A 57,671-nucleotide genomic window follows, 5' to 3' on the forward strand; every position below is an offset into this window, starting at 1 on the left:
TATCAAAGCAGCGAATTAAATGACCATTTGGTTAGTTTACGCTAAAATCACAATTCTTTTTAAATCAAACAGTTCAAGATTCTTTATGATGGACTTTCCTGATCGATTCGATGTCATTGTGGTGGGTGGCGGCCATGCCGGTACCGAGGCTGCGCTGGCGGCCGCTCGTATGGGGCAGAAAACGCTGTTGTTAAGCCACAACATTGAAACATTGGGGCAAATGTCCTGTAACCCTTCTATTGGTGGCATAGGCAAAGGTCACCTAGTGAAAGAGGTTGATGCGCTTGGCGGTGCCATGGCAGCGGCCACTGATGAGGGTGGCATACAGTTCCGTATCTTGAACTCCAGCAAAGGCCCGGCGGTGCGTGCGACGCGTGCGCAGGCTGATCGTATCCTGTATAAGGCCGCTATTCGTCACCGCCTGGAAAACCAGCCTAACCTGTGGCTGTTCCAGCAAGCGGTAGATGACATTATTCTGGAAGGCGACAAGGCTGCTGGTGTTGTCACTCAAATCGGCTTGCGTTTTTACGCAACATCTGTGGTGTTGACTGCTGGTACTTTCTTGGGTGGTTTGGTGCATGTTGGTTTGCAAAACTATAGCGCTGGTCGCGCCGGAGATCCGCCAGCCATCTCGCTTGCTGCGCGCCTGCGTGAAATTGGCCTCCCGGCTGGGCGCTTGAAAACCGGCACCCCTCCCCGCATTGATGGCCGTTCAATTGATTATAGTGTGATGACTGAGCAGCCTGGTGATACGCCAGTACCGGTGTTTTCGTTTTTAGGCAATGCAGCACAACACCCGCAGCAATTACCTTGCTGGATTACCCATACCAATCAACAAACCCATGACATTATCCGCAGCGGTCTGGACCGCTCGCCCATGTACACTGGCGTCATTGAGGGTGTGGGGCCGCGTTATTGTCCTTCGGTAGAAGATAAGATTCACCGCTTTGCAGATAAGGAATCGCACCAGGTGTTTCTGGAGCCTGAAGGTTTAACCACGCACGAAATTTATCCTAACGGTATTTCTACCAGTCTGCCGTTTGATATTCAGCTGGCGCTGGTGCGTTCTATTCGTGGGTTGGAGCATGCGCACATCCTGCGCCCCGGATATGCCATTGAATACGACTACTATGATCCTCGCGGTTTAAAATCGACTCTTGAAACCAAGACGGTTCGCGGCCTGTTTTTTGCGGGTCAAATCAATGGTACTACTGGTTATGAAGAGGCGGCGGCCCAAGGGTTGCTGGCGGGTGCAAATGCGGCATTGTTTGCGCAGGACAAAGAAGGCTGGTGCCCTTCCCGTGAGCAGGCCTACCTAGGTGTGTTGGTGGATGATCTGATTACTACGGGTGTTAATGAGCCCTACCGCATGTTTACCAGTCGCGCTGAGTACCGCCTGCAGTTGCGTGAGGATAATGCCGATATGCGCTTGACTGAAAAGGGTCGCGAGCTGGGGTTGGTGGATGATGTGCGTTGGGAGGCTTTCTGTAAAAAACAGGAAGCGGTGGCGCGTGAGCAAGCCAGGTTGAAGCGTACTTTTTTGCAGCCAGATAACGGTCAACCCGCAGGTCAGCATACCATTGTTTCACGTGAAACACAGCTAGCCGTTTTTGGTAAGCCTTTGGATCATGAGTATTCCTTGTTCGAATTATTGCGTCGGCCAGAAATTGCTTATCAGTCACTGTTGGACTTGGTGCCTGCCCCAGAAGTGTTGGCTGGGGATGTCTTGGAGCAAGTGGAAATCGCAGCCAAGTATCAAGGGTATATTGATAGGCAGAATGAAGAAATCTCGCGCCAGAAAAATAGTGAGAACATTAAACTAGGGGATGCGATCGATTACAACGATGTGCATGGCCTGAGTAATGAGGCGCGCCAGAAATTGTTAGCACAAAAACCGGAAACGATAGGTCAGGCCAGTCGCATACAAGGCATTACCCCGGCGACGATTTCACTGTTGCTGGTTTATCTCAAGCGTAAACATAAAAAGCAAAGCCAGTCTGGCGATATTGCAGCCGCATGATGGATGATTTGTTGCCGCAATTAGCCGCCGGAGTAGAGGCGCTTGGTTTACAATCTATTGTGACGCCGGAAAAGCAGTTGCAGTGTCTCGCTTATCTGGCGTTGCTGCAAAAGTGGAATAAAGTCTACAACCTGACAGCCGTGCGCGATCCGCAAGAAATGCTGGTATTGCATTTGCTGGATAGTTTGAGTGTGTTGCCTTATATTCAGTCGGGAAATTTGCTGGATGTGGGTAGTGGTGGTGGTTTACCTGGGTTGGTGGTGGCGATTACGCGACCGGATGTAGAGGTGACTACCATCGATACCGTGCAGAAAAAAGCGATTTTCATGCGTCAGGTAAAGGCTGAGTTAGGTTTGTCGAATGCGCAGGTGGTGCATGGTCGGGTGGAGGCTTATCAACCACCCTCGCCTTTTACGCAGATTGTCTCGCGTGCTTTTTCCGATATTGCTTTGTTTAAGCAGTTGACGACGCATTTGATCGCGCCGCATGGCCGTTGGTTGGCGATGAAGGGGGTGGTGCCAACCGATGAGCTGCAACAGGCTGCGGTGTTGCCCACGGAGGTCATCCGTTTGCAGGTGCCAAACCTGCAGGCAGAACGACATTTAATTGTGTTTGAGAATACATAATGAAAATAATCGCAATCACCAACCAAAAAGGTGGCGTTGGTAAAACGACCACTTGCGTCAATCTGGCAGCTAGCCTGGCCGAACACGGCAAAAAAGTGTTGTTGGTTGATTTGGATCCGCAAGGCAATGCCAGTACGGGCAGTGGCGTTGATAAAACGCATTTAAAGGACAGTATTTACCAGGTACTCATCGGCAATAAAACCATGCAAGAGGTGATTGTGCATGCGGAGGCGGCCAAGTTTGATGTTGCGCCGTCTAACCGTGACCTGGCAGGGGCTGAGGTTGAGTTGGTGAATGAAATGGCGCGTGAAACACGTTTGAAAAATGCCATCCTTAAACTGGGCGATGATGCTTATGATTATGTATTGCTCGATTGCCCGCCGTCGCTGAATTTGGTGACGGTGAATGCTTTAACTGCCGCGCATTCAGTGATGATCCCGATGCAGTGCGAATACTACGCATTGGAAGGGTTGTCAGACCTGGTCAACACTGTCAAGAAAGTGCGTGCTCACTTAAACCCAGTGCTTGAGATAGAAGGTTTGTTGCGGACCATGTTCGATAACCGCAATATGCTGGCACAGCAAGTATCGGCACAACTGGTCAGCCACTTTGGCAAAAAGGTATATCAAACCATCGTGCCGCGAAATGTGCGGCTGGCAGAGGCGCCCAGTTATGGCATGCCGGTATTGCTGTATGATCGCTCCTCCAAAGGTGCGCAGGCCTACCTGGAGCTGGCGCAGGAAATCATCCAGAAGAATTAATTGTCGATCGGCGACATTTTTAGAGACTCATTAAAGAGGAAGTAGCAGTATGGTGAAGCCCAAAGGACTTGGACGCGGACTCGACGCATTGTTGTCAGGTGATACGGAAACGATCGCCCAGTCGGATACTTTGCGTACCCTCCCCCTTGGTCAGTTGCAGCCGGGTAAGTATCAACCGCGTTCTTATATGAACGAGGACGCATTGCAAACACTGGCGGACTCAATCGCGGCACAAGGCATCATGCAGCCTATTCTGGTGCGCGAAATTGCATCCGAGAAATTTGAAATTATTGCTGGTGAGCGTCGCTGGCGTGCCTCCCAAAAAGCTGGGCTCACTGAAGTGCCGGTGTTGGTGCGTGAGATTGCTGACGAAGCTGCCCTAGCGATGGCGTTGATCGAAAACATCCAGCGTGAAGACCTTAATCCCCTGGAGGAAGCCATGGGGATCAAGCGTCTGATTGATGAATTTGATATGACGCATGAAAAGGCAGCAGAGGCTGTGGGCCGTTCACGTGTAGCAGTTTCTAATTTACTGCGCCTGCTCACATTGACGCCTATGGTGCAGGACATGCTGCTGGATAACCAGATTGATATGGGTCATGCGCGTGCGCTAGTGGGTAGTGAGCCAGCACAGCAGATTTTACTGGCTAATAAAGTGGTGCAGGATGGTTTGTCTGTGCGTGAAGTTGAGCGCTTGATCCAAGCTGAGCCAGCCAGCGGTAAAAAAGCAAAGCCCGCGGTGCATCCCGATGTGGCTTCCTTGCAAAATCAACTCAGTGAGCAATTGGGTGCCGAGGTGGCGATTAGCAGTAAAGCCAGCGGTGCTGGGGTGTTAAAGCTGAGCTTTTCAAACCTCGATCAATTAGATGATTGGATAGCGAAACTGACCGATAATCGCCTGAAATCATAAGTTAAATCACTGATTAGGTGCTCTGAGGCAGATTTTTCCCAAACATTCAGACAGTTAAGTCCTGTTTGGTGCTTGACTTCGGCGAGTGAATAATTCAAAATCTCGCGTCTTTGTAGTATTTTGCCTTGAATTTTAGCGGTCTAACCCCATGAGTGGTCAACAAAACACTGCGGCTGGCATGTCGCTTTATAGCAATATGCTGCGCTGGCAGGTCATGGCGACGACGGCTGTCACATTGATTGCCTATGCTGTGGGTGGTTTACCGGCAGCATTATCCGCTTTTATGGGCGGTGTTTCTGTGGTGATTGGTGCCTGGTTTGCAGCGAGAATCGCAGAAAAAGGTCGTTTAAAAACAGACCCGACAGCAGTATTGCTCAATTTACTCAAGGCAGAAGCAGTAAAAATAGTAATCATCGCGATTATCCTGTTTGTGGTTTTCAAGCTGTATCAGGCATTGGTGCCTTTCGCACTGATTGCTGGCTTGGCGGCAGCAGCGCTTTTTTCAGGCGCAGCACTGGCAAAATCACAAGTAGATGTGTAGACACGTTAATTTAAAAATAGTTTGAAGATATGACAACTGAACACGCACAAAACGTAGAACTCACTCCTTCTGAATATATCGCGCACCATTTGAGCTTTAATGCTCAAGGTGTCAACGGCAATACTGCCTCTGAAGGCTTCTGGGTGTTGCACTACGACACCTTGTTGACTTCTGTTGTACTGGGCTTGCTGGTCATGGGCTTGATCTGGTGGGTGGCACGTGGTGCCACCGCTGGCGTGCCAACCAAGCGTCAAGCTTTTGTTGAGTTGGTGTTTGGTTTTGTTGATGATCAAGTCAAAAACATTTTCCACGGTGATCGTCATTCATTTATTGCCCCAACGGCCCTGACCGTGTTTATCTGGGTGCTGGCCATGAACTCCATGGACTTCCTGCCAGTCGACTGGGTGGCTGCTATCGTGTCATTCTTTGGTGGCGAGCACGCAAAATGGCGTATCGTCCCGACTTCGGATATCAACACCACCTTTGCTCTGGCACTGGCTGTGTGGTTCCTGATGATTTTCTTCTCCATCAAAGCCAAGGGCTTGGGTGGCTGGATTCACGAACTGTTCTGTGCGCCATTTGGCAGCAATCCGCTGGTATGGCCTGCCAACTTCCTGTTCAACCTGATTGAATACGTTTCAAAACCACTTTCTCACTCATTGCGTTTGTTCGGTAACATGTACGCCGGTGAAATCATTTTCTTGCTGTTGGGTATGTGGGCTGCCACAGGCCTGAGCGGAACCGTGTTTGGTGCCATTCTGGGAGCTGGCTGGTCTATCTTCCACATCCTGATTGTGGCATTGCAAGCGTTTATTTTCATGATGCTGACTGTGGTCTACTTGGCCATGGCGCATGAGTCACACTAGTTTTTAACTTTGTAGTTGTTTTTAATTCTTTATAAGAGAGGGTATTAAATGGAAGCATTAGCATTGATTCAAGCCTACACAGGCGTTGGTATCGGTTTGATCATTGGTTTGGGTGCCGCTGGCGCTTGTATCGGTATTGGTATCATGTGTGCAAGTTTCCTGGAAGGCGCTGCTCGTCAACCAGAAATGATCCCAGCCCTGCAAGGTAAAGTGTTCCTGCTGTTGGGTCTGATCGACGCTTCTTTCATTATTGGTGTTGGTCTGGCAATGATGTTTGCATTTGCAAACCCATTGTTGAGCGTTGTTGCCAAGTAATTTTTACTCGGTAATCTCCGCCCGGTAGGGTTTAAGTGTGACTTAAACCTTTCAACCAATCAGTATGATGGATCCAAAATGAATATTAATTTCACACTCATCGCGCAAGCTATCGCATTTGCAGTGTTGATCTGGTTCACGGTGAAATTCGTTTGGCCGCCGCTGTTAACAGCGATCGAAACGCGCCAAAAGGAAATCGCAGATGGTTTGGCTGCTGCCCAAGAAGGCAAAAGTGCCTTAGAAGTGGCTGCCAAAAAGTCTGAAGCAACGCTGAACGAGGCCAAACAAAAGGCAACTGAGATCATTGGGCAAGCCGAAAAACGCGCCGCTCAAATCATTGATGAAGCTAAGGGTAATGCCAAAGCTGAAGGTGATCGCATTATCGCCGGTGCCAAAGCTGAAATCGATCAGGAAGTGAACCGTGCCAAAGAAGGTCTGCGTGCACAGGTTTCCACATTGGCCGTGGCCGGTGCAGAAAAAATCCTGCGTAAAGAGATTGACGCTAAAGCACACAGCGAAATGTTGGCTAAACTCGCTGCGGAACTTTAAGGTAAAAGGGATAAAACATGGCTGAACTCTCAACCATTGCAAGGCCTTATGCTGTCGCTGCCTACAAACTGGGCAAAGAGAAAAAAGCATTGGCAAAATGGTCTGAAATGTTGGCATTGGCCGCGGCAGTCGCAGCAAATGACCAAATGAAAACCCTGATTGATGACCCTAAGCTGAATGCCGCTGATATTGAAGCAGCATTCCTCAAGGTTTGCGGCGACAATCTTAACGAGCATGGTCAGAATTTGATCAAGACCTTGGTTGAATATGGCCGTTTATCCTTATTGCCTGCCATTGCTGAAGCTTTTGAGGCTTTGAAAGCGCAAGATGAAGGCACCTTGGACGCACAAATCATTGCCGCTGCCAAAATCACGGCAACGCAAACGAAAGATTTGGTGAAACGTCTGGAAGCCAAGTTCGGCAAGAAAATTGAAGCAAGCGTTTCCGTAGATCCGGAAATCATTGGCGGCATCAAAATTATTGTTGGCGACACCGTTATCGACGCGTCTGTCCAAGGTCAGTTACAAAATTTAGCCTATACGCTCACAGCATAAGGCATAGGAGAATTAAATGCAGTTATCTACATCAGAGATTAGCGAGCTCATTAAGAGCCGTTTGGAAAACTTCTCTACCTCTGCGGAAGCCCGTACTCAGGGTACCGTGATTTCCGTAACAGACGGCATTGTGCGTATCCATGGCCTGTCTAACGTGATGTCCGGCGAGATGATTGAGTTTCCAGGCAACACTTTCGGTTTGGCATTGAACCTGGAGCGTGACTCCGTGGGTGCCGTGGTATTGGGTGAGTACGAGCACATTACAGAAGGCGATACCTGTAAATGTACAGGCCGTATTCTGGAAGTGCCAGTCGGTCCTGAACTGATTGGTCGCGTGGTGAACGCACTGGGTCAGCCTATCGATGGCAAAGGTCCAGTCAACGCCAAGCTGACAGACAAAATTGAAAAAATTGCACCAGGCGTGATTGCACGTAAATCTGTGTCACAACCAGTGCAAACTGGCCTGAAGTCTATCGACTCTATGGTACCGGTTGGCCGTGGCCAACGTGAATTGATCATTGGTGACCGTCAGACTGGTAAAACAGCGGTTGCCGTTGATGCGATCATCAACCAAAAAGGTCAGAACATGACTTGTATCTACGTTGCGGTTGGCCAAAAGGCTTCAACCATTGCCAACGTAGTACGTAAACTGGAAGAGCACGGCGCGATGGCTTACACCATTGTTGTCGCTGCTTCAGCTTCCGACTCTGCTGCCCTGCAATTTCTGGCACCATATGCCGGTTGTACCATGGGTGAATACTTCCGTGACCGTGGCCAAGATGCATTGATCGTTTACGATGACTTGTCCAAACAAGCGGTTGCTTACCGTCAGATTTCTCTGTTGCTGCGTCGTCCACCAGGCCGCGAAGCTTACCCAGGTGACGTGTTCTACATCCACTCACGTTTGTTGGAGCGTGCTGCTCGCGTAAACGAAGAGTATGTAGAGAAATTCACTAACGGTGAAGTCAAAGGTAAAACAGGTTCATTGACTGCATTGCCAGTGATTGAAACGCAGGCAGGTGACGTTTCTGCATTCGTGCCAACCAACGTGATTTCGATTACCGATGGTCAGATCTTCCTGGAAACTGACTTGTTTAACGCGGGCGTACGTCCTGCGATTAACGCCGGTATTTCTGTTTCTCGCGTGGGTGGTGCTGCACAAACCAAAATCATCAAAAAATTGGGTGGTGGTGTGCGTCTGGCATTGGCTCAGTATCGTGAACTGGCTGCGTTTGCGCAGTTTGCTTCCGATCTGGACGAAGCAACCCGTAAACAACTGGACCGCGGTCGTATGTTTACCGAGTTGATGAAACAGGCTCAATACGCGCCATTGAACGTTGCAAACATGGGCGTGAGCTTGTTTGCAGCTAACAAAGGTTTCTTTGATGACGTGCCAACCAACAAGGTATTGGCATTTGAAAATGCATTGCATGGTTTCTTGAACTCCAAGTACAAGAACATCATCGATGCAATCGAGTCCAGCAAAGATCTGAGCGGTGACAACGAGAAGGCATTGGAAGCTGCGATTCAAGATTTCAAAGCAACTAACGCTTATTAATCTCGGACACTTCGACTTAGGAACCTAATATGGCAGGTAGTAAAGAGATTAGAACCAAGATCAAGAGTGTAGAAAATACACGCAAGATCACCAAGGCGATGGAGATGGTAGCCGCTTCTAAAATGCGTAAAGCGCAGGACAGAATGCGTGCTTCCCGCCCCTACGCGGATAAAATCCGTAACGTGGCGGCTCACCTCTCCTTTGCACAATCCGAGTATCGTCATCCGTTTTTGATTAAACGTGACGTGGTGAAAAATGTGGGCCTGATTGTGGTCAGCTCGGACAAAGGCCTGTGCGGCGGTTTAAACACCAACGTATTGCGTTTGTCACTGAACCAGATGAAAGCCTGGGAAGCTGAAGGCAAAGGCATCAGCGTCAGCGCGATCGGTAACAAAGGCTATGGCTTTATGAACCGTATCGGTGCGCAGGTGAAATCCCATATCACCGGTTTGGGCGATACTCCGCATCTGGAAAAGCTGATCGGTAGCATCAAGGTCATGCTGGATGCGTACATTGCTGGTGAAATTGATCAGCTTTACATCTGCTATACCAAATTCATCAACACCATGAAGCAAGAGCCGACCATGCAACAATTGTTGCCATTGACCGGTGAGCAATTGGGCAGCCCGAACGGCCATTGGGATTACATCTATGAGCCAGAAGCAAAACCAGTGGTCGATGAATTGATGGTGCGCTATATCGAGTCACTGATTTATAACGCAGTGGCTGAAAACATGGCGTCCGAGCAATCTGCCCGTATGGTGGCGATGAAATCTGCTTCCGATAACGCGAAAAACGTCATTGGCGAGCTGAAATTGGTTTACAACAAAGCCCGTCAGGCAGCGATTACCAAAGAGATTTCAGAAATCGTCGGCGGTGCGGCAGCGGTTTCGTCCTAAGGCGCGCGTTTTAAACCCTATGGTTTAAGCGCAAGTGAAAGAATTCAATTAGATCTGACTCATACAGTTAGGAAAAGAAAATGGCAAAGGCAAATCAAGCAGTAACAGGTAAAGTAGTGCAGTGTATTGGCGCTGTGGTTGACGTGGAATTTCCACGCGATCAAATGCCTAAAGTATTCGATGCATTGATTATTGATGCAAAAGACAGCAATGCAGAAGCCGGTTTGACACTGGAAGTGCAACAGCAATTGGGCGACGGCGTGGTCCGTACCATTGCCATGGGCTCTTCTGACGGTTTGGCACGTGGTACCGCATTCAAAAACACAGGTTCAGCGATCTCTGTACCAGTGGGTGAAGGCACTCTGGGCCGTATCATGGACGTATTGGGTCGCCCAATCGACGAAGTCGGTCCTATCGACTCTACAGAATTCCGTTCTATTCACCAGAAAGCCCCAGCTTTCGAAGACCTGTCACCATCTGTTGACCTGTTGGAAACAGGCATCAAGGTGATTGACCTTGTTTGCCCGTTTGCTAAAGGCGGTAAAGTGGGTCTGTTCGGCGGTGCTGGTGTAGGTAAAACCGTGAACATGCTGGAACTGATTAACAACATCGCTAAACAGCACTCTGGTTTGTCAGTGTTTGCTGGTGTGGGTGAGCGTACCCGTGAAGGTAACGACTTCTACCACGAAATGGCAGATGCAGGCGTGATCAAGCTGGACAACATGAAAGAGTCCAAAGTAGCGATGGTGTTTGGTCAGATGAACGAACCTCCAGGTAACCGTCTGCGCGTAGCGCTGTCCGGTTTGACCATGGCGGAAAAATTCCGTGACGAAGGCCGTGACGTATTGTTCTTCGTGGACAATATCTACCGTTACACCTTGGCCGGTACTGAAGTATCTGCGTTGCTGGGCCGTATGCCTTCAGCCGTAGGTTACCAACCTACCCTGGCTGACGAAATGGGCCGTTTGCAAGAGCGTATTACCTCTACTAAAGTGGGTTCTATTACTTCTATCCAAGCCGTTTACGTGCCTGCGGATGACTTGACTGACCCATCACCAGCCACGACTTTCCAACACTTGGACTCTACCGTTGTGTTGTCACGTGACATTGCTTCCCTGGGTATCTACCCAGCGGTTGACCCACTGGACTCTACTTCGCGTCAGTTGGATCCACTGATCGTTGGTGAAGAGCACTACACCGTGGCACGCTCCGTACAAGCGACATTGCAACGCTACAAAGAGCTGCGTGACATTATCGCGATTCTGGGTATGGACGAACTGTCCCCAGAAGACAAACTGGCTGTAGGCCGTGCACGTAAAATCCAACGTTTCCTGTCACAACCTTTCCACGTGGCTGAAGTGTTTACTGGCGCGCCAGGCAAATACGTACCACTGAAAGAAACCATCAAAGGCTTTAAAGCGATTGTGGCTGGTGAATACGATCACTTGCCAGAACAAGCGTTCTACATGGTCGGTGGCATCGAAGAAGCCGTTGAAAAGGCTAAAACACTGAACTAATCGTGATATGCGGGCATCGTTTCACGTTGCCTGCATCATCAATTTCAGTGAAATAGAAAAGAGAACATTATGGCAAATACAGTGCATATCGATGTTGTGAGTGCCGAAGAGTCCATCTTCTCTGGTGAAGCCGAGTTTGTGGTTGCACCAGCTGGCGCAGGTGAAGTGGGTATCTATCCACATCACGCACCGATGATTACCACCATCAAGCCAGGCGCATTGCGTATTAAGCAAACTTCCGAGCAAGAAGAGACTGTGATTTATATTTCTGGCGGCATGCTGGAAGTACAACCAGGACTGGTGACAGTACTGGCGGACACAGCGATTCGTGGCCAGGATCTTGATGAAGCAAAAGCCATCGCAGCGAAAGAAGCCGCAGAAGAAGCATTGCGTAACCGTTCTTCGGAGATCGATTACGCAGCTGCCCAGGCTGAATTGGCAGAAGCGATTGCACAAATACAGGCAATCCAGAAATTGCGTAAATCTGTGCACTAGATTCCTGTGGAGTCTGGCAATAAAACAGGCGGCTTTCGAGCCGCCTTTTTTGTTTCTGCGCTAAAATAACAGCATGAGAGATTTAAATATTGTAATTCTCGCCGCGGGTAAAGGTACCCGTATGCGATCAGACCTGCCGAAGGTGTTACATGCCGTCGGTGGCAAGCCTATTTTGCACCATGTGATCGCCGCGGCACGCCAGCTCGACCCACAAACCATTACGGTGGTGTACGGCTTTGGTGGCGAACAGGTGCAACAACAGACGCCGGGAGAGGACTTGCAATGGGTATTGCAAGCCGAGCAACTGGGTACCGGCCACGCCGTGCAACAAGCCCTGCCTACCCTGCCCGATCAAGGTAAAACACTCATTCTGTTAGGGGATGTGCCACTGGTGGATGTGGCGGCTTGCCGCGAGATGCTGGCAAAGGCAGATGATCACCTCGTCGTGCAAACATTTATCAAGTCAGACCCGACCGGCTATGGCCGTATTGTGCGCAACGACCATAATGAAGTCGTTGCGATTGTCGAGCATAAAGATGCCAGCGAGGCACAACGCGTCATACAGGAAGTGAATACCGGCATCATGGCGATGCCGAATGCACAGCTTAAATCGTGGCTGGGCAAGATTACCAACCAGAACGCGCAGCAGGAGTATTATTTAACCGATATTATTGCGTTGTCTGTGAATGAAGGCCGTGCCGTATTGCCACATGTGGTGGCTGATGCCTGGTCAGTGACCGGGATTAATTCCAAGTTGGACTTGCAACAGATCGAGCGTGAATACCAGCTGCGTCAGGCAACAACGTTGATGACTCAGGGCGTGACTTTGCTCGATGCACAGCGTATTGATATCCGTGGCACATTGACCTGCGGTCGTGATGTGCTGATTGATGTGAACTGTGTGTTTGCAGGTGACGTGATACTGGAGGACGATGTACAGATTGGTCCCCACTGTGTGATTAAGGATGCGTTAATTTCCAAAGGCACGCGGCTGGCGGCGTTTACGCATATTGATGATGCTAAGGTCGGCCCAGGCAGCAAAATCGGCCCGTTTGCGCGTTTGCGTCCGGGCACGCAATTGGCCGCACAGACCCATGTTGGCAATTTTGTTGAAATCAAGAATGCCACAGTCGGTCTGGGTAGCAAGGTTAATCATTTGAGCTACGTTGGTGATGCCAGCATCGGTGCCAATGTGAATATCGGCGCAGGCACCATCACTTGTAATTATGACGGTGCGAACAAACATAAAACCATTATTGAAGATGATGTGTTTGTCGGCTCGGATACGCAGTTAGTGGCGCCAGTCACTGTCGGCCGTGGTGCGACGATTGCCGCAGGCTCAACCATTACCAAAGATGTGCCGGCAGACAGCTTAACGCTATGCCGTGCGCGGGAACAACGGTCAATTCAAGGATGGAAACGTCCACAAAAGGTGAAAAAATAAGCGTATGTGCGGCATTGTCGGTGCGGTCTCCAACAGAAATATTGTTCCACTCTTGATCGAGGGCTTAAGCAGGCTCGAATATCGTGGTTATGACTCAGCCGGGATTGCCGTACTGAACCAAACCATAGAACGCGCTCGCGCTGTCGGACGTGTGTCCGAGCTGCAGTTAAAAGCAGAAGGCATGCATAGCCAGATTGGTATCGGCCACACGCGCTGGGCCACCCATGGTGGCGTCACCGAGCAAAATGCGCACCCGCATGTGTCGCCTGCGCAAGACAACGCACAGATTGCAGTTGTGCATAACGGCATTATCGAAAATCACGACGAACAACGTGATCGCCTGAAAGCGCTGGGCTACCAGTTTTATTCGCAAACAGATACCGAAGTCATCGCCCATCTGGTGCATTACTATTACCAGCAAAGCCAGGATTTATTCACAGCAGTTAAACAGGCCATTGCCGAATTAACCGGAGCCTATGCCATCAGTGTGATTGCGCTGGATAATCCGCAGCAAATGGTGGTCGCCCGCCTAGGTTGCCCATTGCTGATTGGCCTGGGTGACGGTGAAAATTTTGTCGCCTCTGATGTATCTGCCGTGCTTTCAGCCACGCGTAAAGTGATTTACCTCGAAGATGGTGATGTAGCAACACTGCAAACCGATGCCGTGGTGATTATCGACAAACGCGGCGAGGTGGCGGAACGTAAAGTGCATCTGAGTGATGTGTCACTGGCCTCGCTGGAGCTCGGCCCTTACAGCCACTTTATGCAAAAAGAAATCCACGAGCAGCCACGTGCGATTAGCGATACGATTGAGGCGCTGATTGACGATGGCGCGTTCAGGAGTGAGTTATTTGGCCAGTCGGCCGCGAGCATTTTTTCACAGATTGATAGCGTACTGATTTTGGCGGCAGGCACCAGTTACTATGCTGGGCTCACGGCTAAATACTGGCTGGAAAGCATCGCTAAAATTCCAACCTCGGTTGAGATCGCCAGTGAATATCGTTATCGCGAGTCCGTCCCCAATCCTAAGCAGCTGATTGTGACTATTTCACAATCGGGCGAAACGCTGGATACCATGGAAGCGCTCAAGCATGCGCAGAAACTGGGCCATGAACACAGTCTGGCGATTTGTAACGTACAGGAAAGTGCGATTCCGCGTGCTTCGTCATTGATCTTTTACACGCGCGCCGGCGCTGAAATCGGGGTTGCCAGTACCAAGGCATTCACCACGCAGTTGATTGCACTGTTTGTGCTGGCTGTCACTTTAAGCAAAGCGCGTGGCTTATTGAGTGCGCCACAAGAGCAGCAATATTTATCCGATTTGCGCCAACTGACAGGTGGCGTGCAGATTGCCTTGAATCTGGAGCCGCAAATCCGCGAATGGGCACATCGCTTTGGTGACAAAGAGCATGCCTTGTTCCTGGGGCGTGGCGTGCACTTCCCGATTGCGATGGAAGGTGCACTCAAACTTAAAGAGATTTCCTATATTCACGCTGAAGCCTATCCGGCTGGTGAGTTGAAACATGGCCCATTGGCATTAGTCGACAGCAATATGCCGGTAGTGGTGATTGCGCCTAATGATGCTTTATTGGAGAAGGTCAAATCCAATATGCAGGAGGTCAAAGCACGTGGTGGCGAGTTGTTTGTGTTTGCCGATGCCGACAGCCATTTTAAAGAATCTGAAGGCGTGCATGTGATCCGCACGCCGCGCCATGTCGGTGTGTTGTCGCCTATTTTGCATGCGATTCCGGTACAGTTGCTGGCTTATCATGCGGCTTTACTCAAAGGCACTGATGTGGACAAACCACGCAACCTGGCCAAGAGTGTGACCGTTGAGTAAGTAATAAAGACAAAAAGCCCCGACATTCGGGGCTTTTTTCAAATAAGAAAACGGCTAGTATCCCTTATACTGATAGTAGATGCTCATCAGAAAGGCAGTCATGTCCACGTCACAACACAGTATTATCGGTCGCCAGCCGATTGTTAACAGCCAACAAGAGATTATCGGCTATGAGTTCTTTTTCAGGAACGATAGCCCAGGTAGCAATGTGCCTTTTGCCGAGGACATTGAAACGTGCGCTAAGATTCTTTCTACCACCATGGATGAAATGCAGGATAGCTGGCTACTTGGTCAGCAACTGGCATTTATCAACGTCGATCATGTCATGTTGAGCAGTGTGTTTCTGGAGCTGATGCCTGCTGAAAAAACAGTTTTAGAGGTGGTGCATACGGTAGAGGTGACCCCGGAAATCATTGCACGGTGCCGTGAACTCAAAGAAGCCAAATTCAGAATTGCGCTGGACAACCCGCAACACCACCCGCAGCTGGAGGCATTGATCCCCTACGCAGAGTACATCAAGTTGGACATGCGAAATGTGGATATTGCACAAGCGACACAGTGGCTCAAAAAGTATCAACCGACAGGGTGCAAACTGATTGCTGAAAAAGTCGAGCAGACTGCTCAGTTTGATAGCTTGCTTGAGGCAGGTTACCAGCAGTTCCAGGGCTATTTTTACGCCAAGCCGGAAAACCTCAACAGCCGAGTCATTAACCCAAGCTTTGACGGCGTGCTGCATTTGTTAAACCTGGTCAGCCAGGAGGCGGACAACAAAACCATAGAAAATGGTTTTAAGCGCGATACTACCCTGAGTTACAAGCTGCTGCGCTACATCAATTCTGTGGGCTTTGGCTTGTCCTGCGAGGTACAGTCCATTGGCCATGCACTGACCATTTTGGGCCGCAATCAGTTATACCGCTGGTTAACGTTATTAATGGTCACTGCTGGCAATAACAGCAGCTCCCCTGCCCTGATGAAAACATCCATTACCCGTGGCCGTTTGACCGAGTTGCTGGGTGAGCAGTTTTTTGAAAAGCGTGACCGTGACAATTTGTTTGTAGTGGGGGTGTTTTCCTTGCTGGATGTGATGCTGAAAGTACCCATGGATAAGGTGCTGGAAAAATTGCAGTTGCCAGAGGCGATTGTAGACGCGCTTATCAGGCGTGAGGGAATTTTTGGCCCCTTCCTCAAGCTGACTGAAGCCTGCGAGGACGCCAACAGCGAAGAGATTTTGCAATTGGCGGCAATGCTGCAACTAGACCCTGACAAAGTGAACCAGTGCCATATGGATGCCTTGGCCTGGACAGAAGCATTGGGGCTTTAACCTGCGCGCTGACCCTTGAAAAAATAAAGCGTATTCCCATATTGAAAATACAGATGCTTGCAGTTTGAGGTCTGAAATTCATGTTAATCGCTTTATTTTTACAAGGATCAACTTTATGCGTACTTATGACTTAAGCCCTTTCTACAGAACCGCTATTGGTTTTGACCGCCTGGCTAAAATGCTCAACGAAAACCAGCGCAGCGAAAACGAAATCAGCTATCCGCCTTATAACATCGAACTGGTCGACGAAAATGCCTACAAAATTGTGATGGCAGTCGCCGGTTTCCAGCAGGATGAGTTGGAGATTGAAACCGAACACCAGGCGTTGCGCGTGACTGGCCGCAAAGCAAAAACGCAACAGGAAACCACTTTTTTGCACCGTGGCATTGCCACGCGTGACTTCGAACACAAGTTCCAGTTGGCTGACCATGTCAAAGTGACAGGCGCCCACCTTGAAAACGGCTTGTTAACCATTGCCTTGTTGCGTGAAGTCCCCGAGGCATTCAAGCCACGCAAAATCCAGATTGGCACGCAGGCGCAAACCAATCCTACTTTTATTGAACAACGCGTAGCAGCATAAGTGTTTAAGTTAAAAAGGGCCTCACGGCCCTTTTTTCATGCCTGCATATTTTATGTGCAAGCTTATTTTCACCGCACGTATTAAAATACGCACTTTCAATCACCGTCCCGGAATTTCTCATGGCGCAATATGTGATGTCCATGCTCCGCGTGAGCAAAATCGTGCCGCCCAAACGGCAAATCATTAAAAATATCTCCCTGTCGTTTTTCCCCGGCGCCAAAATCGGCCTGCTGGGTTTAAACGGTTCAGGCAAGTCCACCGTATTACGCATCATGGCCGGCGCCGATAAAGAATACGAAGGCGAAGTGCAGTGGCAGCCTAATTTATCCATCGGCTATTTGCCACAAGAGCCGCAGCTGGATCCTGACAAAACCGTGCGCCAGGAAGTCGAAGCTGGCCTGGGCGCGATCATGGAAGCCAAGCAAAAGCTGGAAGAAATCTACGCCGCTTATGCTGAGCCAGATGCTGATTTTGACAAGCTGGCCGAAGAGCAGGCCAAGTATGAAAACATCCTCGCTGCCAGCGGCAGTGATGTTGAGCAACAACTGGAAATCGCCGCCGATGCGTTGCGCTTGCCGCCGTGGGATGCCGTGATCGGCCCCTTGTCTGGTGGTGAAAAACGCCGTGTCGCCCTGTGTAAACTGTTGCTGTCCAAGCCGGACATGCTGTTATTGGACGAACCGACCAACCACCTGGATGCGGAATCCGTGGAATGGCTGGAACAGTTTCTGGTGCGCTTCCCGGGCACGGTGGTGGCTGTGACCCACGACCGCTACTTCCTCGATAACGCGGCCGAGTGGATTCTGGAACTGGACCGTGGCGAAGGCATCCCGTGGAAAGGCAATTACTCCAGCTGGCTGGAGCAAAAAGAAGACCGTTTAGCCCTGGAGCAGAAACAGGAAGATGCCCACCGCAAAGCCATGAAGCAAGAACTGGAGTGGGTGCGCCAGGGTGCTAAAGCGCGCCAAAGCAAGAGTAAGGCGCGTCTGGCCCGTTACGAAGAAATGTCCAGCGTTGAATACCAGCGCCGTAACGAAACCCAGGAAATCTTTATTCCGCCAGGTGACAGGCTGGGCAACCAGGTCATTGAGTTCAACAATGTGTCCAAAGGCTTTGGTGACCGTCTGCTGATTGATAATTTATCTTTCAGCTTGCCGCCAGGCGCGATTGTTGGCGTCATCGGCCCTAACGGTGCCGGTAAGTCGACGCTGTTCCGTATGTTGCAAGGCCAAGAGCAGCCAGATAGCGGTGAAATCATCACCGGGCCTACCGTCAAGTTGGCAGCCGTCGACCAGACCCGTGACGGCCTGGACAACGATAAAACCGTCTTCGAAGCGATTTCTGGTGGTCTGGATGTGTTGAGCGTCGGCAAGTTTGAAATGCCTAGCCGCGCCTATATCGGCCGCTTCAACTTCAAAGGCGGTGATCAGCAGAAGATTGTTGGTCAGTTGTCTGGCGGTGAGCGTGGCCGTTTGCATTTGGCGAAAACGCTGATTTCTGGCGCCAACGTTTTGCTGCTGGATGAGCCATCAAACGACCTCGACGTGGAAACCCTTCGTGCGCTGGAAGACGCCCTGTTAGAGTTTGCCGGTTGCGTACTGGTGACTTCGCATGACCGCTGGTTCCTCGACCGGATTGCCACCCATATTCTGGCGGCAGAAGGTGATTCACAATGGACCTTCTTTAACGGTAATTACCAGGAATACGAAGCCGACAAGAAAAAACGGCTGGGTGAAGAAGGCGCAAAACCCAAGCGTATTCGCTACAAACCCATTACGCGTTAAAACAAAAGCCCATTCAATTGAATGGGCTTTGTTATCTTGATAATCGCTTGTCGCCGTCTAAATATCCTACTAAAATAAAACTTTTGCTGTTGGAGATTAACTATGCAACAAACATTAAGGCGTGCTGGTGGCTCTTTGGTGATGACGGTGCCCAAGGCATTTATTGAGCAAAATCAGCTTAAAGAAGGATCGCAGGTAGAGTTGTTGCTAGAAGGTGACCAGATGAAAGTTAAAGCACCGCGCAAGCAGCGTTATGATTTAAAAACATTGTTGGATGAGATGCCAGACGGCCTGCCTATGGTTGAAGGCTGGGATGAAATGCCTGCTGTGGGCAACGAGGCGCTGTAATGGCATATGTGCCAGCGCGTGGAGATATTGTGCACTTGCAATTTGACCCAGCCTCCGGACAAGAGATGAAAGGCCCGCATTTTGGTTTAGTGGTCAGTGCAAAGCTATTCAACCAACGTGGCCTGGCGATGATCTGCCCAATCTCGCAAGGCGCAGCCGCAGCGGCCAGAACACATGGCACAGTGGTGACCTTGATGGGGAGTGGCACAGAAATACAAGGTGCAGTGCATTGCCATCAGTTAAAGTCACTAGATTGGCGTGTGCGCCAGGCAAAATTTAAAGAGGCGGTGCCAGATTTTGTGTTGGATGAAGTGGCGATGCGAATAGAGGCTATTTTGGCTGAATAAATAGTTAAAAGCCCATTCGATTGAATGGGCTTTTTTGCGGTATCTTAATTTAAGTACGACGTTTAGTCGATGTCACCAATATTGACCCTAGCCCCAAAGCAAGTAGTATTATTGAAGATGGTTCAGGAACGGTTGTTGTGCCATTAATGCGAAATGCGCCTAATGTGTAATTGGAAAATGACTGGTCATTTTGTGAAAAGTAGCCCTGCACACCGATATTATTAAAATTCCATAATTGCCCGCCATTAGAGTCATAAGCTTTTAGCCAATAGAATTGGCCTGATATGAGGGTACTAAGGCCGCTAAATGAAACAGATGTCAGCGTATCACTACCAAAAGGATTGGTGACGTTGACGGTTGTGCTTTCTAGCAAAATATCTGGGCCTGCACCGCTATTCGCGCTGGAGTATAGCGAGATGGTGGCAGTGTAAGGTGCAAATGATGTGGAAAATGAAAGTGCAAGGTCTGCAGATATAATTGCGCCAGAAGCGATTGGTGTAAACTCCATTGCATTTGAATAAGTGTTGCCCCATGCGGATGAGGTGTCAAAACTATTAGATGTATCCAAATTGCTGTACAGCACAGCGGCATTCACGGGACTGTTTAATGCCAAAAGAAACAGTGTACTGTTAAAAGCTATTGATAATTTCATTATTTCTCCTTGGTTGGCGATGATTGGGTTGGTAATGATTGTAATTTTTATGTTATAAATTAATAAGAATATTAAAGATTAATTGTTTGACTACTCTAGTGTCAATACAAGAAATAGAATTATTAATGGTACACAAGCGGTATGGGGTATTTATTAAATTCAACAAAGGAGCGAGCGATGGCAGGTTGGTTTGAACTAACAAAAAGTGATGCGAACGGTCAGTTCAGTTTTGCATTGAAGGCGGGCAACGGCGAGCAGATTCTTAAAAGTGAGCAATACACCACTAAAGCGGCGGCACAGAATGGCATTGAGTCTGTGCAGAAAAATAGTCCTTTGGATGAGCGTTATCAGAAGCTGACGGCTAAGGATGGCCGCCCTTATTTTAATTTGCTGGCAGGCAATAGCCAGGTCATTGGCACCAGCCAAATGTATTCTGCGGAAGCTGGGCGTGATAATGGCATTGCGTCGGTGAAAACCAATGGTTCCACCGAAACCATTAAAGATTTGACCTGATCCGGTCAGTGTCGTGATTAAAGCCTCGCCTTGTGCGGGGCTTTTTTCATGATGAAGTCCCACACGCATGCAGGTAATAAGCGCATCAGGCGGGCGACTAAGCCCATTTGCCACGGAATCACAGTAAAGCGACGTTGTGCGGCAATCGCCCGCACGGCTTTGCGCGCAAACACATCGGCATCCATTAAAAACGGCATGGGGTAGGTGTTGATATCGGTCATTGGCGTGCGGATATACCCAGGGGCAATGGTGGTGACAGCGATGCCGTATAGTTGCATTTCGACGCGCAGGCTTTCGAGGTAGGTGATGGCCGCAGCCTTGCTGGCGCTGTAGGCGCCGGAGCCCGGCAGGCCGCGAATGCCGGCGACGCTAGCGATACCGACTAGTTGTGCAGGCTCGCCTTGGTTGGCGGCCGTTTTCATGGCTTCTATAAACGGTTGAAAGGTGTGTACCAGGCCCATGACATTGGTTTCAAACACGGCTTGAAACGCGGGGATATCTTCGGCAAATTCGGTTAAGGTGCCGCGGCTGACACCGGCATTGCCGATAATGATGTGCGGGGTGCCAAAGCGGTGTAAAAAGTCCTGAGCCATGGATTGCATTTGCGCGGCGGCACGCACATCTACACAATAAATGACGCAGGTGGTTTGATATTGTTGTTTTAAGCTGTCTGCCAGTGTTTGCAATGTGGTTTCGTTTCTGCCGCACAAAGCCAGCACCAGTTTCCCGCCATATTCTCTGGCGTAGGCCGTGGCCATGGCTGCTCCCAGGCCGCTAGAGGCGCCGGTAATTAAAACACGCATGACAGGCACACTACTTTTCGACATAAAAAACATCGCGGTAAACAAATTTTAATCGGGTAGAATGCCATAAAACAATCGTCGGGGGAAACCTAAATGAATCTGGAAAAAGTGATTTTTGGCTTTTTTATTATTCTGGCCATGACACTCAATTTTGGTTTTTTTGTCGGTGAGATTGATAATCCGCACCATCACTTGCATTACGAGTTATATGTGGCGATTGTGGTGAACCTGATTGCCACCGTGCTCAAGTTTGGCGACCGTACCCAGATTGGCGCGATTCATCTGGCGACCAGCCTGGTGGCTGACATACAACTGATTGCCGCCGCGATTATCTGGGTGGTGGCCGGGAGCAAAGGCGCCGAGCCTGAGGTGATTGTGGGCATTGTTTCTTTGTCTGGCGGCGCTTTCCTGGCCAATATCACTTCAGTGATTTTGCTGATTTACGAAACCGTCACCTTGCGCCGCTAAGGTGCAGCAACGGAGACAGTCGTGAGTCTCAATCAAATCATCTTTCTGATCTTGCGGCGCATGCGCGCGCCGCTGCTCATGGTCATTATTAGCTATGCGATCGCGCTGATTGGTTTTGTACTCATCCCTGGTGTGGATGATCATGGCCAGCCTTATCGCTACGGTTTTTTTGATGCGTTTTATATCCTGAGCTACACCGCCACCACCATTGGTTTTGGCGAAATCCCCTACCCGTTCACCACGCATCAACGTTTGTGGATGACGTTCTCGATTTACCTGACAGTCATCTCCTGGTTCTACGCCATCGGTGCCATTATTGCGCTATTGCAGGAGTCCGCCTTGAAACTGGCCTTTAAAAATGCCATGTTTCAGCGCGATGTGCGCAACCTGATGGAGCCGTTTTACCTCATTTGTGGCTATGGCGAAACCGGTGGCGAACTGGTGCGGGCGCTGGATAAAAATGAATTGCGTGTGGTGGTGCTGGAAATTTCGCCAGAGCGTATCAATGAACTGGAAATGACCGACTACCAGTTCTATATCCCGCATTTGTGTGCAGATGCCAAATTGTCAGAGGTGTTGCTGTATGCAGGCATTAAAAATCCGATGTGCCGTGGCGTAGCCGCGCTGACCGATGATGACCATGCCAACCTGGCGATTTCGGTGGCCGTTAAATTGATCAAGCCAGATTTGCCGGTGCTGGCGCGGGTGCAGAATGACGTGATTGCCGCCAATATGGCGTCGTTTGGTACCGATCGCATTATTAACCCTTACAATATTTTTGGCGAACATCTGGCCATGCGCCTCAATGCGCTGGGCACTTATTTGTTGCACGAATGGCTGACCCGCGCACCGGGAGATGCGATTGCCACACCCGCGCCTGTGCCGCAAGGGCATTGGATTGCCTGTGGTTTCGGTCGTTTTGGCAAATCAGTTGTGAGCAGCCTGCAAAATGGCGAGATGCATGTCACCATTATTGAAGCTGACCCGCAAGGCACGCAATGTGAGGACTGTATTATCGGCAGCGGGGTGGAGTCGCACATCCTGCAGCAGGCCGGGGTAGAGCATGCGGTGGGTATCGTGGCTGGTACCGACAATGATATTAACAATTTGTCGATTGTGATGACAGCGCTCGAACTGAATCCTAAGCTGTTCGTGATTATCCGCAAAAACAAACGGCATAACGATCCCCTGTTTCAGCACTTTAATGCCGATATCACCATGCAGCCCAGCGATGTCATTGCGCATACCTGCTTGTCTTATATGGTGTCGCCCATGCTGGCGGAGTTTCTGGTGACTGCGCGGCATCAGGGCAACGCCTGGGCCAATGCCGTCATTGCCCAGCTGGTTTCAAAATTAGGCGAGCAAGTGCCTGATACCTGGGATATCACCATTGCGGACGACATGGCGGTGGCCGTGTGTGCACTCATGGAACAAGGCATACAGCCTGCACTCAAACATTTGATGATGCGTCCGGCCGGGCAGCAACGACATGAAATGCCGGTAGTGCCGCTGATGCTGGTGCGCGGTGAGCAAAAGATGTTGCTGCCAGAGTTGTCTACGCCGTTGCAAATTGGCGACACGATTTTGTGTTGTGGCCTGGATCAGGCTAAATCGATACAGCGTTTTGTGATGCATGATATTAAAACACTGCATTACCTGGTGACGGGGACGGAAATGCCGGAGACCTGGATTGGGCGTTGGTTGAAGGCGGGGCGTTAAGGTGTTGGTTAGAATGGGCTGGTAAGGTTGTTCTTTGATTTGTAGGTTGCTTTTCGCCTTGTCGGCGACCATTCTTTCTTATGCTTGTCCATAAGAAAGAAGGCAAAGAACAAGACACCCCAGCTTCCGCTTGATTCCTGTGCTACTCGGCTTGTCGGGCGGCCATCGAAACTCAACCTAGCAGCTCACACAAAGCGTGAGCTACTGCGGGATTCGGACAGTCGATGGCCGACAACTCCCGCCAACCCTGCGTTGCTCGGCGCGGCAGATGGGGACCCCGAACACCATGCGACCGCAATCGTTCGTTAAGTGAATAAAAAGAATTTGGTTTTTGAACCGTCCAAATTTCACCAATGTGAGTTTGGCGAGAATAATCCCATCCCATCACGCTGAGTAGCGGAGACAAAATAAGAGTAGAGGGAGCGACTGTTTGAGCTCCGCAACAAGCCACGTTCTGTGTGGCTTGTCAGGGCGAGTTTCGTGACCGGCTTATTTTGTTGAGCAACGCAAGGGAGCCGAAGGCCGTGATGGCTGGGTGCCCTCTTCTTTGGTTACTTTCTGAGGGGCAAGCATCAGAAAGTGACTCGCCTAGAGGCGAAATAAAAAGCTAGCGCTCAATAAAAAACGCCTGATAGTGGCATCAGGCGTTTTTAAATTCAAGCAACGGGCTTATTTTTTACCAGCGGCTCTGTCTTTACGCACATTCTGAATAATAAAGTCTGCGGTTTGCAGCGCGGCTTCGTTACCACCAGCCATGGAGCTGCCAGTGATGTATTTGCCATCGATAATCAAGGCCGGCACACCAGTGGCACCAGAAGAACGGAACACTTGCATGGCTTTGTTCATCTGCATGTTGGTGGCAAAGGATTTGAAGGCTTTTTCGACCTTGATTTTGTCGAGGCCGCCTTGTTTGGTCACCCAGTCAATCGCAGCCGCTTCATCGGCTGGATTCAGTGTTTTTGCTTTGTGGATAGCGTCAAATAACTGGCTGTGCAATTTATCGAGCACGCCGAGTTCTTGCATGGCGAAATAGGCTTTGGCCATAGGGGCCCAGTTGGCATTGGGTAAGGCTGGCATGCGTTTAAAGTAGACGTCGGCCGGGAGTTTTTTTACCCAGGCATCTAATGGTTGTTCCATGTGGTAACAGTGCGGGCAACCGTACCAGAAGAGCTCCATGACTTCGATTTTGGCCGGTTGGTCAGTGCTGATCTGCTGTGCAACCTGATCAAACTGTTGACCCATTTGCGGATCTGCCCAGGCAGTACTTGCGGTGAAGCCAGCCCAAAGCATCAAACTCAACAACATATTTTTCATAAAGTCAGTTTCCTAAAGTTTTGTGGAACGTCATGTATTAACGTGGCAACTGCGCATACGATGACAGCGCGATGGCAGCGGTATTAATGGGTGGAAGATTCGATATTGACCTTGATCAGATTGGCCTGGAAGCCATTGGTTTCCAAATCGTGGCTGATTTTGTTGATTTTGGCCAAATCATTGAGAGGGCCTATGCGTACGCGGTGCATGGTGCCTTTGTTGGGGATCTCTGCGGTTTGCACAAACGCTTCAAAACCGACTAATGCCAGCCGGGTTTTCAGGTTGTTGGCATCGTCCTCTTTGGCAAAGGCGCCGACTTGCACAAAATAGCTTTCTTGCTTGATGGTCGGGTTCTTTTTCACTTGCTGTTCGCTGATTTTGCTCTCGGTATCCGGCAAAATCGTATAGAAATCAAACTTGTTTGGATCCTCGATTGAGGCGCTACCAGGTTTGACCTCTTCTTCGGTGACAGTGCTCTTGATCGGTATTTCTTGCTGGCCGTCGTCTTTTTTAAACGCGCTGGAAAATGGGCTATGATCCCCTTTGATGTAGATGATCAGTGCCACGGTGAGCGCGACGCCCAGAAACAGGCCGACCAGCAGGCCGTTAAAAAAAGTGCTGCCGCTGCTTTTGCTTTTTGCTTTGGCTTGTGAGGGTTTGTAGTCGCGACTCATTGTGAGGTTAACCAATCAATTCAGCAGTCATTAATGGGATGCTTACATTTTTTCCGGCGCGCCAACGCCCAATAACGCCAAGCCATTACGCAACACCGTGCGGGTGGCGGTGATCAGTGCCAAACGTGCCAGTTTGACTTGGTCATCTTCCACCAAAAATTTGGTGTCATTGTAATAACAATGCAAGGCACTGGCTAGCTCCTTGAGGTAGTTGGCCACCATGTGTGGTGCCAATGCCTGGCAGGCGCTGCTGACGATTTCTGGATATTGGCCCAGTGCTTGCATCAGGGCGGTTTCTGTCGCGCTTTGCAACGGTGACAGCTCTGCTGCAGTCAAACTGGTCACGTCGCCGTTCCACTGGTTGAGCACGCTGCAGATGCGGGCATGGGCATACTGGATGTAATAGACAGGGTTATCGTTGGTTTGCGCGCGCGCCAGGTCGATATCAAATACCAGTTGCGAATCCGGGCTGCGGGCAGCCAGGAAGTAACGCGTGGCGTCGCAGCCGACCTCTTCAATCAGGTCTCGCAAAGTGACATAGCTACCGGCGCGTTTGGACAGTTTGACTTCTTCGCCACCGCGCATCACGGTCACCATCTGGTGCAATACGTACTCGGGCCAGCCTTGCGGGATGCCGACATCCAGCGCCTGCAAGCCTGCGCGCACGCGGGTAATGGTGCTGTGGTGATCTGCACCTTGTTCGTTAATCACGCGTTTAAAACCACGGTTCCATTTTTCGCGGTGATAAGCGACGTCAGGCACAAAATAAGTAAAACCACCTTCTTTTTTCCGCATGACGCGGTCTTTGTCATCGCCAAACGCGGTAGTGCGCAGCCATAAGGCATCGTCCAACTCGTAGGTGTGGCCGCTGGCGATCAATGATTGCACGGTGTTTTCTACCTTGCCTTCGCTATAGAGGGCACTTTCGAGTGAAAACACGTCAAATTTGATCTGAAATGCCTGTAAGTCCAGGTCTTGTTCGTGGCGCAAATAAGCCACAGCAAACTTACGGATGGAATCGGTATCATTGACGTCGCCGCTGGCGGTCACTTGCATGTCGTCAGCGGTGATGGTGGCTTTGGCCAGGTAGGCTTGTGCGATATCGATGATATAGTCGCCACGGTAGCCGTCTTCCGGAAAGCCTGCATCGTCAGGATTGATGCCTTGCACACGCGCCAACACTGACTTGGTCAGATTGTCGATTTGTGCACCCGCATCGTTGTAATAAAACTCACGCGTCACATCCCAGCCATTGGCATCCAGTAGTCGGCATAAACAGTCGCCCACCGCCGCGCCACGGCCATGACCGACGTGCAAGGGACCTGTTGGGTTGGCCGAGACAAATTCCACCTGCACTTTTTCAGCCTGGCCAGCCTGGTTGCGGCCAAAAGCAGTGCCTGCTTGCAATACCTCGTGCACAATCGCCTGCTTGCTGTCAGCTGAGACAAAAAAGTTGATAAAACCAGCGCCAGCAATGTCGACTTTGCTAATCACGTTGTTGGCGGGTAAGCCGTCAATAATCTGCTGCGCAATCGCACGTGGGTTTTGCTTTAAAGGCTTGGCCAGTTGCATGGCGATATTGGTCGCAAAATCGCCGTGGTCGGCAGACTTTGGCCGCTCAAGAATGATATTGAGACTGGAGGTATCTTCTACCAGCGGTTTCACCGCTTGCAGAATGAGTTCTGTGATCGTTTGTTTCAAGGTTAAAATGGTGCTGAATAGTCAAACCGCCATTTTAACCTAATTAAGCATTTTCACCCATGTGTTCAGCTGCCACCGACCTTCAGGCCACAACCCCTGCCAGTATCGTGCGTGTGGTGCTGGATGTGCCATTGGATCGCCAGTTCGATTATTTAAATCCTGGCTTGTTGATTCGTGAAGGCAATCGCGTCGTGGTGCCCTTCGCCGGGCGGCAATTGGTGGGCATCGTCATGGCCCTGCTGAGCGAAACTGATGTCCCGTCGCACAAGCTCAAAGCCGTGCTGCAAGTGTTTGACGACGTACCATTTGATGCGGCAACCTTGAAGCTGCTGCGGTTTTGCGCCGACTATTATCACTACCCTTTTGGCCAGACCGTGCTGGCTAGCTTGCCACTGCGTTTGCGCCAGATTAAACCGGCGGTGACGCGAAAAATGTGGCTGTATCAGTTGGCGAATACCATTCCGGAAGACTTTATTGGTAAGCGGCAACAAGTGCTGGCCAGGCTGGTTGCGTCCCTGCAGCAGCAGGGTGAATGCAGTGAGGCGATGTTGGGCGAAGTGTCCGGTACCTGGCGCAAAGCCATACAGCCACTGCTGGATGCTGGCTACGTGTCCAGGCGCGAAGTGATTGCGACGCGCCCTTCTCTGCCTGCATCTGACCTGGCGCCCACGCTAAATGACGAGCAAGACCATGCGGTTAATGCGATCCTGGCGGATTTAAACCGTTTTCAACCCTGGTTGTTATTCGGCGTGACTGGTTCAGGTAAAACCGAGGTCTATATTCGATTGTTGCAAACGGTGCTCGCCGCCCCGCAAGCGCAGGCGCTGATCATGGTGCCAGAAATCAATCTCACACCGCAGTTAGAAAGCCGCTTCCGTAGTCGCTTGAGCCAGTTTCCACTGGTGACGCTACATAGTCATTTGAGCGAGAGTGAGCGCTTGCAAAACTGGCAGGCGGCGCAGTCCGGCGCTGCGCGCATTGTCATCGGCACGCGTTTAAGTGTGTTTACGCCGATGCCGCATCTGAAATTGATGATTCTGGATGAAGAGCACGATACCTCTTACAAGCAGCAGGATGGCATGCGTTACCATGCGCGTGATGTGGCGCTGGTGCGCGCTAAACAATGCCGGATTCCGGTGGTGCTTGGCAGCGCGACACCTTCTCTGGAAAGCTGGTACAACGCGATGGGCGATCAAGCGCAAAGTGTACCGAATGCAAAAAAAGCCAGTTACCGTTTGCTGACGCTGACTAAGCGGGCGGCGGCCCAGGCAAAATTGCCCCGTATTTTTTGTATTGATAACACGCACAGCCCGCCGGAAGCAGGCCTCACGCCGCAATTAAAGCAGGCCATTGAGCTACGCTTGCAACGCGGCGAGCAAAGCTTGCTATTTATTAATCGCCGCGGATACGCGCCGGTATTGCACTGTTCTGCATGCCAGTGGTTGGCGGATTGTCGCCGTTGCTCTGCAAAAGCAGTGTTGCATTTGCGCCAGCGCGTATTACGTTGCCACCATTGTGGCGATGAGCAACCGATTCCTGTGCAATGTCCGAGTTGCGGTAATCCCGATTTGCGCCCGGTTGGCCAGGCCACGCAACGGGTTGAGGAAAGCTTGCAGCAGCTTTTTCCGCAGGCGCGTGTCGCCCGCGTGGACCGCGACACCATTCAAGCCAAGGATGCTTTAACCGAGCTGTTGTCCGCGGTACATGCTGGCCAAGTTGATATTCTGATTGGCACGCAAATGCTGGCCAAAGGCCATGATTTTGCCAATTTGACGCTGGTGGGGGTGCTGGACATTGATGGCGCACTATACAGCCCCGATTATCGGGCCAGTGAGCGCCTGTTTGCACAGCTGATGCAGGTGGCAGGCCGCGCCGGTCGTGGGGACAAGCCGGGCGAGGTGCTGATACAAACCGCCTTTCCGCAGCATGCCTTGTTTGCGGCACTGCGCGAGCAAAACTATGCGGCGTTTGCCGATGATTTGTTGCAGGAGCGCATGGTCATGCAATTCCCTCCCGCCACTTATATTGCCGTGATGAAGGCAGAAGCGGCCGATTACAGCCTGGTGAGCCAGTTTTTAACAGACTTTAGTCATGCCGCCAGGGCGTATGTTGCGGCACAAGCCGGAACCCTGTCCGAGCAGCCTTTGGTCTATGACCCGGTGCGTCCCGGCATTGCCCGGCTAAATCGTATGGAGCGCGGGTATGTGATGCTGCAGTCTGCACATCGCGGCGCCTTGCAGCAGCTATTGCAGGTGGCGATCGAGTGGGTCAGGACGCATCCGCTGCAAGCAAAAATCCGCTGGGTGCTGGATGTGGATGCGCTGGAATATTAGAACAAAGTTACAAATATGCTACTAAACACCGCTTTAATTGTAAAAAAAAGTTAGTATTTGAGTGTTTTTTAAGGTAATTTTGGGCGTTGTTATACTATTTAACAGATTATATTTTTATAAAGCTTTGGGGAGTCATCTTGAAAACACAATTAAAGCGCATAGGCCTGCTGCAGTTGCTGGCACTCGGCTACACCTCTCAGGTGTTGGCAGGGGGGGTGTCCTTGCCGGATATCCAGCAGAACTTGCCCAGACCTATTCTTCCAGAACCCAGACCTATCATTCAAGTGCCTGAAGAAACACCGGCACCAGAAAAAAAACAAAAGAAATCCAGCCTCAAGATTGTTGTCAAAGAATTCAAATTCTCCGGCAACAAACAATTCTCAGATGAAGTATTGGCTGCCCAGCTTGCACACCTGACTGGCCATGAAATTGGCATGCGCGAGCTTAACGAAGCGGTGGGTACCGTGCGTAACTACTACCGCCAGCGTGGCTATCTGCTGACACAAGTCTACTTGCCAACACAGGATTTGCGGAAAACCACAGAAGCCGAAGCCGTGGTTGAGCTTTCTATCCTGGAAGGTACCTTGGGTGAGGTAAAAGCAGAGGCTGGGCAAGGTTTGGATCAGGCCTATTTCCAATCACTGTCAGAGTATGGACTGAACAAGGGTGATGTGCTCAATGAACGCAACCTGGTGCGCAACATTATGGTCATGAACGGTTTGCCTGGCATTCAGGTGACTTCGCAGCTCAACCCGGGTGAGGCAGTAGGTAGCTCGGATGTGGCCGTTTCTGTGGAACCACGTGTTCCCCGCGTCACCGGTTTTGTCAGTGCCAACAACTATGGTAACCGCTATACCAACCGTGAAACCCTAGGCTTTGGTGTTGCCGTGAATAACCTCCATGGTCGTGGCGACCAGTTGGCGGTGGTTGGTAAAACCTCCAGGGATGAAGGTCAGCGTTCTATCAGTGGTTTGTACTTTACCCCGGTAGGTAGTGCGGGCACCATCATGAACCTGGCTTACAGCTATGTGGATTACAAACTTGGTGGTGAATTTAAACAGTTTGATGCGTCTGGTGATGCCCATTACATTTATGGTTCGCTTGAACATCCCTTGCTGCGTGAAACCAAAAAAGGCGTTGCGTTCAAGGTCGGTGGCAACTACAAGATTTTGGATGACGAAGTAGGTACGTCGATTAACAACCGTCGTGATATCAGCAGCCTGGAGTTAGGCCTGGTCGGCGACTGGATTAATGATATTGGCAGCGTGGCCTATCAGTGGAGCTTCCTGGTGACTGCTGGTGATGTCTCTTATAAAGACTCACTGGCAAAAGCTAATGACCGTGCATTACTGGATACCCAGGGCAGCTTTGTGAAGTGGAACTGGACCTCCAGTCGCACCCAGGTATTTGATAACGGTGTGAATTGGGTGGTACGTGCAGATTATCAGGGCGCAGGTAATAATCTGGATATTGCCGAGCGTTTCGGTATCGGGGCCATCAACCGCTGGCGTCAGTATTCTGAAATTCCTAGCCAGGCCGATCAGGGCTGGATGGTAGGCACCGATGTGCGTAAAACCTTTGCGACGACTGGTGCAGATGTCACGCCTTATATCCAGTCAGTGACGCCATTTGCCTTTTATGATGCTGGTCGTGGCAAATTGAACCACGATCCTATCGGAAACAGTGTTTATGTCCGTTCTAACCATGTTGGTGTTGGTACGGATATTCAGTTCCCGGGGCAATGGATCTTAACCACGACCTATTCACAGCAAAAGCGTGATCTTGATGGCGCGGAAAGTAATACCGAGTATCAACTCTGGGCGCAATTAAGAAAAAATTTCTAGATTTAAATCTGTAGCAAGCCTGATCCGGGCAAAAGCCTGGACATATAAAAGTAGCCCGCATGAGTGCGGGCGCATCTAATTGGAGTTGGATGCGTCCCAAGCAGCATTAGTCATAGTGGGCTACATACAAAAATACTTTCCTGAAACAAAATTACACCCATATCAGGAATTGAGAGAAGTGATGGTAACCCACTGGCCCTTATATAGAAATATAGGATCAGTGGCGTTTCTTACTAAAGGAGAAGTGTCATGAAAGCAGCATCCTTAAACCATGTCTATCGTCTAGTCTGGAGCAAGCTCCAGCAAGCCTGGGTTGCCGTGGCCGAAACAACCCGTGCACATGGTAAATCCAGTGTGACCGGCGTAGTCAACCAAACAAAAATATCTACAGCCAGCGATCTTTCAGACGCTTCGCTTACCTCAGCAACCAAATGGCGTTTTGTGGTGGCGAGTGCATTTGCCGCAGCGATCATGCCACTTTCTTCATTTGCAGATACGAATGTTGTAGCCGGTGTGGTTGCAGGTGATCTGACAGTGAAGGATGTGAGCGCGACACATACCCAGTATATCCATACTGCCAACGTCAATATTGTCGATTTTTACAAGTTTGGCGTGATGAAGGGTCATCAACTGGATGTGATCATGCCAGATGCAGGCCGTGCCTTGTATCGTGTGATCGGCAACAGTCGCTCCGAAATCAATGGGACATTGAATTCGAACGGTAGCCTGTTCCTGGTGAACCAGAATGGTATTCTGTTTGGCAAAGGTGCTGAAGTTAACGTCGGTAATATTGTGGCGTCTACCCTGAATATTACCAATGAAGCCTTTTTGCAAGGTAATTACAAGTTTACGGCCGAAAATATGGCTGGCAATATCGAAAACCGCGGCCTGATTAAAACGCAGGGTGAAGGTTACATTGTGATGCTGGGTAAAAAAGTAGTGAACTCTGGCACGCTGGTGGCAAACAAGGGCAGTGTTGTCCTGGCTTCTGCAAAAGAAGCAGTTCTTGATTTTTACGGTAATGGTCTGGTGAGAGCCAATTTAACTGCACAGGCAGTGGAAGGGTTGGTTAAAAACAGTGGATTGATCCAGGCCAATGGCGGTTTGGTGCAATTAGCGACCAATGCCCGTTCTGCAGCAATCAATGTTTCCGGTATTATTGAAGCCAACCAACTGGTTGAGCGTGATGGCGTGATTCGCCTTGAAGGGGGTGATAACGCCAAGGTTGAAGTGTCCGGCCAATTGATCGCTCAAGGTCAAGGTACAACAGGTGGGTCGATTGAAGTCACTGGTGAGCAAGTGGCTTTGATGAATGGTGCTTTACTGGATGCATCTGGTGATACCGGTGGTGGTAAGGTGCTGGTGGGTGGTGATTACCAAGGTAAAAACGACGCCGTTTACAACGCCAGAACCACCTATGTGGCTAGTGGTGCAACGATTAAAGCCGATGCACGCCAGCAAGGCGATGGCGGTAAAGTTGTGGTCTGGGCGAATGATTTGACCCGTTACTATGGCAGCATTTCTGCACAAGGTGGCGCTGCCAGCGGTAATGGTGGCTTTGTTGAGGTTTCCGGCAAGCAAGACCTGGCGTTCCTTGGGTCGGTGAATGTCGCTGCAGCGAATGGTCTGGGCGGATCCGTTTTGTTAGACCCTGAAACTATTAACTTGATCAGCGGCGGTTCGACGCCAACAGATAATGCTTCTGGTACGCCAGATGTGGCTTTCGCTGATAATGCCGGCGGCACAACCAATATCAATGTCGCAGGGATCACCGGCTTTAGCCAGCTGTTCCTGCAAGCGACCAAAGACATTAACGTCAATGCAGCTGTCACGATGAACGTCGATGGCAATATTCGCCTTGAAGCCAATAACGATATCAATGTGAACGCAGCGTTGACCACGTCAGGGAAAGGCAGCATCAACCTGAAGGCGGATGCCGATAATAGCGGTGTGGGTAACCTGCACATCGGTGCCAACATTACTGGCCCAGGTGGTGTCGTGCTGTCTGCAGCAACGTTGACGCACTCAGCAGGTAACATTAGCTCTAATGGTGATATTAAAGGCTATGGTCATGCCGGTAGCGTCAAAATCACCGTCGCTGGATTGGCGCAATTAGGTACGGCCAATATCACGGCGAACGGCCGCCCTGCATCTAGCACCACCAATGGCTTTAATGGCGGTAGCGTGGTGATTGACGCCGGTAGCCTGGAAATGAGTGGCAATATTAATACGTCAGGCTCGGCTTCTGGCACACCAGGCACCGGCACCTCTACCGCGCCTTTTGGTACGGGCGGCACTGGCGGTAAAGTGACCATTAGCACCACAGGCGATGCCACGGTCGGCAATATTACGACAGGTGCAGGTAACGCCGGACGCAACTCTATTGTCTCAACGGCTTCTGGTGAAGTCAGTGTCAAAAGCACTTCTGGCAATGTCACCGTTGGCAATGTGACGACCAAGGGCGGTTTCAACGCTATTGGTAATAAAGTAACACTGTCTGCTGATGCAGGCACGGTGACTGCTGGCAATATTGATACTAGTGCGGGCATTGGACGCGCTAATACCGATGGCAAAAGTGCTGGTGCGGTTAATATCACTGCGGGTACAGGCATCAACACCCAGGCGATTGTGGCCTCTGGTGCGGATGGTAATGGTACGAATAAGTCTGGTGGTGCGGCAGGTGCGGTGACACTTAAAACCACGACAGGCGATATTAGAATGGGTGCCGTGACGATGGCACCTGGTGCTAAAACCGGCACAGGTACTGTAGGCAATGCGGCTAAATTATTCGCTCAAGCGGGTCGTGATGTATACACCCTTGGCAATATCTTAAGCTACAGCAATGCGGCGGATGCCGTGCAACTGGTTGCTGGCCGTAACTTTATTAACAGCGCGAATGCCACCATCACTACTGGTGCAACTGGTCGCTGGACAATTTACAGTGCGGATCCAACCGGCGATGTAAAAGGCAGCAATTTGCTGGCTACCTATAACTACAAACAATATGGCACGTCGTTTGGTGGCACATTGTTAGGTACGGGCAACGGCTTTGTGCATCAGGTGAGTCCGACCGTCACAGCAACCCTGACCGGGACCGCGACTAAAGCATTCGATGGCAACAATATCGTGACAGATGCAAGCGGATTGTCTGTCACAACTACAGGCCTGATTGATGGTGATGTCGCTACAGTGTCGCCGATTACTGGTGCAACGTATGATACGCCGGTCATTGGTACAGGCAAGCCTATTAACGGCACATACAATGTGGTCAATATTGTGACGGCCGAAGGCAAGCAAATCTTCAATCCAACCGCTGGCACCGTCGATGGTTACACGGTTAATCAGAACTCTACTGCAACAGGTAGCATTACAGACCCGACTTCACCACGTGATAATGCTGGTTTAGGTGGTCTCATCCCTAACAATCCGATCTTGAATACGATGTTTATCGTTTCTCTGAACCCTGCTGCTGGTGACGAGGAAGACCTGGATGCGGTGGCTTGTCCAACCAACGAAGATCATTTGGGTAGTACACCTATCCTGAGTTCTGGCGTGAAGTTGCCAGACGGCGTGAACTCGAATTGTATTTAATTTAAGTGGCCAAGCAGAAGCCGGACAATTGTCCGGCTTTTGTTTTTGTGCTGAATAATGTTTTGTATTCGACCAGACAGCAAGTAAAATAGCGGTCATTCGTTCGCGGCTGTAGTTCAATGGTAGAACGCCAGCTTCCCAAGCTTGATACGCGGGTTCGATTCCCGTCAGCCGCTCCAAAGGAATTTTCATGGCCAATACTCCTCCCACCGTTTTAACATTTGCCGCGACAGACCCGAGCAGTGGTGCCGGTGTGCAGGCGGATATCATGGCGCTTGCCAGTATTGGCTGTTACCCGCTGTCTGTGATTACCGGCATTACGGTGCAAGATACTGTAGGCGTGGAAAGCGTGATGCCACTGGATGCAGACTGGATCAATGACCAGGCACGTGCGATCCTGGAAGACGTGTCTGTCAGTGCCTTTAAATTGGGCCTGTTAGGCAGCGTGGAAAACGTGGCGGTGATTGCCGAAATCGTCGCAGATTACCCGGATGTGCCGTTAATCATTGATCCTATCCTTGCTTCTGGCCGTGGTGATGAGCTGTCTAATGAAGAAATGCAGGCCGCTATGTGCGAACTGCTGTTTCCGCAAGCCACATTGATCACTCCTAACAGCTTGGAAGCACGCCGCCTGGCTTATTACGACGAGAGTGATGAAGTTAAACACAGCTCGCTCGAAGAGTGTGCGTTGCGTTTGCTGGGCATGGGCACCGAGTATGTGATGATCACTGGCACGCATGAGCGCTCACTGGATGTGGTCAACAGTTTATATGGTGTGCAAAACGAGATTCCGGGGCTGATTAAAGATTACCACTGGGAGCGCCTGCCGGGCAGTTATCATGGTTCCGGCTGCACCTTGACCAGTGCGATTACCGCTTGCCTGGCGCACGGCTTGACCATGGAAGAAGCTGTGCATGAAGCGCAGGAATTTACCTGGCAGACCTTGCGTCATGCGTTCCGCCCTGGCATGGGGCAATTTATTCCTGACCGGTTCTTCTGGGCGCGCGAGTCAGACGTGCAGGAAAAAGCGAGTGAACTGCAGCATTAGTGGCTTATATCTGGTGACGCCAGATTGCGATGACACCGGGCTTCTTTGCGCACAAGTGTCACAGGCATTACAAGGTGGCGTATCGGTGGTGCAATACCGGCATAAAACGGCCAGTGACACTTTGCGTTTAGAGCAGGCGACTGCCCTGCTCGCACTTTGCCGCCAATTCAATGTTCCATTGTTGATTAATGACCATGTGGCGTTGGCTGCGGCCTTGGATGCGGATGGTGTACATGTCGGCCAGCATGATAGTGCGATTACTGCAGCGCGCGAGATGCTGGGCGCACAGAAAATCATCGGTGCCTCTTGCTATAACCGCTTTGAACTGGCCGAACAGGCGCAGGCTGCCGGTGCGAGTTATGTGGCTTTTGGCGCTTGTTACCCTTCTTCTACCAAGCCCAATGCGCCTAGCGCCGCCGCTGCATTGTTTACCCAAGCCAAACAGTCATTGTCCGTGCCCGTCGTCGGCATTGGCGGCATTACACTGGATAACGCCCGACCCTTGGTGCAGGCAGGTGCCGATGCACTGGCGGTGATTACCGATATTTTCCAGTCTGCGGATCTTGCTGCCCGCTGCCGCCAGTACCAGCCATTATTTGCCAAAAATTGAGCGCTAATCGCTACCGCTTTACCAGACGTTGTTTGGTAAAATGCATGCATTCATTGTCCTGGTAAAATTTATGCACATTCACATCCTTGGTATTTGTGGCACTTTTATGGGCGGCATCGCCGTGCTGGCCAAGGCCGCCGGTCATCGTGTCACCGGGTGTGATGCCAATGTTTACCCGCCCATGAGCACACAGCTCGAAGCGCAAGGCATTGAGTTGATTGAGGGTTTTGACCCTGCCCAAACCAGCCTGAATCCCGATATTTATGTGATTGGTAACGTGGTTACACGTGGTAATCCGCTGATGGAAGAAATCCTCAACCAGGGATTACCTTATATTTCTGGTCCACAATGGCTGGCCGAGAACGTGTTGCAAGGTAAGTGGGTACTGGCTGTGGCAGGTACGCATGGCAAGACGACCACCTCTTCCATGCTGGCCTGGGTACTCGAATATGCAGGCTTGGCACCTGGTTTCCTCATTGGCGGCGTGCCAGAAAACTTCGGCGTGTCTGCCCGTTTGCCACAAACGCCTAAACAAGACCAGAAATCGGTTTCCCCGTTTTTTGTCATAGAGGCCGATGAGTACGATACCGCTTTCTTCGACAAGCGTTCCAAGTTCGTGCATTACCGCCCACGCACGGCGGTGTTGAATAACCTTGAATTTGATCACGCTGATATTTTTGAAGACCTGCCCGCGATCGAGAAACAGTTTCATCACTTGGTACGCACCGTGCCGCAACAAGGCCTGGTCGTGGCTAACCAGCAGGACAGCCTGGACCGCGTGATTGCGCGTGGTTGCTGGAGTGCATTGGAACGCATAGACAGCGCCAGTGGCTGGCAAGTACAGAATGTTGATGCACAAGGTCGTTTTGATGTGTATTTAAACGGTGAGCGTCAGGGCAATGTGAGCTGGGACTTGCTGGGTGAGCATAACCGCAGCAACGCATTAGCGGTCATTGCCGCCGCACGTCATGTCGGCGTTGCCCCCTGTATCGCGATTGAGGCACTGGGTGAGTTTAAAAATGTGAAGCGCCGTATGGAAGTCAAAGGCGTGGCTAATGAAGTCACCGTCTATGATGACTTTGCGCATCACCCGACGGCGATTGCCACCACGGTGGCCGGTTTGCGTGCCAAAGTGGGCAAGGCCCGCATTCTGGCTGTGCTAGAGCCACGTTCCAACACCATGAAATTGGGCGTGATGAAAGACGCACTGCCTGATAGTCTGCGTGATGCGGATGCTGTATTTTGCTATGCCAATAATTTAGGCTGGGATGCTGCCGCTGCCTTAGCCCCTATCCAGCAAAAAGCGCAAACCTATGATGATTTGGACCAGTTGGTGTCTGCGGTGACCGCCATGGCACAACCAGGCGATCATGTGCTGGTGATGAGTAATGGCGGCTTTGGTGGCGTACACCAAAAATTGTTGCAGGCCTTGCAGGGATAGTTGGACAAGCGCCGCATGGGTTTACCGGAGAGTTTCCGCAAACGCTCACCACTGGTGTGGGCGTTGTGGTTTTCGCTACTGGCACATGTGGTCGTGCTGACGCTACATTTTCAACCGGAACTCAAAGCTTTTAAAGACCAGATTCCTTCATTAGAAGTGATGCTGGTGAATAGCAAAACGCAAAGTGCACCTGAAAAAGCCGATGCGCTGGCGCAAGCCAATCTGGACCGCGGCGGCAATACCGATGAAAAGCGGCAGATGAAGAGCCCGTTGCCCAGTGTGCAGCAAATGCAGGCGTCCATGCCGCATGCCGCACAGGCGACGCTTCCATCAGCCACGACTGCGAGCAGCCCGCACGAGACCGAGCTGGTGCGTGAAAAGCAGCGTGTGGCGCAATTGGAACAAGAAGCGCAAGCGCTGCTCACACAGCTAAAAGCCAGCCAGGCCGTGACTAGTTTGCAGACGCCGCCCTTGTCACAGCCGCATCCGGCCAACAGGCAGCAGCCACCCTCACCGCATGTGCCGGTGCAAGCGCAGCCGCAAACAGCCGCCATGCAAGAGATGGCCAAACTGGAAGCCCTGATTGCCAAGCAGCAAGAAGAGTACGAAATGCGGCCCAAGCGCCAGTTTGTCGGCGCGCGCACGAGGGAATACCGTTTTGCCAATTATGTCGAGCAATGGCGGCAAAAAATAGAGCGCGTCGGTAACCTGAATTATCCACAAGCCGCGATGACACAAAAGCTCTACGGCAAACTGCAAATGACCGTTTCGGTGAAAGCCGATGGTAGTATAGAAAGTATTCGTATCCACCAGAGCTCCGGGCACAGGCTATTGGATGAATCTGCACGCCGCATCGTCCAACTGGCTGCCCCCTTTCCGGTTTTTCCGGAAGATATCCGCCAGGATACCGATGTACTGAGCATTACGCGTACCTGGACCTTTACCAGAGATGATCAACTCTCCACCGAATAAGCGTTGCATCCGGTGCGAGGTTTTACAAGGCAATCGTTATGACTACAAGTCACTTTCAATACCACGTATTTTTCTGTCTTAACCAGCGCGAAAATGGCGAAGACTGCTGCATGAACAGAGGCGCCGAAGCCGCGTTTGACTACATGAAAAAGAAAGTCAAACAACAAGGCCTGGCCGGTGCTGGCAAAGTGCGTATCAACCGTGCCGGTTGCCTGGACCGCTGCGGCGAAGGGCCCGTGATGGTGATTTATCCGGATGCCGTGTGGTACACCTTTGTCGATGAAAGCGACATTGATGACATCATTGAAAACCATCTGCAACAGGGCAAGGTGGTGGAGCGTTTGCTGGTTTAAGGTGATGCCACAATGCTGAAAAAATGGTGCCAACGCCTCATCATTAGCCTGTCGATTGCCAGCTTGCTGGCAGTCCTCGGCGTGGCGGCCTGGATTTGGCAACCCTATGACAAAACTGCCTGGCGGGTGAAATTGCCCATAGGCAGCGGTATACAGGTACGTGTATTGCCCATGCTGATGCTGGCCACCTCCCCTGCCGGTCGCTGGTTACTCGATCAAAAAGGCTTCAGCCTGCATCATGGCGATATCCGGCTGTATGATGCCGATGGTTTGCGCGTACATTGCCAGCATTGCTGGCTGGAGGCGAAGTCTGTCAGTGATAAACCCCTCATGCTGGACGCGGTGGAGTTGTGGTTAAAACTCGACGGCCAGCAGTTAAGTGGGCATTTATTAGCGGATGCGGCCAACCAGCCATTCAAAATCGATTTTGAAGGCAAAGCGACCATGCGCTCATTGAAGCTGAACTGGACGCTGCCAGCGACGCCGCTGGCCAGTTTGCTACATCCCTTACGCGCACATTCAAGTGCCATTTCGCAAGCGACGGTCTCTGGTTTTCTGGCCGCCACCGGGACCTTGCGCTGGCCCAGGCAAAGTTGGAGTGTGCAACCGCAGCTAACGCAATTGCAAGTAAGCGGCTTGGACTTGAGCAAGGTCACCACTGCGTCTGTGCAATATGATTGCCCGCTGCTGGACGAGCAAAAACATCCGGAAAAAGTGCATTGGCTCAGCTACGATAAAATGGGCCGCTGGTTACCGATGGCGACGATTATTGCTGAAGATGCCGAGTTCAGGCATCACCCGGGCTATGCCATCACACAAATGCAGCAACTACTCGGCAAGGAAAGCACTGACAAGGCCGTGGGGGGCAGCACCATTACCCAGCAAGTGGTGAAGTATATGTTCACCAATGGTGAGCGTACCTGGAAGCGTAAAATAGAAGAATTACTGTATGCCGTACAGCTGGAAAATACGCTGGATAAAACACAAATTCTCAACCTGTATTTAAATACGGTCGACTGGGGGCCGAGTTTGTGTGGCGCACATGCGGCTGCAAACTATTACTTTGGACTCTCCCCTGCGCAGATGAATCCGATTCAAGCTGCGTGGCTGGCAGGCATCATCAAAAATCCGCACCGTGCCTGGAAGCAGCAGTTTATGGCCAAAAAACCAGAATTAGCGCGCGCCGAAAGCATTTTGCGCTATATGCCAGAGAGTGCGCGCAAGCAACCTGGTAGCCTGAATTTTCGTGCGTCAGCAGCCAAATAAATTACAATAGCACCTTATTCATCTTTCATTAGTGAGACGACTGTTTTGTCTACGCTCAAACTCAATAAATCCCCCGCCACCACTGATCAAGCGCGCCAGAAAACTGTTAGGCGCATGTCACCAGAGTTGCGTGATCGTACTAAACCACCTGCTAAAAAAGAGGTACGTGCAGAGGTGCAAGCAGACGCAGGCACGCAAGTGCTAGCACCCCGCAAAGACAAAGTATTTAAAGATAAAGAACCGCGCAAATCGACTGGCAAGCCAGCACATGCAGGCGGACGCCCACCCGCAAACAGATCAGGCGCAGGCCGTAGCGAAAAGCCGCGTGATAAAGATCGCCCATATGCTGCGAAAACAACTGACCGCCCACCCGCTCGCAGACCAGCCCCCACCGAGGCAGACGCTGACTTGCAACCGCGCTTATCTAAAGTCATGGCAGACCGTGGCCTGTGCTCGCGCCGTGAAGCCGATGACTGGATTGTTAACGGCTGGGTCAAGGTCAATGGTGAAATCATCGAAACCTTAGGCACGCGTATAGATCCCGATGCCGAGATTATCATCAGTACCTATGCCAAAGAGCATCAGGCCGAAACGGTGACCATTCTGCTGCACAAGCCTGTCGGTTACGTCAGCGGTCAGGCAGAGGATGGTTATGAGCCAGCAGTGGTGCTGTTCAATCCCGACAATCAATGGTCAGAAGACAGCAGTGGCATTGAGTTCAAGCGCGGTCATTTGCGTGGCCTGGCCCCGGCTGGCCGATTGGATATCGATTCCACCGGTTTACTCGTGCTCACGCAGGATGGCCGTGTGGCACGTAAACTGATTGGTGATGATTCGAATGTAGAAAAAGAATATCTGGTGCGGGTCGAAGGCCAACTGAGCAATAATGGCCTGGCGTTATTAAATCACGGCCTCAGCTTGGATGGCGTTCAGCTAAGGCCCGCCAAAGTGTCATGGCAGAATGAAGACCAATTGCGATTTGTGTTGCGTGAAGGCCGCAAACGGCAGATTCGTCGTATGTGTGAGTTAGTCGGGTTGCATGTGGTTGGATTGAAGCGGATTCGGATTGGAAGTATCAATTTGGGTAAGTTACCGCCGGGGCAATGGCGGTATTTAGGTGCACACGAGCGGTTTTGATGGGATTTTAGGGGTAGCTTGGGAAGATTGTTCTTTGGAATTGTTGTTGGGTGTTTGGGGCATTCTTTTTTCGCCTCTTGGCGAGTTACTTTTCTTTGCTTGCCCAAAGAATAAGTAACCAAAAGAAATGCACCCCAGCTTCCGCTGGATTCCTGTGCTACTCGGCTTGCCGGGCGGCAATCAAAAACTCGCTCCTACGGAGCTCAAACAGTTGCTTGCCGACAACTCCCGCCAACCCTGCGTTGCTCGGCGCGGCAGATGGGGACCCCGAACACCATGCGACCGCAATCATTGGCGAATTGAAGAAAGAAAAAAGAATCTGGTTTTTGAGCCGTCCAAATTCCGACGAGGTTAGTTTGGCGAGAAGAATCCCATTCCATCACGCTGAGTAGCGGAGACAAAATAAGAGTAGAGGGAGCGACTGTGTGAGCTCCGCGGCAGCTTGCGTAGTGTGCAAGCTGCTAGGGCGAGTTTCGTGACCGGCTTATGCCTAAGTCCAGCAAAGCATCGGACGAAAGTCCTAAGCTGAGCAACGCAAGGGAGCCTTTAGGCCGTGATGGCTGGGTGTCGTCCTCTTTGGTTACTTTCTGGGGGACAAGCACCAGAAAGTGACTCGCCGAGAGGCGAAAAAGTAAGATTCAATATAATGATTATTTAGGAGCCATAATGGGATTATTCGATAGCGTCGCTGGTGCCATGATGAACAAAGTCATGGGTGATAAAGGCCCTTTGGCGAAACTGGCCATGGAGTTGTTTCAGCAATACGGCGGTTTGCCGGGTATTTTGCAAGCGCTCAAAAATGGCGGTTTGACCGAGCAGGTGGATTCCTGGGTGGGCACGGGCGCTAACCTGAATGTCAACGCGCAGCAAATTGGTGCCGCATTAGGTAGCTCTGTACTGGCCGGGCTTGCGGGTAAGCTGAATATGAGTACCGACGAACTGACGAATAAAATTGCCGAGCATTTGCCAGATGTCGTGAATCAATTGACGCCGAATGGTGCGGTGGAAAATAATCCCGCACTGATCATGTCGCGCTTAATGGGTATGCTGAAATAAATAAAGCGAGCATTTGCTCGCTTTATTGTTTGGCTCACTGTCTTATCGTACGCAATATTGCGCGCGATAGGCTTCAATCGCCGGGAAGTATTGCGCCAATTGATCATTCCCTTGCAGATACGTGAACAAATCAGCTAGTTTGGCAATGCTCACGACTGGCATCTGGTTGGTTTGCTCCACTTCTTGCACCGCGGACAATTCGACCAAGCCCTTTTCCTGGCGATCCAAGGCAATGCTGACGGCACAAGGAATTGCACCCGCGTGGCGGATCAACTCTACAGATTCGCGGATAGAGGTGCCTGCCGAAATCACGTCATCAATAATCAGCACACGGCCTTTGAGCGCGGCGCCGACCAATGTGCCGCCCTCACCGTGGTCTTTGGCTTCTTTGCGGTTGTAGGCATAAGGGTAATTTTTACCCATGCGCGCAAAGGCAATGCTGATGGCCGTGACCAGCGGAATACCTTTATAAGCGGGCCCAAACAGCATGTCGAATTGCAGGCCAGACTGTAGAATGCTGTTGGCGTAGAATTCGCCCAGTTTGAGCATGCTTTCGCCATCATCAAACAGGCCAGCGTTAAAAAAATAAGGGCTTAAGCGCCCGGCTTTGGTTTTAAATTCACCAAAGCGCAACACCTGTTTCTGGATGGAAAAAGCAATAAAATCGGCACTGAGTGTGTTGGCAGTCATTTTTAAAAGCAGAAAGTATTTAAACAATGCGTATTATAACCTTGAACCTCAATGGCATACGGTCGGCCTGTAACAAAGGCTTTTTGCCGTGGTTGGCCAATAGTGGTGGCGATATTGTGTGCTTGCAGGAGCTCAAAGCACAGGCCGCAGACATGCAGCCCGAGATGCTAGAACCACCTGGTTACCACGGCTATTTTCACTATGCCGAGAAAAAAGGCTATAGCGGCGTTGGCATTTATAGCAAGCAGCCTGCAGATAAGGTCATTATCGGGCTTGGCCATGCGCATATTGACGCTGAAGGCCGTTATCTGGAGTGTCAGTACGGCAACCTGAGCGTGGTGTCTTTATATCTGCCCAGTGGTTCCAGCGGCGAAGAGCGTCAGCAATTTAAATTCCAAGTCATGGATTTATTCTTACCGCATTTGGAACAGCTCATTGCTTCTGGCCGTGAAGTCGTCATTTGTGGCGACTGGAATATCGCGCACCAGGAGATAGACCTCAAAAACTTTAAAGGCAACCGCAAGAACTCTGGCTTTTTGCCAGAAGAGCGTGCCTGGATGACTGATGTGCTGGGGCGTGTGGGCTGGGTGGATACTTATCGTGGACTCTATCCAGATACCACCGATGAATGCTACACATGGTGGAGTAACCGCGGTCAGGCGTGGGCTAAGAATGTGGGTTGGCGGATTGATTACCAACTGGCGACGCCAGCCTTAGGCGCAAAAGTGGTGGCGGCAAGTGTATATAAGGCGGAACGGTTTAGTGATCATGCACCGTTGACGGTGGATTATGCGGATTGATTAAAGAAGGGCATTCTTTTTACTTTTCACACTTGCTTGATTCCGGCGTTGGCCGAAATCAAGGCGTGTTGAGATAGCAATAAAAGGTTGTTCTTTAGATTGGTCGTTGTAGGGTGGGCATTCATGCCCACGCGGGTTTTGTGGTTGTTTGTGAGATTTCTTTTCGCTTTTTCAGCGAGTTACTTTTCTTTGCTTGCCCAAAGAATAAGTAACCAAAAGAAATGCACCCCAGCTTCCGCTTGTTTCCTGTGCTACTCGGCTTGTCGGGCGTCAATCAAAAACTCGTCCTGACAAGCCACACAGAACGTGGCTTGTTGCGGGACTCAAACAGTTGATTGCCGACAACTCCCGCCAACCCTGCGTTGCTCGGCGCGTCAGATGGGGACCCCGAACACCATGCGACTGCAACCCTTAGCGAGTTGAAGAAAAAAAGAATTTGGTTTTTAACCGCTCCAACTTTCACGCTGCTACTTAAATGAGAAGAATCCCATTCCATCACGCTGAGTAGCGGAGACGAAGTGGGGGTAGTCGGCCATCGTCTGTTCGAGTTCCGCGGTGGCTTGCGGGGTGTGCAAGCCGCTAGGGCGAGTTTCGATGGATGCCCACTTTGTTGAGCAACGCAAGGGAGCCGAAGGCCGTGATGGCTGGGTGCCCTCTTTTTGGTTACTTTTTTGGGGCAAGCAAAAAAAGTAACTCGCCAACAAGGCGAAAAAGTGTCCTATAAAATACTACTATTAACGCTCTCGCCAAGGCGCCACCCTAAATAACAGCAACATCCCCGGAATCGCCAGCACCGTACACACATAAAAAAACTGCTCCCACCCCAAGCTCTCCACCATCCCGCCCGTGAGGGCATTGAACACGGACCGTGGTACGGCTGACAAACTGGTAAACAAGGCGAGTTGCGTGGCGGTATACGCCGGGTTGGTTTCGCGCGCCATGTAGGCGACGTAGGCGGCGGTGCCTAAGCCAACGCCAAAGGCTTCGAAGCCGATGACGAATGCGAGCATACTGCGTTCAGCAGCACCTATCTCTGTAAACGGTCCGCTATCGGCCAGCCAGGCAAAGCCGAGAATAGATAAGGCCTGCACCACACCGAATACCCACAAGCCACGATTGATGCCGAGTTTGAGCATCCACAAGCCGCCAACAAAGGCGCCGACAATTTGCATGACGAGGCCGCTGCCTTTGGCGATGGCACCGATATCGGTTTTGCTGAAGCCCATGTCGATATAAAACGGGGTGGCGAGTGCGGTGGCCATGCTGTCGCCGAGTTTGTATAGCAGGATAAACAGTAATATCCACAGCACGTGCTGCCAGCCGCTGCGTTGCATGAATTCTTTGAATGGCTCTACGACCGAAGCCAGCAGGGTTTTGGGTGTGCTGACAATGGCAGGTTCTTGTGACCACAGGGTAAAGCCGATGCCGGGCAGCATAAACAGGCCGACGATCAAGAACACTTGTGACCATGGCAGGTGATCGGCGAGGATGAGCGCCAGCGAGCCTGGGACCAGCCCGGCGATGCGGTAGGCGTTGACGTGGATGCTGTTGCCCAGGCCGAGCTCTTCATCACTTAAAATTTCGCGACGGTAGGCGTCAATGACGATGTCCTGACTGGCAGAAAACAGGGCGACCAGGGTGGCAAGGACGGCGACCATGGTGATGTCTTGTTGTGGTTGGAACATACCCAGGCTGATGATGCTGGCAAGCAAGGCCAGTTGTGTGGCTAATATCCAGCTACGACGGCGTCCGAGTGCTTGTAGCAGGCTGTATCTGTCCATCAGCGGTGCCCATAAAAACTTCCAGGTGTAGGGCAGCTGCATAAAGGCAAAAGCGGCGATGGTTTTGAGGTTGAGACCTTCACTGCGTAGCCAGGCGGGCAAGAGTTGCAGTAGCAGGTAAAGTGGCAGGCCGGAACTAAAGCCGAGTGCCACACACATGAGCATGCGGCGCGTAAACAGGGTTTGTGTGATGGTCATGCCCGCATTGTAAACGCTTTTGTCGGGCGGCTAATCGCAAGGCAAAAAAAAGCCAACCCTGACGGGTTGGCAACACTCGGAGATCAATGGTAAAGCGTTGGAAATGCAGAGTCAGTGGAGGCGTCGTTGCAAGCATGGCAGCCATATTCCAGCGCTACCACTGACTCTTTATTTCACAGGGGGAACTACAAACTCAATACCCACTGGACGATGGTTTTGATATCGTCGTCCTTCACTTGTGGGCTGTTAGGTGGCATAGGCATCTCGCCCCATGCACCGCTACCGCCAGTTTTAACTTTCTGAATTAACTTGGCTTCTGCGGTTTTGTCACCTTTGTATTTGGCAGCCACTTCTTTATAGGCTGGGCCAATCACTTTTTTATCTACGCCGTGGCACAGCAAGCAGCCGCTTTTTTGTGCCAGAGCTTCGGCGCCGCTGCCTGCGATGGCTGACGCGGTCATCGCCAGCAAGGCGGTGGCCAGCAAGGTTTTGTTGAATAATTGCATCAGATTTCCTTTCTTATAAGCTGAATACGTTCATGCCACCGCCACCAGGTGCGGCGTTGTATTTGGTCAGCTCTTTGTAACCACCCGCTGCCCCCAAACCGTCGGTATCGTTGGTCAGGCCCAGGTTCATCGCAACACCAGCCCAGCCACCAATGCCAGACAATACGCCTACGTATTGCTTGCCTTTGTGGCCGTAGGTGATCATGTTGCCGACCACGCCGGAACCGACCTGGAATTTCCACAGTTCTTTACCGGTTTTGGCATCCAGGGCTTTTACCCAACGGTCCAGCGTGCCGTAGAACACCAGGTCAGAGGCCGTGACCAATGCGCCGCCCCAGGCAGAGAATTTCTCTTTGTTGTACCACTGTGCTTTGCCTTTGAGGCCATCCCAGGCCATAAAGCCACCCATTACGCCATCCGGGCCTGCAAACATGGTCAGCGTCGCGCCTACCCATGGTTGGCCAGCCACATACTTGGACTCAACAGGCTCATAAGTCATGCACACGTGGTTAAGCGGCACATAGAAGGTTTTGTTTTTTGGTGAGTAAGCCGCTGGCTGCTCGTCTTTCACACCCAATGCAGAAGGACACACGCCTTTGGCGTTGTAATCCTGGTGCGTGGAGTACTTAGGATCTTTGACCGGAATCCCTGTTTTCAGGTCAATCTTGGTTGCCCAGTTAACAAACGGATGCATTTTTTCTGCCACTAGCAAGGTGCCGTTAGTGCGGTCAAAAGTGTAGCCAAAGCCGTTACGGTCAAAGTGTGACGCCAGTTGTTTGCCATTGGCTTCCCATAAGATGATCTCGTTCATGCCGTCGTAATCCCACTCGTCATGCGGTGTCATCTGGTAAGCCCAGCGTGCCATGCCTGTATCGAGGTCGCGGGCAAAAATTGTCATCGACCATTTGTTATCGCCAGGACGTACGTCCGGGTTCCAGGTGCCTGGGTTACCAGTGCCGTAGTACATCAGGTTCAATTTAGGATCGTATGAGTACCAGCCCCAGGTTGGGCCACCACCGTTTTGCCAGCCGTCTTTCTGCTGCTGCGGTTTCAACCAGGTGCGTACACCCAGGTTGGCCTCAGGGTATTTCAGCTGAGACTTGTCCAGCGGCTTGAAAGCCCCGCCCATTTTGTTACCGCCATTGACGTCCTCGTAGACAGACAATGCGCTGTAATGCGGGTTTTCTTTATTAAAGTCTGCGCCAATCAGCATTTCGCTATCAGGGCCGGTGCTATAGGCTTTCCATGCCAGGCTGCCATCTTTGAGGTTGTAGGCTGAAATATGGCAACGCACGCCGAACTCACCACCAGAACAGCCGGTAATGATTTTGTCTTTAAACACGTGTGGTACGTTGGTGTTGGCCGCGCCCATTTTCGGGTCGTTGACCTTCACGTCCCACAACTTGGCGCCGGTTTTGGCATCCAAAGCCACCAGCACGCCATTATTCTGTTGCAGGAAAATCTTGCCGTCGCCGTAGCCCAAACCTTTGTTTACGTTGTCACAGCACAACACAGACTGCACGTCCGGGTCTTGTTTAGGAAAATAAGACCACTGGATTTTCTGGTTGTCGTTCAGGTCCAGCGCATAGACGTTGTTCGGGAACGCGGTGTGGATATACATGGTATTGCCAATCACCAGTGGCGCGCCTTCGTGGCCGCGGTTCACGCCGGTGGCAAATGTCCATGCCAGTTTTAATTGTTTGACGTTGCTTTTGTTGATTTGTGACAAACGGCTGTAACCCTGGTTTGCGTAGTCTTTACGCGCCATCGGCCACTGGTTGTCGTCTTTCATCATGGCGTCCAGTTCGGCATTTGCCAATACGCTGGTGCTCACGCTGGCTAGCATCATTGCAGTGATGGCGAGCTTGATACGTTGTTGCATAAATAACCTCCAAAATGGTTGCGGTGAAGCTGAAATGTGTGGTGTTGCAAGCGTCGACAAAGGCTTCTCTTGTGACGGTGTGTGCAATGATTGCAACGCGCGTGCCAATCCACAGTTTCATTTTGGAAAAAGTAAAAAATAGATTAAAATCAATCGCTTAATGATGTATGAAAACAGGCGTAAAATCAGGCCGCGTGGCGGCGACTGTTCACGACTGTGTCATACTGATACAGTTGTTCAATGCAATGTGACAGGTGTGCAGTGTTAAATGCCCAATAAATATTCCCCGCCCGCTTCTCAAGTGCCGCAGCCTGGTATGCGCGACGATCAGCGTGCCATTGCTGAGGCGATTGCACGTTCATGGCGGCGTTGCATGGTCAAAGGTGTGGACGAGCAGGCGCCAGCCGAAGACCAGATTATGACGGCGCAGGAACTGGCGCAGCGACTGGAAAAAAACCGTTTATTGCTGACGCATGCCGAGCCGGAAATGCTCACACTCAGCGAGCAAATTGCCCATACGCGCAGCCTGGTGATTCTGACTGACAGCGAAGGTGTGATCCTGCGCACGCGCGGTGAAGGCGTCGAAGAAAACCAGATTCGTGCTTCATTGTTGCCTGGCGCCTCATGGAGCGAAGAACACCGTGGTACCAACGCCATTGGGACTGCGCTGGTCGAGCGCCTGCCAATCAGCGTGCAAGGTGCCGAGCACTTTATGGCTTACCACCATTCATTAAGCTGCTCTGCCGTGCCTATATTTGCGGCTAACAATCACCTGGTCGCCACGCTGGATGTATCTAATGACTTAAATGCGCCGCAACAACACACACTTGCCCTGGTCAAAATGGCCGCGCAAATGGTGGAAAATCGTTTGTTCCATGCCACGGCCGAGGGTGAGATCGGCGTGCATTTTCATGTGCGGCCAGAGTTTATTGGCACCTTGTGGGAAGGTGTGGCCTTGTTTGATGCGCAAGGCCAGTTGCAGGCAATTAACCGCAGCGGCCAGTTCCAGTTTGGCCTGCCGTTAGATCAAGACGTGTTATCCGCCCGCCGCATCCCGTTTGAAGATATTTTTGATGAGTCGTGGCTGGCATTCAAACAGCGTGGATTGTCGTCTGATGTCTTGTTCCCCTTGCGTTTGCGCAATGGCGCGCGCCTGTTTGCGCGTGCTTCCAGTCTGCAGGTGCCCGGCATTGCCAGCAGGCCAGTGCAGTCTGTGCCTCGTGAGTCAGCGGCCAGCCTTGAGTTGTTGGATAGTGGCGACCCGCAATTAAAATTAGCCATCAGCCAGGTGAAGCAAGTGCTTAACCGTGATATCCCAGTGTTGATCCTGGGTGAAACCGGCGCCGGTAAAGAATTATTTTCACGAGCGATTCATGATGCCAGTGCACGTCGGGCACAGCCGTTTATTGCGGTCAATTGTGCAGCGTTGCCGGAAGGATTGATTGAAGCTGAATTGTTCGGCTATGAAGAAGGGGCGTATACCGGCGCCAAGCGCAAAGGCAATGTCGGCAAAATCCAGCAAGCGGATGGCGGCACCTTGTTTCTGGATGAAATCGGCGATATGCCGTTGTCGTTGCAGGCCAGGTTGCTGCGTGTGTTGCAGGAGCGTAGCGTGACGCCATTAGGTTCCAGCAAATCCATTCCGGTGAATTTTATATTGCTGAGCGCGACCAACCAGAAGCTCAAGGATAAAGTGGCTGCGGGCGAGTTCCGCAGTGATTTGTATTACCGCATCAATGGCCTGACCGTGCAGTTGCCTGCCTTGCGTCAGCGTCAGGATATGTCGCGCCTGATTCAGATGATTCTGCAAATCGAGCAGGCGCCACAAGCCACGCTGAGTGATGAGGTGCTGGCCGTGTTTGCCGCGCATCCATGGCCAGGCAACGTGCGCCAATTGCATAATGTGTTGCGCACGGCGGTGGCGCTGGCGGATGGCGGCGTGATCGAGCGGCAACATCTGACGCACGACTTTTTGGATGAAATGGCGGTAGAGGCTGAGCGTGACCCCGTGCTGCAACCCGTATTGACCTTGAAGGCGCAGTCCGATGAAGCGATTCGGCTGGCGATGCAACAGCAGGCGGGGAATGTCTCTGCTGTGGCACGCCAGTTAGGCATGAGCAGAAATACGCTGTATCGTCGTTTGAAAGCGTTGAATTTGAATTAGCGTGTTTAACAAATAAAAAGCCCCGGCGACCCCCGGGGCTTTTTTTCATGGCGTTATTGTTGAGCGTATTATTTGCTGCGACGACGTGCCACAGCACCCATCACACCCAGGCCCAGCAGCATCATGGCATAGCTGTCAGCTTCTGGTACTGAGGATACGGCCGCGACCTGATCCACCTGGAAAGCCAGGGCTTGTGAGAAGCCTGCGCTGAAATTCAAGGTGTAAGAAGTGATTGGCGTAGAAACACCGCTCAAATCCCAGGAGTAGTAGTAATAGTCATCCACCGTGCCGGTATTCACAAAGTTGACCAGGGTGCCTGCAATGGCTTGGCTACCACCGTTATAGCTCAGGGTGATGGTGTAGGCTTCACCACCGAATGACGCATTGAAGTCATTGACGATGCCCTGAAATGCCAGGGAGCTGATGTTGCTTGCAACGGTATTGTCAGTGAATGTCAGGTTGCCATCACCATATAAACCAAAACCAGCGGGGTAGTAGCTGCCAGACACCTGGGTCAGCAATGCGTCGCCGGAACCTGCCACGTTACCTGCGGTGCCTGCGGCCAATTGGGCGGCTGTTAATGGGTTAGCGGCGCCAGTGTCATCAACGCGGTTACGGTTCAGCTGGTTCCAGCCATCAAACGAGACTGAGTCAGCCACATCGATAAAGCTGCTGTAAGTCGTGTTGGCTTGTGCCAGGCTGGTGATTGCAAACAGGCTTGCACCGATAGCGATGCTTAAATATTGAGCTTTCATTTTACTAACTTCCTTTTGAGTAATTATTAATGACTGGCGTCTTTAATTCGCGCCAGAGTCTTTTAACTGGCTGCGTTACTCACAAACGTCTTACCATGTATTCTTATTTAATTGATAATAAGAATGATTATCATTATTGATAAATAATAGATGGAAGTCAATATATCTGTTATTTTTAATGGGTAGTTTTTGTGAGGGCTAGGGCAGCATGTGAGATGCGCCCTATGGTTGGGAGGTGACATTCACCAGCTAGTGTAGGCGGCGAATAAGCTGTGGCGCCGATCAGGCGCTATATTTTCTTAGGCGATACATCGCCAGATTGCCCATCAGGTTAGGCAATAAGTGCACATCCTGGCCGCCGGTAATTACTTTGCGTTCAATGACCTGAATCTGGTGCTGCACGCAAAAATCGTCAAAATCATTGATGGTGCACAAGTGTACGTTGGGTGTGTCATACCACTGGTAAGGCAGGCTTTTAGACACTGGCATGGTGCCGAAGGTAATCTGCATGCGGTTACGCCAGTAGCCAAAATTAGGGAAGGTGACAATCACTTCGCGGCCCACGCGCAGCATCTCTTGCACGATGCTTTCGGTGTTGTGCATGGCTTGTAAGGTTTGCGACAAAATGACGGTATCAAACGACTGGTCTTCAAAGCCAGACAGGCCTTCTTCGAGGTTCATTTGAATCACATCGACGCCATTTTTTAATGCCGCCAGCCAGTTGGCGTCATCTTTCTCGATGCCGTAGCCAGTGGTTTCCAGGGTTTCATGCAAATGCGTCAGCAACGTGCCGTCACCACAACCCAAGTCAAGGACTTTGGCTTTTGTTTGCACCCAGTTTGTAATTAATGCAAAATCTGGGCGAATATTTGTAATTTTCGCATTTGTCATACTTTAATCTGCTCCAGATATGCGCGCATGATGTCGTGGTAATACGGATCTGGCATCAAAAATGCGTCATGGCCGTGGTCTGAGGTGACCTCGGCATATTTCACCGGCAAGGCATTATCGAGCAAGGCTTTGACAATCTCACGCGAGCGCGCAGGTGAAAAGCGCCAGTCGGTGGTGAATGAAATCACCACAAATTTTGCCTGGGCACGGCTCAATGCTTTGCTTAAATTACCCTCGTAATCCAGCGCCGGGTCAAAGTAATCCAGCGCCCGTGTCATGCGTAAATAGGTGTTGGCATCAAACTCGCCGGCAAACTTGTCGCCCTGGTAGCGCAAATAAGATTCCATTTCAAATTCGACATCAAAACTGTATTTGACATCGCCATGACGCAGCTTGCGGCCAAATTTTTCACCCATCACGTCGTCAGACAAATAGGTGATGTGGCCTAGCATGCGCGCAATGCGCAAACCACGACGCGGTACCGTACCGTGGTTGTAATAATCACCGTCAAAAAACTCTGGGTCGGTAATAATGGCTTGGCGCGCCACTTCGTTAAACGCCATGTTTTGCGCAGTTAAATTAGGCGCAGAGGCAATCACAAAGGCATGGCGCACACGTTCAGGGTAAACGATGTTCCAGTGCAGCGCCTGCATGCCACCGAGGCTGCCACCAATCACGGCGGCCAGTTGATCAATGCCCAGATAGTCGAGTAAGCGGGCTTGTGATTCTACCCAGTCTTCAACAGTGACTACCGGGAAAGTTGCGCTATAAGGCTTGTCGGTCAGTGGGTCGACACTGGAAGGTCCGCTACTGCCATGACAGCCGCCAAGGTTATTCAAGCCAATGACAAAAAACTTATTGGTGTCTAACGGTTTGCCAGGGCCAATCAGGTTATCCCACCAGCCAGGGTATTTGTCGTCTGCCGAGTAGCGGCCTGCGACGTGATGGTTGCCTGAGAGGGCGTGACAGATCAGCACGGCATTGGTTTTGGCCGCGTTGAGTTCACCATAGGTTTCATAGGTCAGGTGGTATTGTGGCAACACGGCGCCGCTTTTCAGGGTGAGCGGCTGGGTGAAATGCGCGACCTGCGCTTTGACGATACCAACAGAGTTCGATTCAGACATGCTGCAATTATACTATGCAGCATGCCAAACGGCGAGATGGGGCGCGGCTTGCTTTTAGGAGGGCGTTGCTGACAAACATCCCAATAATGCGGGCAGATCAGACACCGACGGAATCGTGGCATCAGGTTCCACCGCTGACAGCCGGGTATAGGTTTCGCGGTATTTGCCAGTTTTCACCAGCACGCCATGCAAACCTGCATCTTGTGCGCCGCCGACATCGGCATCAATATCATCGCCCACCATCACCACTTCATGTGGCTTGAGGCGCAAAGCATCAATCGCCATCTTGAAAAAGTGTTGCGAAGGTTTGCCCATCAGCATGGCTTTGGTATTGCTAGCATATTCCAGGCCGGTGACAAACGCGCCTATGTCCATTTGCAACCCGGTTTCAGTTTGCCAAAAACGGTTTTTGTGGATGGCAATCAATTGCGCCCCATTCACCAGGCAATGAAACACCTCATTGAGCAACTCGTAAGACCAGCGGTCGCCAATATCGCCAATCACCACATAATTGGCCGCTGTTTCTGACTGGTCAAAACAGGCAAAGTCTTTTTTCACGTCATCGGCCAGCAACAGCTTGCACACCGGGTTGGGCTGCTTTTTGAGATATTGAATGGTCGCTTGTGGTGCACTCATGATTTCTTCCGGCACTACATTGAAGCCCAGGCCGCTAATTTTTTGCTGCAAAGCCGTGAGCGATAAGGTACTGGTATTGGTGACAAAGCGCACGGCGATGCCCGCCTGGCGGATCCTGGCAACCGCCTCAATGGCGCCGTTGATTGGCTGCTGCCCGATATAGAGCACGCCGTCCAGGTCAAACAGCACCGCTTTGATCGCATTAAAATTAAGCATGGTTGGCCTTTCGCTACACACAGATAGACTGCGAGCAGCAAAAATCGTGCGCAATATGTAAGGTGCTATTTTTTAAATGGATACATCAACTGCTTCCAGTAGCCATTGGGCACGGGATGGCCACCGATGCCATAGCCGCTGGGCCATTGGTTTTTAGGCATGTAATAGGTGCCAAACAGTTTGTCGAACAGCGGGAAGTGAATCGAAAAATTAACGTCTATCGCTTCTTTTTCAATGCCGTGATGCCAATGATGGAAGCGCGGTGTGACGATCAACGGTTTCAGCCATTCCACATTAAAGCGAACATTGGCATGCACAAAGGTGGCGTTGAGGTAGACCAGCAAAATATAGAGATGCAAAGCACCTTCAGCAAAACCGAGCACATACATCGGTACTACCGTCATGCTGCGCAAACCGATAATTTCTACAATATGCATGCGTGATCCCGCCAGCCAGTCCATCTTTTTGGCAGAGTGATGCACGGCGTGGAAACCCCACAAAAAAGGGATTTGGTGAAAAGCGCGGTGAAACCAGTATTGCACAAAGTCGGTTAAAAACATGATTTCAATCACTTGCAGCCACAGTGGCTGGCTGGCGATGGCTTGGCGCATACTGGCCCAATCGCCGGTGTAGTGCAAAATGGTCATCGAAGGTGCCAGTGTGAACAAGGTCAGTGTTTGCACAAACACGCTGCTGATTAAAAAGTAAAACAAATCTTCGCGCCACTCGTCCCGGAACAAGGGTTGCTGGGTCAGGCGGCCAAACAGTTTCTCCAGCGGAATAAACAAAAAGCCAGTGAGCAATATATTGAGCACAAACCAGTCCAGGCTAAGGGCGATATCGCTGTTGCGCGCGGCCTGTGCATCTATGGTTTCGGCAATGGTGATGGTGAGTAGCACCAGCAAAATGGCCGTAAACCCTAACACACGATTGCGACGTAACACCAGGTTGCTGCAAGCGAGCAAAAAGCTGGCTAATAACAAAGCTTGAACCATGAGTGTGAACTGCGGCAAGGCGTAGAGTGGTGACAGCATCTGGGTTGAAAACACCCCTTGCAAGCGCTCGCCTAACAGCAAGCATAGACTGGCGATACCAAGTATCAGCGCCGCCACGCCACTTAACCAGCCTGAGCCAAAGTACCTGGTTTCTTCTGGCGCCTCCAAGTCGTTGCGGATCGCCAGGCGTAGTTTTTTAATCATGTATTGCCCCCTTGGATAATTTTTTAAGTTAATTTTATTGATTATTGTTGTTCTGTCACAGCTGTCAGCCATTGCCCTAGGGTGACTCGCGGATTGCCACCCAAATCGTGCAGGGTTTGAATCTGTTGCAGGCCTGCCGTATGCAGCAGTTGTTTCACCGCGTCGGCTTGATTGTAACCATGCTCCAGCATCAGCCAGCCACCTGCATTCAAGTAAGCTGGCGCTTGGGCAACAATCTGCCGGATATCCTGCAGGCCATCTGCACCAGAGGCCAGTGCACTCATGGGCTCAAAACGCAAATCGCCTTGTTGCAAATGCGGGTCACTGCTTTCGATATAAGGCGGGTTGCTGACGATGAGGTCAAACTTGCTTGCTGGTAATGCAGAAAACCAGTGGCTGGCAATGCATTGCACATTGTTGAGCTGCAACGTTGCTGCATTTTCCGCTGCGACGGCGAGAGCGCCTGCTGAAGCGTCTAACGCGACTACTTCACAGGCTGGTGCATGCTTGGCAATCGCCAGTGCAATGGCGCCGGTACCGGTGCCCAGGTCCAGCACGCGCATGGTGCCGTTGATTTTTTCTAAAGCGGCTTCGACCAGCGTTTCGGTATCCGGGCGTGGAATCAGTGTGTCTGGTGTGACTTTGAGCGCGAGGCCGAAAAACTCGCGTGAACCTAAAATATGCGCAACGGGTTCGCCTTGCAAACGGCGTTGCAAGAGTGATTCGACCGTATTAAGAGGGATGGCCGCCAAGCTATCAGTTGCGTGTGCAATCAACCAGGCACGGTTCACATTCAGCACATGCATCAATAATATTTGCGCTTCCATGCTCGCCTCATCCGGCGGGACAAATTGCGCCAACTGTTGCCGCGCCGTTTGTAGCCATTGTTGTACCGAGTGCGACATCATCCCCTGCCCCCGGCCGCTTTGCGCAAGGCAATTGCCGTGGCATGGCCTTGTTTGGCCGGATGGCGTACGGCATGGCGGATCAGCCACTTCAGGTCTTTGTCGGCATTGGTGAGCCAGCGCTCACATATCTCAAACGCCACTGCCGGATGGTCTTTGGCAATATCGCCCAAGTGGTTTGCTACGCTGCGACGCACATACAAACTAGGGTCGTTTTTCAGTGCTTCTAATATGGGCAACACTGGCGTCGGGTCGGCAATCAGTTGCGGAATGCGTGCACCCCACGGCAAGCGGGAGCGACACCCCTCAGAACACAAACGCCGCACATGCGGGTCTGGGTCATTTAGCCACAGCGTGAGTTGCTTCAGCGTGCGCTCAAAATCGTGTATCAAAAACGGGCGGATCGAAAACTCAGCCGTAAAGCGGCGCGTCAATTCATACTGTGCACGCATTGCCGCTTCAAATGGATCCTCGCCGCCATTATGTTGGGCATCACGGCCGTAATCGGCTACAAAACGCGTATGTGGCAAATAGAAAAACACACTTAAGCCTAAGCGCTCGGTATGCACATTGGGTGGCGTCAGCGTGTCGAGCAGAATCTCTGTGGCGTCTGAAAACTTGGCTGGCAGCGTCGCTTTCAAGGCTGCGGCAATATGCGCCGACCTATCCATAAAGCCTAATGGTGCAATGTTGGTAAGCGCTAACTGTTTAAAGGCTTGCGTATCAAAAGCGCTGTGCACCAGGCTAATGTTATGTGCCAGGCAATCAATGGCTTCGCTATCCAGCAAAAACTTGATCGGGTTATCTTTCTGGATGCTGCGTGGCGCGGTGGGGATCTTAAATTGTGGCAGCATGACGATATAAGGATGATGCGGAATTAGTCTCGACCGAACTGATTACCTGTTTTAACTGTTCTGTTCACTTCAGTCTGTATTAAATTACTAAGAAATGCGGCAAGAAGCTCATTTAATCGTTGAAATTTCAACTCTAAAAAATCAATATCTTCATGTGTAAAGCGATAACTATTACCGTGTACATAAAATTCATCTTGCGAGTTGCGAGTTTTTTCCCAAAACGAAAAAGTTTGAGCACTTTTATGTTTACTAGAGAAGAAGGACGGAATTAAAAAACATCCTTTTGAAGTATTATCTCCT

General features: G+C 51.1%; 53 protein-coding genes and 1 tRNA gene (1 of these 54 only partly in view). 37 read left to right on the top strand and 17 right to left on the bottom strand.

Features of this window, described 5'->3' with window-relative positions:
• The first annotated feature begins 88 nt into the window (after positions 1-88).
• From mnmG to INP78_RS11215, 20 genes are all read left to right on the top strand, one after another.
• On the top strand, positions 89-2,020 hold the full coding sequence (gene mnmG, locus INP78_RS11120; RefSeq protein ID WP_194742381.1) for a tRNA uridine-5-carboxymethylaminomethyl(34) synthesis enzyme MnmG: 1,932 nt from the start codon (positions 89-91) through the stop codon (positions 2,018-2,020).
• Positions 2,017-2,646 (top strand): 16S rRNA (guanine(527)-N(7))-methyltransferase RsmG, encoded by a 630-nt coding sequence (rsmG, locus tag INP78_RS11125; protein WP_194742272.1) that lies wholly within the window; start codon positions 2,017-2,019, stop codon positions 2,644-2,646. The genes mnmG and rsmG overlap by 4 nt, the downstream gene beginning before the upstream one ends.
• A complete protein-coding gene (locus tag INP78_RS11130) occupies positions 2,646-3,407 on the top strand; it encodes a ParA family protein (RefSeq protein WP_228519651.1) in 762 nt (253 codons plus the stop codon). The genes rsmG and INP78_RS11130 overlap by 1 nt, the downstream gene beginning before the upstream one ends.
• A gap of 49 nt (positions 3,408-3,456) precedes the next feature.
• Entirely contained in the window at positions 3,457-4,317 is an 861-nt protein-coding gene (locus INP78_RS11135; RefSeq protein WP_194742273.1) for a ParB/RepB/Spo0J family partition protein, read from the top strand.
• Positions 4,318-4,465: 148 nt separating this feature from the next.
• The gene (locus INP78_RS11140; RefSeq protein WP_194742274.1) at positions 4,466-4,858 is read left to right on the top strand and encodes an ATP synthase subunit I; all 393 of its coding nucleotides are present in this window, start codon (positions 4,466-4,468) and stop codon (positions 4,856-4,858) included.
• A gap of 29 nt (positions 4,859-4,887) precedes the next feature.
• Positions 4,888-5,724 carry a F0F1 ATP synthase subunit A gene (atpB, locus tag INP78_RS11145; protein ID WP_194742275.1) on the top strand — a complete coding sequence of 279 codons (837 nt, stop codon included), beginning with the start codon at positions 4,888-4,890 and terminating at the stop codon, positions 5,722-5,724.
• Between the two features lie 48 nt (positions 5,725-5,772).
• Positions 5,773-6,039, top strand: a complete 267-nt coding sequence (gene atpE / locus INP78_RS11150) for a F0F1 ATP synthase subunit C (protein WP_018987204.1) — start codon at positions 5,773-5,775, stop codon at positions 6,037-6,039.
• A 78-nt stretch (positions 6,040-6,117) separates the two neighbouring features.
• The gene (locus tag INP78_RS11155; RefSeq protein ID WP_194742276.1) at positions 6,118-6,588 is read left to right on the top strand and encodes a F0F1 ATP synthase subunit B; all 471 of its coding nucleotides are present in this window, start codon (positions 6,118-6,120) and stop codon (positions 6,586-6,588) included.
• Between the two features lie 17 nt (positions 6,589-6,605).
• Entirely contained in the window at positions 6,606-7,142 is a 537-nt protein-coding gene (locus INP78_RS11160) for a F0F1 ATP synthase subunit delta (protein ID WP_194742277.1), read from the top strand.
• Between the two features lie 16 nt (positions 7,143-7,158).
• Positions 7,159-8,700: a F0F1 ATP synthase subunit alpha gene (gene atpA, locus INP78_RS11165; RefSeq protein WP_194742278.1), complete on the top strand. Its 1,542-nt coding sequence runs from the start codon at positions 7,159-7,161 to the stop codon at positions 8,698-8,700.
• A gap of 29 nt (positions 8,701-8,729) precedes the next feature.
• Entirely contained in the window at positions 8,730-9,599 is an 870-nt protein-coding gene (atpG, locus tag INP78_RS11170; protein WP_194742279.1) for a F0F1 ATP synthase subunit gamma, read from the top strand.
• 80 nt (positions 9,600-9,679) lie between these two features.
• The gene (gene atpD, locus INP78_RS11175) at positions 9,680-11,116 is read left to right on the top strand and encodes a F0F1 ATP synthase subunit beta (protein ID WP_194742280.1); all 1,437 of its coding nucleotides are present in this window, start codon (positions 9,680-9,682) and stop codon (positions 11,114-11,116) included.
• Between the two features lie 69 nt (positions 11,117-11,185).
• Positions 11,186-11,611: a F0F1 ATP synthase subunit epsilon gene (locus tag INP78_RS11180; protein WP_194742281.1), complete on the top strand. Its 426-nt coding sequence runs from the start codon at positions 11,186-11,188 to the stop codon at positions 11,609-11,611.
• Positions 11,612-11,684: 73 nt separating this feature from the next.
• Complete coding sequence (glmU, locus tag INP78_RS11185) at positions 11,685-13,055, top strand: bifunctional UDP-N-acetylglucosamine diphosphorylase/glucosamine-1-phosphate N-acetyltransferase GlmU (protein ID WP_194742282.1); 1,371 nt, start codon at positions 11,685-11,687, stop codon at positions 13,053-13,055.
• 4 nt (positions 13,056-13,059) lie between these two features.
• Entirely contained in the window at positions 13,060-14,895 is a 1,836-nt protein-coding gene (gene glmS / locus INP78_RS11190) for a glutamine--fructose-6-phosphate transaminase (isomerizing) (RefSeq protein WP_194742283.1), read from the top strand.
• Between the two features lie 100 nt (positions 14,896-14,995).
• Positions 14,996-16,216 carry an EAL and HDOD domain-containing protein gene (locus INP78_RS11195; RefSeq protein ID WP_194742284.1) on the top strand — a complete coding sequence of 407 codons (1,221 nt, stop codon included), beginning with the start codon at positions 14,996-14,998 and terminating at the stop codon, positions 16,214-16,216.
• 115 nt (positions 16,217-16,331) lie between these two features.
• Positions 16,332-16,796, top strand: coding sequence for an Hsp20 family protein (locus INP78_RS11200; RefSeq protein ID WP_194742285.1), 465 nt, complete (start codon positions 16,332-16,334; stop codon positions 16,794-16,796).
• Between the two features lie 119 nt (positions 16,797-16,915).
• Positions 16,916-18,580 (top strand): energy-dependent translational throttle protein EttA, encoded by a 1,665-nt coding sequence (gene ettA, locus INP78_RS11205; protein WP_194742286.1) that lies wholly within the window; start codon positions 16,916-16,918, stop codon positions 18,578-18,580.
• A gap of 102 nt (positions 18,581-18,682) precedes the next feature.
• Positions 18,683-18,928: an AbrB/MazE/SpoVT family DNA-binding domain-containing protein gene (locus INP78_RS11210; protein ID WP_194742287.1), complete on the top strand. Its 246-nt coding sequence runs from the start codon at positions 18,683-18,685 to the stop codon at positions 18,926-18,928.
• Positions 18,928-19,275, top strand: coding sequence for a type II toxin-antitoxin system PemK/MazF family toxin (locus INP78_RS11215; RefSeq protein WP_194742288.1), 348 nt, complete (start codon positions 18,928-18,930; stop codon positions 19,273-19,275). The genes INP78_RS11210 and INP78_RS11215 overlap by 1 nt, the downstream gene beginning before the upstream one ends.
• A 49-nt stretch (positions 19,276-19,324) precedes the next feature.
• On the opposite strand, the gene INP78_RS11220 is transcribed toward INP78_RS11215, so the two are convergent.
• The gene (locus INP78_RS11220) at positions 19,325-19,927 is read right to left on the bottom strand and encodes a PEP-CTERM sorting domain-containing protein (protein WP_194742289.1); all 603 of its coding nucleotides are present in this window, start codon (positions 19,925-19,927) and stop codon (positions 19,325-19,327) included.
• A 177-nt stretch (positions 19,928-20,104) separates the two neighbouring features.
• Between INP78_RS11220 and INP78_RS11225 the strand changes: the two genes are divergently transcribed.
• Positions 20,105-20,440, top strand: a complete 336-nt coding sequence (locus INP78_RS11225; RefSeq protein ID WP_024930186.1) for a YegP family protein — start codon at positions 20,105-20,107, stop codon at positions 20,438-20,440.
• A gap of 17 nt (positions 20,441-20,457) precedes the next feature.
• Here the strand turns inward: INP78_RS11225 and INP78_RS11230 are convergent, their stop codons facing one another.
• Positions 20,458-21,276 carry an SDR family oxidoreductase gene (locus tag INP78_RS11230; RefSeq protein ID WP_194742290.1) on the bottom strand — a complete coding sequence of 273 codons (819 nt, stop codon included), beginning with the start codon at positions 21,274-21,276 and terminating at the stop codon, positions 20,458-20,460.
• A 60-nt stretch (positions 21,277-21,336) separates the two neighbouring features.
• Between INP78_RS11230 and INP78_RS11235 the strand changes: the two genes are divergently transcribed.
• Both INP78_RS11235 and INP78_RS11240 read left to right on the top strand, forming a co-directional pair.
• The gene (locus INP78_RS11235) at positions 21,337-21,711 is read left to right on the top strand and encodes a DUF6394 family protein (RefSeq protein WP_194742291.1); all 375 of its coding nucleotides are present in this window, start codon (positions 21,337-21,339) and stop codon (positions 21,709-21,711) included.
• Between the two features lie 60 nt (positions 21,712-21,771).
• A complete protein-coding gene (locus INP78_RS11240; protein ID WP_194742383.1) occupies positions 21,772-23,430 on the top strand; it encodes a TrkA family potassium uptake protein in 1,659 nt (552 codons plus the stop codon).
• 669 nt (positions 23,431-24,099) lie between these two features.
• Here the strand turns inward: INP78_RS11240 and INP78_RS11245 are convergent.
• The 3 genes from INP78_RS11245 to argS form a co-directional block, all read right to left on the bottom strand.
• Complete coding sequence (locus tag INP78_RS11245; RefSeq protein WP_194742292.1) at positions 24,100-24,744, bottom strand: thiol:disulfide interchange protein DsbA/DsbL; 645 nt, start codon at positions 24,742-24,744, stop codon at positions 24,100-24,102.
• A gap of 83 nt (positions 24,745-24,827) precedes the next feature.
• Positions 24,828-25,418: an SPOR domain-containing protein gene (locus INP78_RS11250; RefSeq protein WP_194742293.1), complete on the bottom strand. Its 591-nt coding sequence runs from the start codon at positions 25,416-25,418 to the stop codon at positions 24,828-24,830.
• A 42-nt stretch (positions 25,419-25,460) separates the two neighbouring features.
• Positions 25,461-27,119, bottom strand: a complete 1,659-nt coding sequence (gene argS, locus INP78_RS11255) for an arginine--tRNA ligase (RefSeq protein ID WP_194742294.1) — start codon at positions 27,117-27,119, stop codon at positions 25,461-25,463.
• 59 nt (positions 27,120-27,178) lie between these two features.
• On the opposite strand from argS, the gene INP78_RS11260 reads away from it, so the two are divergent.
• From INP78_RS11260 to INP78_RS11315, 12 genes are all read left to right on the top strand, one after another.
• Positions 27,179-29,452 carry a primosomal protein N' gene (locus tag INP78_RS11260; protein ID WP_194742295.1) on the top strand — a complete coding sequence of 758 codons (2,274 nt, stop codon included), beginning with the start codon at positions 27,179-27,181 and terminating at the stop codon, positions 29,450-29,452.
• Between the two features lie 137 nt (positions 29,453-29,589).
• Positions 29,590-31,296 (top strand): ShlB/FhaC/HecB family hemolysin secretion/activation protein, encoded by a 1,707-nt coding sequence (locus tag INP78_RS11265; RefSeq protein WP_194742296.1) that lies wholly within the window; start codon positions 29,590-29,592, stop codon positions 31,294-31,296.
• A gap of 249 nt (positions 31,297-31,545) precedes the next feature.
• The gene (locus tag INP78_RS11270) at positions 31,546-34,887 is read left to right on the top strand and encodes a filamentous hemagglutinin N-terminal domain-containing protein (RefSeq protein WP_194742297.1); all 3,342 of its coding nucleotides are present in this window, start codon (positions 31,546-31,548) and stop codon (positions 34,885-34,887) included.
• Positions 34,888-34,992: 105 nt separating this feature from the next.
• Positions 34,993-35,066 (top strand) — tRNA-Gly (locus INP78_RS11275).
• Positions 35,067-35,077: 11 nt separating this feature from the next.
• Positions 35,078-35,935, top strand: coding sequence for a hydroxymethylpyrimidine/phosphomethylpyrimidine kinase (locus tag INP78_RS11280; RefSeq protein ID WP_194742298.1), 858 nt, complete (start codon positions 35,078-35,080; stop codon positions 35,933-35,935).
• A complete protein-coding gene (gene thiE / locus INP78_RS11285) occupies positions 35,919-36,545 on the top strand; it encodes a thiamine phosphate synthase (RefSeq protein WP_194742299.1) in 627 nt (208 codons plus the stop codon). The genes INP78_RS11280 and thiE overlap by 17 nt, the downstream gene beginning before the upstream one ends.
• 70 nt (positions 36,546-36,615) lie before the next feature.
• Positions 36,616-37,986 carry a UDP-N-acetylmuramate:L-alanyl-gamma-D-glutamyl-meso-diaminopimelate ligase gene (gene mpl, locus INP78_RS11290; RefSeq protein ID WP_194742300.1) on the top strand — a complete coding sequence of 457 codons (1,371 nt, stop codon included), beginning with the start codon at positions 36,616-36,618 and terminating at the stop codon, positions 37,984-37,986.
• A gap of 15 nt (positions 37,987-38,001) precedes the next feature.
• On the top strand, positions 38,002-38,958 hold the full coding sequence (locus tag INP78_RS11295; protein WP_194742384.1) for a TonB family protein: 957 nt from the start codon (positions 38,002-38,004) through the stop codon (positions 38,956-38,958).
• Between the two features lie 38 nt (positions 38,959-38,996).
• Positions 38,997-39,311, top strand: a complete 315-nt coding sequence (locus INP78_RS11300; protein WP_228522841.1) for a ferredoxin — start codon at positions 38,997-38,999, stop codon at positions 39,309-39,311.
• A 12-nt stretch (positions 39,312-39,323) separates the two neighbouring features.
• On the top strand, positions 39,324-40,577 hold the full coding sequence (locus INP78_RS11305; RefSeq protein WP_194742301.1) for a biosynthetic peptidoglycan transglycosylase: 1,254 nt from the start codon (positions 39,324-39,326) through the stop codon (positions 40,575-40,577).
• Positions 40,578-40,622: 45 nt separating this feature from the next.
• Positions 40,623-41,714, top strand: a complete 1,092-nt coding sequence (locus INP78_RS11310) for an rRNA pseudouridine synthase (protein ID WP_194742302.1) — start codon at positions 40,623-40,625, stop codon at positions 41,712-41,714.
• Positions 41,715-42,380: 666 nt separating this feature from the next.
• Positions 42,381-42,770: a YidB family protein gene (locus INP78_RS11315; RefSeq protein ID WP_194742303.1), complete on the top strand. Its 390-nt coding sequence runs from the start codon at positions 42,381-42,383 to the stop codon at positions 42,768-42,770.
• Between the two features lie 42 nt (positions 42,771-42,812).
• Here INP78_RS11315 and pyrE read toward each other — a convergent pair whose 3' ends face one another.
• Entirely contained in the window at positions 42,813-43,460 is a 648-nt protein-coding gene (gene pyrE, locus INP78_RS11320) for an orotate phosphoribosyltransferase (RefSeq protein WP_194742304.1), read from the bottom strand.
• A gap of 26 nt (positions 43,461-43,486) precedes the next feature.
• Here pyrE and INP78_RS11325 point away from each other — a divergent pair, with 26 nt between their 5' ends.
• Positions 43,487-44,260 (top strand): exodeoxyribonuclease III, encoded by a 774-nt coding sequence (locus INP78_RS11325; protein WP_194742305.1) that lies wholly within the window; start codon positions 43,487-43,489, stop codon positions 44,258-44,260.
• 734 nt (positions 44,261-44,994) lie between these two features.
• Here INP78_RS11325 and INP78_RS11330 read toward each other — a convergent pair.
• The 3 genes from INP78_RS11330 to INP78_RS11340 form a co-directional block, all read right to left on the bottom strand.
• Positions 44,995-46,239, bottom strand: coding sequence for an AmpG family muropeptide MFS transporter (locus INP78_RS11330; RefSeq protein ID WP_194742306.1), 1,245 nt, complete (start codon positions 46,237-46,239; stop codon positions 44,995-44,997).
• A gap of 185 nt (positions 46,240-46,424) precedes the next feature.
• Positions 46,425-46,745, bottom strand: a complete 321-nt coding sequence (locus INP78_RS11335) for a c-type cytochrome (protein WP_194742307.1) — start codon at positions 46,743-46,745, stop codon at positions 46,425-46,427.
• Between the two features lie 13 nt (positions 46,746-46,758).
• Positions 46,759-48,627, bottom strand: a complete 1,869-nt coding sequence (locus INP78_RS11340; RefSeq protein ID WP_194742308.1) for a methanol/ethanol family PQQ-dependent dehydrogenase — start codon at positions 48,625-48,627, stop codon at positions 46,759-46,761.
• A gap of 268 nt (positions 48,628-48,895) precedes the next feature.
• Between INP78_RS11340 and INP78_RS11345 the strand changes: the two genes are divergently transcribed.
• Positions 48,896-50,791, top strand: coding sequence for a sigma-54-dependent Fis family transcriptional regulator (locus INP78_RS11345; protein WP_228522842.1), 1,896 nt, complete (start codon positions 48,896-48,898; stop codon positions 50,789-50,791).
• 68 nt (positions 50,792-50,859) lie between these two features.
• On the opposite strand, the gene INP78_RS11350 is transcribed toward INP78_RS11345, so the two are convergent.
• From INP78_RS11350 to INP78_RS11385, 8 genes are all read right to left on the bottom strand, one after another.
• Complete coding sequence (locus INP78_RS11350; protein ID WP_194742309.1) at positions 50,860-51,546, bottom strand: PEP-CTERM sorting domain-containing protein; 687 nt, start codon at positions 51,544-51,546, stop codon at positions 50,860-50,862.
• A 282-nt stretch (positions 51,547-51,828) separates the two neighbouring features.
• Positions 51,829-52,437 carry a methionine biosynthesis protein MetW gene (gene metW / locus INP78_RS11355; RefSeq protein ID WP_194742310.1) on the bottom strand — a complete coding sequence of 203 codons (609 nt, stop codon included), beginning with the start codon at positions 52,435-52,437 and terminating at the stop codon, positions 51,829-51,831.
• Positions 52,434-53,561: a homoserine O-acetyltransferase gene (locus INP78_RS11360; protein WP_194742311.1), complete on the bottom strand. Its 1,128-nt coding sequence runs from the start codon at positions 53,559-53,561 to the stop codon at positions 52,434-52,436. Before INP78_RS11360 ends, metW begins: the two co-directional genes overlap by 4 nt.
• Positions 53,562-53,615: 54 nt before the next feature.
• Positions 53,616-54,413 carry a TIGR01458 family HAD-type hydrolase gene (locus tag INP78_RS11365; protein WP_194742312.1) on the bottom strand — a complete coding sequence of 266 codons (798 nt, stop codon included), beginning with the start codon at positions 54,411-54,413 and terminating at the stop codon, positions 53,616-53,618.
• A 65-nt stretch (positions 54,414-54,478) separates the two neighbouring features.
• On the bottom strand, positions 54,479-55,612 hold the full coding sequence (locus tag INP78_RS11370; RefSeq protein WP_194742313.1) for a sterol desaturase family protein: 1,134 nt from the start codon (positions 55,610-55,612) through the stop codon (positions 54,479-54,481).
• Between the two features lie 41 nt (positions 55,613-55,653).
• Positions 55,654-56,517, bottom strand: a complete 864-nt coding sequence (gene prmC / locus INP78_RS11375; protein WP_194742387.1) for a peptide chain release factor N(5)-glutamine methyltransferase — start codon at positions 56,515-56,517, stop codon at positions 55,654-55,656.
• Complete coding sequence (locus INP78_RS11380) at positions 56,517-57,371, bottom strand: DNA alkylation repair protein (protein ID WP_228522843.1); 855 nt, start codon at positions 57,369-57,371, stop codon at positions 56,517-56,519. The genes prmC and INP78_RS11380 overlap by 1 nt, the downstream gene beginning before the upstream one ends.
• 23 nt (positions 57,372-57,394) lie before the next feature.
• Positions 57,395-57,671, bottom strand: partial view of a hypothetical protein gene (locus tag INP78_RS11385; protein WP_194742314.1) — the 3' portion only. 383 nt of this gene lie beyond the right edge of the window; 277 of the gene's 660 nt are visible here — the last part of the coding sequence; its start codon lies beyond the right edge, outside the window; it ends in the stop codon at positions 57,395-57,397.

It is taken from the genome of Methylophilus sp. 14 (genome assembly GCF_015354345.1).
GTDB lineage: Bacteria > Pseudomonadota > Gammaproteobacteria > Burkholderiales > Methylophilaceae > Methylophilus.

Excerpts from the sequence above, each read along its gene's own strand:
- mnmG (WP_194742381.1), top strand. The coding sequence starts at position 89 with ATGGACTTTCCTGATCGATTCGATGTCATTGTGGTGGGTGGCGGCCAT.
- rsmG (WP_194742272.1), top strand. The coding sequence starts at position 2,017 with ATGATGGATGATTTGTTGCCGCAATTAGCCGCCGGAGTAGAGGCGCTT.
- INP78_RS11130 (WP_228519651.1), top strand. The coding sequence starts at position 2,646 with ATGAAAATAATCGCAATCACCAACCAAAAAGGTGGCGTTGGTAAAACG.
- INP78_RS11135 (WP_194742273.1), top strand. The coding sequence starts at position 3,457 with ATGGTGAAGCCCAAAGGACTTGGACGCGGACTCGACGCATTGTTGTCA.
- INP78_RS11140 (WP_194742274.1), top strand. The coding sequence starts at position 4,466 with ATGAGTGGTCAACAAAACACTGCGGCTGGCATGTCGCTTTATAGCAAT.
- atpB (WP_194742275.1), top strand. The coding sequence starts at position 4,888 with ATGACAACTGAACACGCACAAAACGTAGAACTCACTCCTTCTGAATAT.
- atpE (WP_018987204.1), top strand. The coding sequence starts at position 5,773 with ATGGAAGCATTAGCATTGATTCAAGCCTACACAGGCGTTGGTATCGGT.
- INP78_RS11155 (WP_194742276.1), top strand. The coding sequence starts at position 6,118 with ATGAATATTAATTTCACACTCATCGCGCAAGCTATCGCATTTGCAGTG.
- INP78_RS11160 (WP_194742277.1), top strand. The coding sequence starts at position 6,606 with ATGGCTGAACTCTCAACCATTGCAAGGCCTTATGCTGTCGCTGCCTAC.
- atpA (WP_194742278.1), top strand. The coding sequence starts at position 7,159 with ATGCAGTTATCTACATCAGAGATTAGCGAGCTCATTAAGAGCCGTTTG.
- atpG (WP_194742279.1), top strand. The coding sequence starts at position 8,730 with ATGGCAGGTAGTAAAGAGATTAGAACCAAGATCAAGAGTGTAGAAAAT.
- atpD (WP_194742280.1), top strand. The coding sequence starts at position 9,680 with ATGGCAAAGGCAAATCAAGCAGTAACAGGTAAAGTAGTGCAGTGTATT.
- INP78_RS11180 (WP_194742281.1), top strand. The coding sequence starts at position 11,186 with ATGGCAAATACAGTGCATATCGATGTTGTGAGTGCCGAAGAGTCCATC.
- glmU (WP_194742282.1), top strand. The coding sequence starts at position 11,685 with ATGAGAGATTTAAATATTGTAATTCTCGCCGCGGGTAAAGGTACCCGT.
- glmS (WP_194742283.1), top strand. The coding sequence starts at position 13,060 with ATGTGCGGCATTGTCGGTGCGGTCTCCAACAGAAATATTGTTCCACTC.
- INP78_RS11195 (WP_194742284.1), top strand. The coding sequence starts at position 14,996 with ATGTCCACGTCACAACACAGTATTATCGGTCGCCAGCCGATTGTTAAC.
- INP78_RS11200 (WP_194742285.1), top strand. The coding sequence starts at position 16,332 with ATGCGTACTTATGACTTAAGCCCTTTCTACAGAACCGCTATTGGTTTT.
- ettA (WP_194742286.1), top strand. The coding sequence starts at position 16,916 with ATGGCGCAATATGTGATGTCCATGCTCCGCGTGAGCAAAATCGTGCCG.
- INP78_RS11210 (WP_194742287.1), top strand. The coding sequence starts at position 18,683 with ATGCAACAAACATTAAGGCGTGCTGGTGGCTCTTTGGTGATGACGGTG.
- INP78_RS11215 (WP_194742288.1), top strand. The coding sequence starts at position 18,928 with ATGGCATATGTGCCAGCGCGTGGAGATATTGTGCACTTGCAATTTGAC.
- INP78_RS11220 (WP_194742289.1), bottom strand. The coding sequence starts at position 19,927 with ATGAAATTATCAATAGCTTTTAACAGTACACTGTTTCTTTTGGCATTA.
- INP78_RS11225 (WP_024930186.1), top strand. The coding sequence starts at position 20,105 with ATGGCAGGTTGGTTTGAACTAACAAAAAGTGATGCGAACGGTCAGTTC.
- INP78_RS11230 (WP_194742290.1), bottom strand. The coding sequence starts at position 21,276 with ATGTTTTTTATGTCGAAAAGTAGTGTGCCTGTCATGCGTGTTTTAATT.
- INP78_RS11235 (WP_194742291.1), top strand. The coding sequence starts at position 21,337 with ATGAATCTGGAAAAAGTGATTTTTGGCTTTTTTATTATTCTGGCCATG.
- INP78_RS11240 (WP_194742383.1), top strand. The coding sequence starts at position 21,772 with ATGCGCGCGCCGCTGCTCATGGTCATTATTAGCTATGCGATCGCGCTG.
- INP78_RS11245 (WP_194742292.1), bottom strand. The coding sequence starts at position 24,744 with ATGAAAAATATGTTGTTGAGTTTGATGCTTTGGGCTGGCTTCACCGCA.
- INP78_RS11250 (WP_194742293.1), bottom strand. The coding sequence starts at position 25,418 with ATGAGTCGCGACTACAAACCCTCACAAGCCAAAGCAAAAAGCAAAAGC.
- INP78_RS11260 (WP_194742295.1), top strand. The coding sequence starts at position 27,179 with ATGTGTTCAGCTGCCACCGACCTTCAGGCCACAACCCCTGCCAGTATC.
- INP78_RS11270 (WP_194742297.1), top strand. The coding sequence starts at position 31,546 with ATGAAAGCAGCATCCTTAAACCATGTCTATCGTCTAGTCTGGAGCAAG.
- INP78_RS11280 (WP_194742298.1), top strand. The coding sequence starts at position 35,078 with ATGGCCAATACTCCTCCCACCGTTTTAACATTTGCCGCGACAGACCCG.
- mpl (WP_194742300.1), top strand. The coding sequence starts at position 36,616 with ATGCACATTCACATCCTTGGTATTTGTGGCACTTTTATGGGCGGCATC.
- INP78_RS11295 (WP_194742384.1), top strand. The coding sequence starts at position 38,002 with ATGGGTTTACCGGAGAGTTTCCGCAAACGCTCACCACTGGTGTGGGCG.
- INP78_RS11300 (WP_228522841.1), top strand. The coding sequence starts at position 38,997 with ATGACTACAAGTCACTTTCAATACCACGTATTTTTCTGTCTTAACCAG.
- INP78_RS11305 (WP_194742301.1), top strand. The coding sequence starts at position 39,324 with ATGCTGAAAAAATGGTGCCAACGCCTCATCATTAGCCTGTCGATTGCC.
- INP78_RS11315 (WP_194742303.1), top strand. The coding sequence starts at position 42,381 with ATGGGATTATTCGATAGCGTCGCTGGTGCCATGATGAACAAAGTCATG.
- pyrE (WP_194742304.1), bottom strand. The coding sequence starts at position 43,460 with ATGACTGCCAACACACTCAGTGCCGATTTTATTGCTTTTTCCATCCAG.
- INP78_RS11325 (WP_194742305.1), top strand. The coding sequence starts at position 43,487 with ATGCGTATTATAACCTTGAACCTCAATGGCATACGGTCGGCCTGTAAC.
- INP78_RS11330 (WP_194742306.1), bottom strand. The coding sequence starts at position 46,239 with ATGACCATCACACAAACCCTGTTTACGCGCCGCATGCTCATGTGTGTG.
- INP78_RS11335 (WP_194742307.1), bottom strand. The coding sequence starts at position 46,745 with ATGCAATTATTCAACAAAACCTTGCTGGCCACCGCCTTGCTGGCGATG.
- INP78_RS11340 (WP_194742308.1), bottom strand. The coding sequence starts at position 48,627 with ATGCAACAACGTATCAAGCTCGCCATCACTGCAATGATGCTAGCCAGC.
- INP78_RS11345 (WP_228522842.1), top strand. The coding sequence starts at position 48,896 with ATGCCCAATAAATATTCCCCGCCCGCTTCTCAAGTGCCGCAGCCTGGT.
- INP78_RS11350 (WP_194742309.1), bottom strand. The coding sequence starts at position 51,546 with ATGAAAGCTCAATATTTAAGCATCGCTATCGGTGCAAGCCTGTTTGCA.
- metW (WP_194742310.1), bottom strand. The coding sequence starts at position 52,437 with ATGACAAATGCGAAAATTACAAATATTCGCCCAGATTTTGCATTAATT.
- INP78_RS11360 (WP_194742311.1), bottom strand. The coding sequence starts at position 53,561 with ATGTCTGAATCGAACTCTGTTGGTATCGTCAAAGCGCAGGTCGCGCAT.
- INP78_RS11365 (WP_194742312.1), bottom strand. The coding sequence starts at position 54,413 with ATGCTTAATTTTAATGCGATCAAAGCGGTGCTGTTTGACCTGGACGGC.
- INP78_RS11370 (WP_194742313.1), bottom strand. The coding sequence starts at position 55,612 with ATGATTAAAAAACTACGCCTGGCGATCCGCAACGACTTGGAGGCGCCA.
- prmC (WP_194742387.1), bottom strand. The coding sequence starts at position 56,517 with ATGTCGCACTCGGTACAACAATGGCTACAAACGGCGCGGCAACAGTTG.
- INP78_RS11380 (WP_228522843.1), bottom strand. The coding sequence starts at position 57,371 with ATGCTGCCACAATTTAAGATCCCCACCGCGCCACGCAGCATCCAGAAA.